The 57,671-nt window shown below is 33.4% G+C and carries 63 protein-coding genes, 2 tRNA genes and 1 rRNA gene (2 of these 66 running past the window's edge); 28 read left to right on the plus strand and 38 right to left on the minus strand.

The window, feature by feature from the left end; all coding sequences use genetic code 11:
* The 4 genes from ACW9XH_RS08150 to ACW9XH_RS08165 form a co-directional block, all read left to right on the plus strand.
* A protein-coding gene (locus ACW9XH_RS08150; RefSeq protein ID WP_457760162.1) for a DsbA family protein crosses the window boundary here: on the plus strand, window positions 1-622 show its 3' portion. Its footprint begins 302 nt before the window's first position; 622 of the gene's 924 nt are visible here — the last part of the coding sequence; its start codon lies beyond the left edge, outside the window; its stop codon occupies window positions 620-622.
* Window positions 623-1,120, plus strand: a complete 498-nt coding sequence (locus tag ACW9XH_RS08155) for a hypothetical protein (RefSeq protein WP_457760163.1) — start codon at window positions 623-625, stop codon at window positions 1,118-1,120.
* Between the two features lie 335 nt (window positions 1,121-1,455).
* Window positions 1,456-2,271: a PEFG-CTERM sorting domain-containing protein gene (locus ACW9XH_RS08160; protein ID WP_457760164.1), complete on the plus strand. Its 816-nt coding sequence runs from the start codon at window positions 1,456-1,458 to the stop codon at window positions 2,269-2,271.
* Between the two features lie 108 nt (window positions 2,272-2,379).
* Window positions 2,380-3,273 (plus strand): CBS domain-containing protein, encoded by an 894-nt coding sequence (locus ACW9XH_RS08165; RefSeq protein WP_457760165.1) that lies wholly within the window; start codon window positions 2,380-2,382, stop codon window positions 3,271-3,273.
* Window positions 3,274-3,530: 257 nt separating this feature from the next.
* Here the strand turns inward: ACW9XH_RS08165 and ACW9XH_RS08170 are convergent, their stop codons facing one another.
* Window positions 3,531-4,490, minus strand: a complete 960-nt coding sequence (locus ACW9XH_RS08170; RefSeq protein ID WP_457760166.1) for a zinc metalloprotease HtpX — start codon at window positions 4,488-4,490, stop codon at window positions 3,531-3,533.
* Window positions 4,491-4,727: 237 nt separating this feature from the next.
* Here ACW9XH_RS08170 and ACW9XH_RS08175 point away from each other — a divergent pair, with 237 nt between their 5' ends.
* A complete protein-coding gene (locus ACW9XH_RS08175) occupies window positions 4,728-5,165 on the plus strand; it encodes a universal stress protein (protein ID WP_457760167.1) in 438 nt (145 codons plus the stop codon).
* A 106-nt stretch (window positions 5,166-5,271) separates the two neighbouring features.
* Here the strand turns inward: ACW9XH_RS08175 and ACW9XH_RS08180 are convergent, their stop codons facing one another.
* The 4 genes from ACW9XH_RS08180 to ACW9XH_RS08195 form a co-directional block, all read right to left on the minus strand.
* Entirely contained in the window at window positions 5,272-6,690 is a 1,419-nt protein-coding gene (locus ACW9XH_RS08180; RefSeq protein WP_457760168.1) for an SLC13 family permease, read from the minus strand.
* A gap of 101 nt (window positions 6,691-6,791) precedes the next feature.
* Window positions 6,792-8,081 (minus strand): APC family permease, encoded by a 1,290-nt coding sequence (locus tag ACW9XH_RS08185; protein ID WP_457760169.1) that lies wholly within the window; start codon window positions 8,079-8,081, stop codon window positions 6,792-6,794.
* Window positions 8,082-8,101: 20 nt separating this feature from the next.
* On the minus strand, window positions 8,102-8,767 hold the full coding sequence (locus tag ACW9XH_RS08190) for a nitroreductase family protein (RefSeq protein WP_457760170.1): 666 nt from the start codon (window positions 8,765-8,767) through the stop codon (window positions 8,102-8,104).
* A gap of 82 nt (window positions 8,768-8,849) precedes the next feature.
* A complete protein-coding gene (locus tag ACW9XH_RS08195) occupies window positions 8,850-9,224 on the minus strand; it encodes a hypothetical protein (RefSeq protein WP_457760171.1) in 375 nt (124 codons plus the stop codon).
* 375 nt (window positions 9,225-9,599) lie between these two features.
* On the opposite strand from ACW9XH_RS08195, the gene ACW9XH_RS08200 reads away from it, so the two are divergent.
* Window positions 9,600-11,165: a thrombospondin type 3 repeat-containing protein gene (locus ACW9XH_RS08200; protein ID WP_457760172.1), complete on the plus strand. Its 1,566-nt coding sequence runs from the start codon at window positions 9,600-9,602 to the stop codon at window positions 11,163-11,165.
* 77 nt (window positions 11,166-11,242) lie between these two features.
* Here ACW9XH_RS08200 and ACW9XH_RS08205 read toward each other — a convergent pair whose 3' ends face one another.
* From ACW9XH_RS08205 to ACW9XH_RS08215, 3 genes are all read right to left on the minus strand, one after another.
* Complete coding sequence (locus ACW9XH_RS08205) at window positions 11,243-11,710, minus strand: universal stress protein (protein WP_457760173.1); 468 nt, start codon at window positions 11,708-11,710, stop codon at window positions 11,243-11,245.
* Window positions 11,711-12,083: 373 nt separating this feature from the next.
* Window positions 12,084-12,695, minus strand: a complete 612-nt coding sequence (locus tag ACW9XH_RS08210) for a winged helix-turn-helix domain-containing protein (RefSeq protein WP_457760174.1) — start codon at window positions 12,693-12,695, stop codon at window positions 12,084-12,086.
* Between the two features lie 60 nt (window positions 12,696-12,755).
* Window positions 12,756-13,361, minus strand: coding sequence for a response regulator transcription factor (locus tag ACW9XH_RS08215; protein ID WP_457760175.1), 606 nt, complete (start codon window positions 13,359-13,361; stop codon window positions 12,756-12,758).
* Here ACW9XH_RS08215 and ACW9XH_RS08220 point away from each other — a divergent pair.
* Window positions 13,360-13,749, plus strand: coding sequence for a hypothetical protein (locus tag ACW9XH_RS08220; protein WP_457760176.1), 390 nt, complete (start codon window positions 13,360-13,362; stop codon window positions 13,747-13,749). The two genes, ACW9XH_RS08215 and ACW9XH_RS08220, sit on opposite strands and share 2 nt — an antisense overlap.
* Before the next feature lie 277 nt (window positions 13,750-14,026).
* Here ACW9XH_RS08220 and pyrE read toward each other — a convergent pair whose 3' ends face one another.
* On the minus strand, window positions 14,027-14,632 hold the full coding sequence (pyrE, locus tag ACW9XH_RS08225) for an orotate phosphoribosyltransferase (RefSeq protein WP_457760177.1): 606 nt from the start codon (window positions 14,630-14,632) through the stop codon (window positions 14,027-14,029).
* A gap of 50 nt (window positions 14,633-14,682) precedes the next feature.
* On the opposite strand from pyrE, the gene ACW9XH_RS08230 reads away from it, so the two are divergent.
* Window positions 14,683-15,765 carry a transcriptional regulator gene (locus ACW9XH_RS08230; protein ID WP_457760178.1) on the plus strand — a complete coding sequence of 361 codons (1,083 nt, stop codon included), beginning with the start codon at window positions 14,683-14,685 and terminating at the stop codon, window positions 15,763-15,765.
* Here ACW9XH_RS08230 and ACW9XH_RS08235 read toward each other — a convergent pair.
* Window positions 15,757-16,866: a site-2 protease family protein gene (locus ACW9XH_RS08235; RefSeq protein WP_457760179.1), complete on the minus strand. Its 1,110-nt coding sequence runs from the start codon at window positions 16,864-16,866 to the stop codon at window positions 15,757-15,759. The two genes, ACW9XH_RS08230 and ACW9XH_RS08235, sit on opposite strands and share 9 nt — an antisense overlap.
* Window positions 16,867-16,940: 74 nt before the next feature.
* Between ACW9XH_RS08235 and rimI the strand changes: the two genes are divergently transcribed.
* Complete coding sequence (gene rimI / locus ACW9XH_RS08240; RefSeq protein ID WP_457760180.1) at window positions 16,941-17,438, plus strand: ribosomal protein S18-alanine N-acetyltransferase; 498 nt, start codon at window positions 16,941-16,943, stop codon at window positions 17,436-17,438.
* 37 nt (window positions 17,439-17,475) lie between these two features.
* Window positions 17,476-17,694 (plus strand): transcriptional regulator, encoded by a 219-nt coding sequence (locus ACW9XH_RS08245; protein WP_457760181.1) that lies wholly within the window; start codon window positions 17,476-17,478, stop codon window positions 17,692-17,694.
* 1 nt (window position 17,695) lies between these two features.
* Here ACW9XH_RS08245 and ACW9XH_RS08250 read toward each other — a convergent pair whose 3' ends face one another.
* Both ACW9XH_RS08250 and ACW9XH_RS08255 read right to left on the minus strand, forming a co-directional pair.
* Window positions 17,696-18,523 (minus strand): class I SAM-dependent methyltransferase, encoded by an 828-nt coding sequence (locus ACW9XH_RS08250; protein ID WP_457760237.1) that lies wholly within the window; start codon window positions 18,521-18,523, stop codon window positions 17,696-17,698.
* Between the two features lie 5 nt (window positions 18,524-18,528).
* Entirely contained in the window at window positions 18,529-20,316 is a 1,788-nt protein-coding gene (locus ACW9XH_RS08255; protein ID WP_457760182.1) for a ribosome biogenesis/translation initiation ATPase RLI, read from the minus strand.
* A 93-nt stretch (window positions 20,317-20,409) separates the two neighbouring features.
* Between ACW9XH_RS08255 and rrf the strand changes: the two genes are divergently transcribed.
* A 5S ribosomal RNA gene (gene rrf, locus ACW9XH_RS08260) occupies window positions 20,410-20,529 on the plus strand.
* A 184-nt stretch (window positions 20,530-20,713) separates the two neighbouring features.
* Here rrf and ACW9XH_RS08265 read toward each other — a convergent pair.
* Both ACW9XH_RS08265 and ACW9XH_RS08270 read right to left on the minus strand, forming a co-directional pair.
* Window positions 20,714-22,186, minus strand: a complete 1,473-nt coding sequence (locus ACW9XH_RS08265) for a leucyl aminopeptidase (RefSeq protein ID WP_457760238.1) — start codon at window positions 22,184-22,186, stop codon at window positions 20,714-20,716.
* 36 nt (window positions 22,187-22,222) lie between these two features.
* Window positions 22,223-22,600: a hypothetical protein gene (locus tag ACW9XH_RS08270; protein WP_457760183.1), complete on the minus strand. Its 378-nt coding sequence runs from the start codon at window positions 22,598-22,600 to the stop codon at window positions 22,223-22,225.
* 68 nt (window positions 22,601-22,668) lie between these two features.
* Here ACW9XH_RS08270 and ACW9XH_RS08275 point away from each other — a divergent pair, with 68 nt between their 5' ends.
* The 4 genes from ACW9XH_RS08275 to fsa all read left to right on the plus strand — a co-directional run bounded on the left by ACW9XH_RS08275 (window position 22,669) and on the right by fsa (window position 26,641).
* Window positions 22,669-23,235, plus strand: coding sequence for a YkgJ family cysteine cluster protein (locus tag ACW9XH_RS08275; protein WP_457760184.1), 567 nt, complete (start codon window positions 22,669-22,671; stop codon window positions 23,233-23,235).
* Between the two features lie 99 nt (window positions 23,236-23,334).
* Window positions 23,335-25,002, plus strand: a complete 1,668-nt coding sequence (locus ACW9XH_RS08280) for a ribulose-phosphate 3-epimerase (RefSeq protein WP_457760185.1) — start codon at window positions 23,335-23,337, stop codon at window positions 25,000-25,002.
* Window positions 24,999-25,973, plus strand: a complete 975-nt coding sequence (locus tag ACW9XH_RS08285; RefSeq protein WP_457760186.1) for a transketolase family protein — start codon at window positions 24,999-25,001, stop codon at window positions 25,971-25,973. The genes ACW9XH_RS08280 and ACW9XH_RS08285 overlap by 4 nt, the downstream gene beginning before the upstream one ends.
* Window positions 25,970-26,641 carry a fructose-6-phosphate aldolase gene (fsa, locus tag ACW9XH_RS08290; RefSeq protein WP_457760187.1) on the plus strand — a complete coding sequence of 224 codons (672 nt, stop codon included), beginning with the start codon at window positions 25,970-25,972 and terminating at the stop codon, window positions 26,639-26,641. Before ACW9XH_RS08285 ends, fsa begins: the two co-directional genes overlap by 4 nt.
* A gap of 49 nt (window positions 26,642-26,690) precedes the next feature.
* Here the strand turns inward: fsa and ACW9XH_RS08295 are convergent, their stop codons facing one another.
* Together ACW9XH_RS08295 and ACW9XH_RS08300 are read right to left on the minus strand one after the other, a co-directional pair.
* Window positions 26,691-26,963 (minus strand): hypothetical protein, encoded by a 273-nt coding sequence (locus ACW9XH_RS08295; protein WP_457760188.1) that lies wholly within the window; start codon window positions 26,961-26,963, stop codon window positions 26,691-26,693.
* Between the two features lie 67 nt (window positions 26,964-27,030).
* Window positions 27,031-28,053 carry a magnesium transporter CorA family protein gene (locus ACW9XH_RS08300; protein WP_457760189.1) on the minus strand — a complete coding sequence of 341 codons (1,023 nt, stop codon included), beginning with the start codon at window positions 28,051-28,053 and terminating at the stop codon, window positions 27,031-27,033.
* Between the two features lie 268 nt (window positions 28,054-28,321).
* Between ACW9XH_RS08300 and ACW9XH_RS08305 the strand changes: the two genes are divergently transcribed.
* A tRNA-His gene (locus ACW9XH_RS08305) sits at window positions 28,322-28,393 on the plus strand.
* A 10-nt stretch (window positions 28,394-28,403) separates the two neighbouring features.
* Here ACW9XH_RS08305 and ACW9XH_RS08310 read toward each other — a convergent pair.
* Genes ACW9XH_RS08310 through ACW9XH_RS08325 form a run of 4 tightly spaced genes read right to left on the minus strand, consistent with a single transcriptional unit; the run spans window position 28,404 to window position 30,192 of the window.
* The gene (locus ACW9XH_RS08310) at window positions 28,404-28,751 is read right to left on the minus strand and encodes a hypothetical protein (protein ID WP_457760190.1); all 348 of its coding nucleotides are present in this window, start codon (window positions 28,749-28,751) and stop codon (window positions 28,404-28,406) included.
* Window positions 28,752-28,791: 40 nt separating this feature from the next.
* Window positions 28,792-29,553 (minus strand): class I SAM-dependent methyltransferase, encoded by a 762-nt coding sequence (locus ACW9XH_RS08315; RefSeq protein ID WP_457760191.1) that lies wholly within the window; start codon window positions 29,551-29,553, stop codon window positions 28,792-28,794.
* 25 nt (window positions 29,554-29,578) lie between these two features.
* The gene (locus tag ACW9XH_RS08320; protein WP_457760192.1) at window positions 29,579-29,848 is read right to left on the minus strand and encodes a UPF0147 family protein; all 270 of its coding nucleotides are present in this window, start codon (window positions 29,846-29,848) and stop codon (window positions 29,579-29,581) included.
* 35 nt (window positions 29,849-29,883) lie between these two features.
* Complete coding sequence (locus ACW9XH_RS08325) at window positions 29,884-30,192, minus strand: Rieske (2Fe-2S) protein (RefSeq protein ID WP_457760193.1); 309 nt, start codon at window positions 30,190-30,192, stop codon at window positions 29,884-29,886.
* A gap of 39 nt (window positions 30,193-30,231) precedes the next feature.
* Between ACW9XH_RS08325 and ACW9XH_RS08330 the strand changes: the two genes are divergently transcribed.
* Window positions 30,232-31,020: a GNAT family N-acetyltransferase gene (locus ACW9XH_RS08330; RefSeq protein WP_457760194.1), complete on the plus strand. Its 789-nt coding sequence runs from the start codon at window positions 30,232-30,234 to the stop codon at window positions 31,018-31,020.
* Here the strand turns inward: ACW9XH_RS08330 and ACW9XH_RS08335 are convergent.
* From ACW9XH_RS08335 to ACW9XH_RS08375, 9 genes are read right to left on the minus strand one after another with little or no spacing between them, the layout of a single operon-like run.
* On the minus strand, window positions 31,017-31,886 hold the full coding sequence (locus ACW9XH_RS08335) for a fumarylacetoacetate hydrolase family protein (protein WP_457760195.1): 870 nt from the start codon (window positions 31,884-31,886) through the stop codon (window positions 31,017-31,019). The genes ACW9XH_RS08330 and ACW9XH_RS08335 overlap by 4 nt on opposite strands.
* 6 nt (window positions 31,887-31,892) lie before the next feature.
* A complete protein-coding gene (gene gltX / locus ACW9XH_RS08340) occupies window positions 31,893-33,602 on the minus strand; it encodes a glutamate--tRNA ligase (RefSeq protein WP_457760196.1) in 1,710 nt (569 codons plus the stop codon).
* Between the two features lie 21 nt (window positions 33,603-33,623).
* Complete coding sequence (locus ACW9XH_RS08345; RefSeq protein WP_457760197.1) at window positions 33,624-34,604, minus strand: polyprenyl synthetase family protein; 981 nt, start codon at window positions 34,602-34,604, stop codon at window positions 33,624-33,626.
* A complete protein-coding gene (gene idi / locus ACW9XH_RS08350) occupies window positions 34,597-35,241 on the minus strand; it encodes an isopentenyl-diphosphate Delta-isomerase (RefSeq protein ID WP_457760198.1) in 645 nt (214 codons plus the stop codon). The genes ACW9XH_RS08345 and idi overlap by 8 nt, the downstream gene beginning before the upstream one ends.
* The gene (locus ACW9XH_RS08355; RefSeq protein ID WP_457760199.1) at window positions 35,234-35,986 is read right to left on the minus strand and encodes an isopentenyl phosphate kinase; all 753 of its coding nucleotides are present in this window, start codon (window positions 35,984-35,986) and stop codon (window positions 35,234-35,236) included. Before ACW9XH_RS08355 ends, idi begins: the two co-directional genes overlap by 8 nt.
* Window positions 35,987-36,009: 23 nt before the next feature.
* A complete protein-coding gene (gene mvk / locus ACW9XH_RS08360; protein WP_457760200.1) occupies window positions 36,010-36,951 on the minus strand; it encodes a mevalonate kinase in 942 nt (313 codons plus the stop codon).
* 15 nt (window positions 36,952-36,966) lie between these two features.
* Entirely contained in the window at window positions 36,967-37,596 is a 630-nt protein-coding gene (gene rpsB, locus ACW9XH_RS08365) for a 30S ribosomal protein S2 (RefSeq protein WP_457760201.1), read from the minus strand.
* A gap of 7 nt (window positions 37,597-37,603) precedes the next feature.
* Entirely contained in the window at window positions 37,604-38,842 is a 1,239-nt protein-coding gene (eno, locus tag ACW9XH_RS08370) for a phosphopyruvate hydratase (protein ID WP_457760202.1), read from the minus strand.
* A gap of 1 nt (window position 38,843) precedes the next feature.
* The gene (locus ACW9XH_RS08375) at window positions 38,844-39,080 is read right to left on the minus strand and encodes a DNA-directed RNA polymerase subunit N (protein ID WP_457760203.1); all 237 of its coding nucleotides are present in this window, start codon (window positions 39,078-39,080) and stop codon (window positions 38,844-38,846) included.
* A gap of 50 nt (window positions 39,081-39,130) precedes the next feature.
* Between ACW9XH_RS08375 and ACW9XH_RS08380 the strand changes: the two genes are divergently transcribed.
* Window positions 39,131-39,218, plus strand: a tRNA-Leu gene (locus ACW9XH_RS08380).
* A gap of 12 nt (window positions 39,219-39,230) precedes the next feature.
* On the opposite strand, the gene ACW9XH_RS08385 is transcribed toward ACW9XH_RS08380, so the two are convergent.
* Window positions 39,231-39,845 (minus strand): RNA-binding protein, encoded by a 615-nt coding sequence (locus tag ACW9XH_RS08385; protein ID WP_457760204.1) that lies wholly within the window; start codon window positions 39,843-39,845, stop codon window positions 39,231-39,233.
* A gap of 95 nt (window positions 39,846-39,940) precedes the next feature.
* Window positions 39,941-41,263, minus strand: a complete 1,323-nt coding sequence (locus tag ACW9XH_RS08390) for a dicarboxylate/amino acid:cation symporter (RefSeq protein WP_457760205.1) — start codon at window positions 41,261-41,263, stop codon at window positions 39,941-39,943.
* 189 nt (window positions 41,264-41,452) lie between these two features.
* Between ACW9XH_RS08390 and ACW9XH_RS08395 the strand changes: the two genes are divergently transcribed.
* From ACW9XH_RS08395 to cobT, 4 genes are all read left to right on the plus strand, one after another.
* Window positions 41,453-41,962: a dihydrofolate reductase family protein gene (locus ACW9XH_RS08395; RefSeq protein WP_457760206.1), complete on the plus strand. Its 510-nt coding sequence runs from the start codon at window positions 41,453-41,455 to the stop codon at window positions 41,960-41,962.
* A gap of 77 nt (window positions 41,963-42,039) precedes the next feature.
* The gene (locus ACW9XH_RS08400) at window positions 42,040-42,687 is read left to right on the plus strand and encodes an NAD(P)H-hydrate epimerase (protein ID WP_457760239.1); all 648 of its coding nucleotides are present in this window, start codon (window positions 42,040-42,042) and stop codon (window positions 42,685-42,687) included.
* Complete coding sequence (locus ACW9XH_RS08405) at window positions 42,684-43,292, plus strand: hydroxyacylglutathione hydrolase family protein (RefSeq protein ID WP_457760207.1); 609 nt, start codon at window positions 42,684-42,686, stop codon at window positions 43,290-43,292. The genes ACW9XH_RS08400 and ACW9XH_RS08405 overlap by 4 nt, the downstream gene beginning before the upstream one ends.
* Window positions 43,293-43,300: 8 nt before the next feature.
* On the plus strand, window positions 43,301-44,365 hold the full coding sequence (cobT, locus tag ACW9XH_RS08410; protein ID WP_457760208.1) for a nicotinate mononucleotide-dependent phosphoribosyltransferase CobT: 1,065 nt from the start codon (window positions 43,301-43,303) through the stop codon (window positions 44,363-44,365).
* Here the strand turns inward: cobT and glmS are convergent.
* The 4 genes from glmS to ACW9XH_RS08430 all read right to left on the minus strand — a co-directional run bounded on the left by glmS (window position 44,352) and on the right by ACW9XH_RS08430 (window position 47,566).
* Window positions 44,352-46,112, minus strand: a complete 1,761-nt coding sequence (gene glmS / locus ACW9XH_RS08415; RefSeq protein WP_457760209.1) for a glutamine--fructose-6-phosphate transaminase (isomerizing) — start codon at window positions 46,110-46,112, stop codon at window positions 44,352-44,354. The genes cobT and glmS overlap by 14 nt on opposite strands.
* A 52-nt stretch (window positions 46,113-46,164) precedes the next feature.
* Window positions 46,165-46,773 (minus strand): 30S ribosomal protein S4, encoded by a 609-nt coding sequence (locus ACW9XH_RS08420; protein WP_457760210.1) that lies wholly within the window; start codon window positions 46,771-46,773, stop codon window positions 46,165-46,167.
* A 9-nt stretch (window positions 46,774-46,782) separates the two neighbouring features.
* Window positions 46,783-47,352: a 30S ribosomal protein S13 gene (locus tag ACW9XH_RS08425; RefSeq protein ID WP_457760211.1), complete on the minus strand. Its 570-nt coding sequence runs from the start codon at window positions 47,350-47,352 to the stop codon at window positions 46,783-46,785.
* An 88-nt stretch (window positions 47,353-47,440) separates the two neighbouring features.
* Window positions 47,441-47,566, minus strand: a complete 126-nt coding sequence (locus tag ACW9XH_RS08430) for a hypothetical protein (protein ID WP_457760212.1) — start codon at window positions 47,564-47,566, stop codon at window positions 47,441-47,443.
* 150 nt (window positions 47,567-47,716) lie between these two features.
* On the opposite strand from ACW9XH_RS08430, the gene ACW9XH_RS08435 reads away from it, so the two are divergent.
* On the plus strand, window positions 47,717-48,028 hold the full coding sequence (locus ACW9XH_RS08435; protein WP_457760213.1) for a hypothetical protein: 312 nt from the start codon (window positions 47,717-47,719) through the stop codon (window positions 48,026-48,028).
* Here ACW9XH_RS08435 and ACW9XH_RS08440 read toward each other — a convergent pair.
* Entirely contained in the window at window positions 48,020-48,526 is a 507-nt protein-coding gene (locus ACW9XH_RS08440; protein WP_457760214.1) for a hypothetical protein, read from the minus strand. The two genes, ACW9XH_RS08435 and ACW9XH_RS08440, sit on opposite strands and share 9 nt — an antisense overlap.
* A gap of 158 nt (window positions 48,527-48,684) precedes the next feature.
* Between ACW9XH_RS08440 and ACW9XH_RS08445 the strand changes: the two genes are divergently transcribed.
* Window positions 48,685-49,716, plus strand: a complete 1,032-nt coding sequence (locus ACW9XH_RS08445) for a multicopper oxidase domain-containing protein (protein ID WP_457760240.1) — start codon at window positions 48,685-48,687, stop codon at window positions 49,714-49,716.
* Window positions 49,706-50,884: a ZIP family metal transporter gene (locus tag ACW9XH_RS08450; protein ID WP_457760215.1), complete on the plus strand. Its 1,179-nt coding sequence runs from the start codon at window positions 49,706-49,708 to the stop codon at window positions 50,882-50,884. Before ACW9XH_RS08445 ends, ACW9XH_RS08450 begins: the two co-directional genes overlap by 11 nt.
* On the opposite strand, the gene ACW9XH_RS08455 is transcribed toward ACW9XH_RS08450, so the two are convergent.
* The gene (locus tag ACW9XH_RS08455) at window positions 50,881-52,233 is read right to left on the minus strand and encodes a cation diffusion facilitator family transporter (protein WP_457760216.1); all 1,353 of its coding nucleotides are present in this window, start codon (window positions 52,231-52,233) and stop codon (window positions 50,881-50,883) included. The two genes, ACW9XH_RS08450 and ACW9XH_RS08455, sit on opposite strands and share 4 nt — an antisense overlap.
* 122 nt (window positions 52,234-52,355) lie before the next feature.
* Between ACW9XH_RS08455 and ACW9XH_RS08460 the strand changes: the two genes are divergently transcribed.
* Genes ACW9XH_RS08460 through ACW9XH_RS08470 form a run of 3 tightly spaced genes read left to right on the plus strand, consistent with a single transcriptional unit; the run spans window position 52,356 to window position 56,920 of the window.
* Window positions 52,356-55,523, plus strand: a complete 3,168-nt coding sequence (locus ACW9XH_RS08460) for a peptidase (protein ID WP_457760217.1) — start codon at window positions 52,356-52,358, stop codon at window positions 55,521-55,523.
* Window positions 55,524-55,577: 54 nt separating this feature from the next.
* On the plus strand, window positions 55,578-56,549 hold the full coding sequence (locus ACW9XH_RS08465) for a CFI-box-CTERM domain-containing protein (RefSeq protein WP_457760218.1): 972 nt from the start codon (window positions 55,578-55,580) through the stop codon (window positions 56,547-56,549).
* Window positions 56,550-56,596: 47 nt separating this feature from the next.
* On the plus strand, window positions 56,597-56,920 hold the full coding sequence (locus ACW9XH_RS08470) for a hypothetical protein (protein WP_457760219.1): 324 nt from the start codon (window positions 56,597-56,599) through the stop codon (window positions 56,918-56,920).
* On the opposite strand, the gene ACW9XH_RS08475 is transcribed toward ACW9XH_RS08470, so the two are convergent.
* On the minus strand, window positions 56,915-57,671 hold the 3' end of the coding sequence (locus tag ACW9XH_RS08475) for a B12-binding domain-containing radical SAM protein (protein ID WP_457760220.1). Its footprint extends 824 nt past the window's final position; the window shows 757 of its 1,581 coding nt (coding positions 825-1,581); the start codon falls outside the window, past its right edge; the stop codon is at window positions 56,915-56,917. The genes ACW9XH_RS08470 and ACW9XH_RS08475 overlap by 6 nt on opposite strands.

The following is a 57,671-nucleotide window of genomic DNA, read 5'->3' on the forward strand; positions in this document are numbered from 1 at the left end:
TCAATATTTGATTAATGTTGGAATAGTATCTGTTAATTTTGATTCTGATAAAACAATACAATCCAATCTTATGATTGGCAGTTTTGATATTTCAAAAGCAGGCCCAATTGAAGGAGACAAAGATGCGTCAATGACAATAATCATGTTTAGTGATTACCAGTGTGAACGATGTGCAAAATGGTTCTTACATGAAAAGCAAGAGGTTACTGAAAAATACATCAAAACTGGCAAAGTAAACTTCGTTGTATTGGATTATCCTATGTTAGGGGATGATTCAGTCTCAGCTGCTGAGGCAAATTATTGTGCACATGATCAAGGCAAATATTTTGAGTATCATAATTACTTGTATACAAAACACAGAGGAGTTCAAAATGGATGGGCAAATCAAGAATCTTTAGTAAAATATTCTGATGACTTGGGAATGGATTCAGAACAATTTGATAACTGTTTGTTGTGGGATAGGCACTCACTTAGAGTGGCACATAACAAGATGGTCGGTGCATCACATGGTGTTGTTAGTACGCCTATCTTTTTCATTGTGAATCATGATGGAAATTTTGAAAGAATTACTGGTTCACAACCACCTGTAATATTTGATAGAGTAATCAAGGGGTTTGGATAATTGCAAATTATTTCAAAACAAATACTTGCATTTAGACTGGTTTTTTCAAATGTATGGTATGTTGGATTGTTTTGTGTATTTTTTGTAGGATTGTTTTTACCACTCGTAATTGTAACAGAATTTCTTTTCTTTGAGCCTTACCTTGTATTTTATGTTCCAGACTATATGATGGACAATTTTATTTTCATTGTGATTGTTTCTGCGTTAACTGGACTGGTTCTAAGTATGTCAATTTACAGAATTCGTTTTCTACAATCTAGTACAAAGAAGCTAAGATCAGGTTTGCTAGGCTCAGTTATTGGAGCAGGAGCAGGAGCATGTTGCGGTGGAATTGGGGTTGCATTGATATCTATTTTTGGAGCAGTTGGTGGAGCTGCTACATCTATCTTAACAAATTTTGAGATTCCATTAAGGATGATATCTGTTGGAATTTTGGGATTTACCTATTACATGATTGTTCGAGATTTGAACAGAGAATGCAAAGTTAATTTTGAATAGTATCTCCTACTGTTTTTATTGTCTTTATCTTTTATTCATGTGATGCCTATTTTCTTGGACATGCATGCTTTAGGTGATTATACTCGAGAACAATTAATTGCAGGATGTTGATATTCAGCAGGACCGATATTTGCTGCATGGTACATCCTTGGATGACAGGTTCTGTTTCAGTGAAATAGCATCATCAGAATAAGATGTGACCGCATATTGATTATCTAAAATGAGATTATTCCGACAATTACACTTACACCATTAGGTCTTATTGGATTCAAAGTGGTTTTCATTATTGAAAATCATGGATTTATTTTAAATTCACATACTACTGAAAAAGATGTTTGAAAATAATCATTCCAATTTTACTAATTGCATTAGTGATAATTCCGACATATGCAGTATTTGCAGAATCCGCATACGACATCAATATTCCGTCTGGCTCTGCAGACAAAAACGCCCCCTTTCATTGGTCAAGTGAAAAAGACGGAGACACTTCTGGATTCATAGAAATCATAGTAGGCGATACCATTTTCTGGAAAAATGCAGATACTGTTTCTCATACTGTAACCTCGGGCAATCCTCAAGCAGGTCTAGATGGCATTTTTGATAGTAAAATAATTGAATCAGGAAAATTTTTCAAGAAAACATTTGATGAAATTGGTGAATTTGAATACTATTGTACAATCCACCCCTGGAGGACAGGGCTAGTAAGTGTAGTTAGTGGTTTTAGTATGTTATCCGATGTTGGAATTGATGCCGGAGATGGCATGACTTTGTTTGACGTAGAATACAAATTCAACAGAGTGGTTAATGAAGCAAGTGTTATTGAAGAATCAAAATCAATTTTGCTGAAATTAAAGGGTAATACTATCAATGATGACAATACACTGACATTGTTGCTTCCTACGGAGTTGATCAGTGGAATTAATTCTATCTCAATTGATGGAAAAAAGACAGGAAAATTTTCTCAGGAGTTTAATGACGGCATGGTTACATTAGAAGTTAAAGAAATTCCTCCAAAAGCAAAAACGATAATAATTACAGGAGCGGCAATAGTCCCAGAATTTGGAACAATTGCAGCTATGATTCTTGCTGTAGCAATTCTAAGCCTCATAGCAGTAACTGCGAAATCTAGAATCATTTCAAAATTAAATTAAATGTCTCTGGTCTGTTCATTAGTGTTTTAAATAATTTTTGTAACTTTAACATTCTCACAAGTGGTATTTTATGAGATATGTATATAACAAAAAAACTATTGCTTGTTGATGAAACGTAAGAGACAACCAAAAATTTTATTCGATATACCTGTAGATTTAAAATCAATTATCAAGCGACCCATCTCGATCCCTCCTAATACCAGCATATTAGATGCAAGGGATATTTTGATTCGACATCAAATTGGAAGACTGGTAATTGAATTTAATAAAAAACCTGTAGGCATCATCACTGAGAAAGATATCGCAAGAAGCATTTCAGTGTTTAGTGGAAAACCAATTGCAAAAATCCTTGTTATGGATGTAATGGCAAAAGATCTGATTACTGTACAACCTAACAATTCCATTTATGATTGTGCAAAATTGATGAAAAAACACGAAATTAGTTCAGTAGTTGTAAAAAATCCTCAAGGAAAACTGGTTGGCATAGTGACAAAAACTGACCTTGTTTCGACTTTTCTTATGATAAGCACTGCATCACTACCAATATCAAAAATCATGACAAAAAAAGTAATTACCGTATCCCCAAATGATTCTATTTTTGAAGTTGAAAGTATTCTTCTAAATAATAAAATCAGGAGAGTGGTTGTATCAAAAAACAATATTGCAGTAGGAATTATCACTTATCGAGATTTTATTCCTGCAAAGACTTTTGATTTATACAAAGAGTTTACTGATCCTGAAGAAAGAACTGAAATATCGTGGAGTCCAAAACTTAATGAATTTAATGTTAATAATCTGAGTTACTTGCTTACATTTTTAGCAAAAGATATCATGACAAAAGAGCCGCATTTTATTTCTCCAAACGATACTGCGTATATGGCTGCAATTTTGATGATAAGACATGGAATTAGTGGTCTTCCTGTAGTTCAAGGAAAAAAACTGGTTGGCATAGTAACGAAATCCGACATTGTCAATGTTATAGCATCTCATGGGAAAGTCTAAGATTCATGAATAGAGATAACAGTAATTACAAAATCTATAAGAATAATATCAAAATACGCTTTTCAAATTTGGTTTTCTAATTGGAATTTATTTTTTAAAATGATTGATACATTAATTCAAATTTACACTGCATGTTTGTATGATTTTTAAAAATATTTTTGTATCTTATTGCTGAATAAACTATTTCCATGGATTGATTCTTCATCCATTATTTCTACCCCTTTAGATATTTTATCCTGAAATTACAACCAAAGTATTTAATTCTGATTTGAAGAGAATTCTTTTTCCATTTGATATAATTTATCAATTCTTTTGTAGGTCAATGGATGTGTTCTAAAAATTTCGCCAAACTTGCTGAAACTATTTTTCCTTTCCCAATCCATTGCCTTTTTTACTTCGCTTTCTGAAATGTTTTGATCTTCATAGTATGAAGAAAATTTCATCACTTCATAACTTGACGCAATAGGGTCTACTGCATAAAACGAGCGTAATGTAGAGTTCTTTGCTTGCTGTTTTTGCAAACTCAAACCGTACGTAATCTTTGCCAAAGCATTTGCAAGTATGGATGGTTTGACCTGTCTTCCTGCAAAGTTATCTGCATAAAATTCTCTAAGACGTGAAAAATATAGTATGAGAAGATTTGTTATAAAATAAACTGCAAATGCGCCAACTCCAATTAAAATTGAAGCTCCTCCCTGATTCCTTGATCTTCCACCAAATATAGTAGACAATGCAATAAAATATGCAATAGTTGGAATCACAGAAATTATAGTCATGACAACCATGTCGTTGTGTTTGATGTGACCAATTTCATGAGCTATGACTCCTCTTACTTCATCTTTTGTCAATGTGTTAAGAAGTCCACGAGTGAGGGTCAATGTTGCAGACTTGCTTGTTCTGCCAAACACAAATGCATTAGGCATACTAGTATTTGCTATTGTGATTTTTGGAATTTTCACATTATTTTTGATACATATTTCATGAGCTGTTTCTTCTATCCATGGAAATTCTTCTTTGTTTAATGGGCCCATGTTTGTACTCCACCTGACTATTGATGGCCCTATTGACCATTGGAACAAACCCAATGCCACTGCCATTACAACTGTAGCAAAAATTCCAAGATCAAAATAGAAACTCAAACCAGCAAGTAATGCAAAAAGCAATCCAAAAACCAGAACCATTGTAAGGCTCATAGAAACGACAAGTTGTTTAATCATGAATTCATCGTTTTATGTTTAGATATAATTGTTAAATCTAATATTGCCAATTTGAAAATTATGTCTCTAAGTAAATTCACGTGAAGGCAGACCTGTCATTTGGATGGATTGAACACTATCCATCATGAATCACATTGCCATCTTTTAACTAGAAAATAAAATCATGCATACTATTCCAATTACGTTTAACTAAATTCATTTATACATGTTAATATTTGAAATTACGTTAGATTGGTTATGATAAAAAATATTCTGGTTCCTTATGATTTTACAAATTTTGGAGATTTAGCATTTAATGAAGCATTGGAAATTGCAAAAAAATTTGATTCAAAAGTAACACTGTTGACTGTCATTGGAAGTGACATTGACACGTCTGGAATGTCTTGGGCACGTGCTCAAGAAGCCCATGATGAGGCAGAAAACAAAGCAAAGGAAAACCTGGGAAAGATACAAAATTCCAACATTGTGGAAAATATTCCAATTTCAGTTGAAATAAAACACAACCCTTCTACCGCAGACGGCATTATTTCTTTTGCTGAAAACAATAAGACCGATTTGATTGTTATGGGTTCTCATGGCAGATCAGGTTTTAAAAAACTGGTTCTTGGAAGTGTCGCATCAGAAGTTGTAACAAAATCACACTGCAGAGTTTTGATAGTAAAACCACTCAAATGAGATAAATTATAAATCGATTAAAAGTAAACTTGTTTAAAAAAATCTGCATCAATATTCGTGATATGTAATTTTCATTCTTAAAATCATTGCAACAAATTTATTATTTTTAGATTAGAATTTTTGTTGATACAAGTATTGTAAATACTGTAATCAACCCAATTGCCATCATATTGAGAACCATGCCATGTTTTACCATTGCCTTGACTGGAATCTGTGCTTTTTCATAAATTAGTGCATTTGGCGGTGTTCCCATGGGCAATAGAAATGCAAACGAGGTTGCAACAGTTATTGCAAACAAAACAGGCAGTGGAGTCCAGTTATTTAGCATGGCCATTGTTCCAACTATTGGAATGAAAATTGCAGCAGTGGCCGTATTTGATTTGACATTTGTTAGAAACATAATCATTGCAACTAGTACAAGAATTACTAACTCAAACGGATAGTCTCCTACAAATGAAAGAGCATGAGCAATCCAATTTGCCAATCCTGAATCTACAAATGCTAAAGATAATGCAAATCCTCCACCAAGTAAGAATAATAGTCCATATGGAAGCCTTTCAATTCCTGCCCAATTCATTAAACTTTCAGAGCGAGTTTTTGGTAAAACAAAGAGGGAAATACCGCCCAAAATGGCAATTACTGAATTTGTAATAAAAGAACTCTCAGGTTGCCATAAAGGCATAGTAAACATCAAAACCATTACTCCCAATAATACTGCCAGCACTGTTTTTTGCTCCATTGTAGTTTTTCCAATTTTAGATTTTTCTAAAAGTAGGGTTTTTTTAATTTCAGATGTCGTTTCAAAATTACTTTTTCCTATTTGTCTGGTCATGTATAGTCCACAAAGAACCAGCATTGAGACGGAAAGCGGAACACCAAGCATGGACCATTCTGCAAATGTGACTTTGTGTGCAAACATCTCCATCACTGTTGCAGCATAAAGCAAATTTGGCGGCGCACCGATCAAAGTTGCTACACTGCCAATTGATGATGAATATGCAATGGATAGCATGAAAATTACTTTGAATTTTGTTGTGACATAATTTGTTTTAGACAATGCTGCTAGAATCACTCCTGCAATTGGAAGTAATATCAAAACTACCGTAGTGCTCATAACTACAGTAGAGAGTAATGCTGTTGTAATCATAAATCCCCACACAATTTTCTTTGGGGAGTACCCGAACACTGATATTAATTCAAACGCAATTTTTTTATGCAGTCCTGATTTTTCAATTGCCAGTGCTATCATGAACATCCCAAGCAATAAGACAATTATTGGGTGCATGTATTCTGCCGCAATCTCTTTTAATGGCAATATTCCAAGTGTTGGAATTAATCCCATTGGCAGTAATGCAGTTGCATAAATTGGGATAGCTTCTGTAATCCACCACACAATCATCCATACTGAAATTGCAAAAACTCCTTTTGCAGTATCTGACATTCCATCTGGTGTGGGCATGAATACAATTAGAAAAAACAGTACAGGTCCTAGAACTAGCCCAAATTTTCTGAGATTAAACTTCATTTTGTTCAATCATTTTTTAGAAAAGATGGATTTGAGGATATCTGTGGATATCATATTTTTGATATATATCATTAAAAATACTACAAGATACACTGAATTCTCTATGTTATTTGCCTCTGTTTTCTATTAAAAATCATGTAAAATAATGCTCCCGCAGAGATTATTCCTAATCCTACCAACATTACTTCCATTTCAAATTGGATTGCCATGTAAACAGTCACTCCAAATCCAAATAGAGGTAGGATTGGAAATTTTCCTATGTTGACTGGAACTCTAAAAGATCTTTCCAAGATGGGTTCTGTATATCGTAATACAATCACAGACAAATTTATCATGGCAAATGTTATCACCACTGCAAAAACCGTGATATTAGCCACAATAACAATATCTCCAATTAGTGTAAATGCTGCAGATGTGATTAAAATCCCGATAACCGCTATCCAAGGTGTTTTTGTTTTTGAATGAATTTTACCTAACGATAAAGGAAGTGATTTGTTATATGCCATTCCATATAGAATCCTAGATCCTGCTATCAGTGTGATGAGAACCGTACTTGCAGTAGCAAAAAGTGCAATTGCTGATAGTATTATACTGCCTTCAACTCCTAATGATCTTTCAGCTACTGCTGCAAGAGGAGCTGCTGATTGTCCCAACTCTTCCCAGTTTATGACACGAACAACTGACAATGAAACTAGAATATAGATTACCCCTGTAATTATAACTGATAGAATAATTGCACGAGGCAGTGTTTTTCTAGGTTTTTTTACTTCTTCTGCAATATTTGCCATATCCTCAAATCCAATAAATGCAAAAAATATCAAAACAAACGCAAGAACTATCCCTACAGTTCCATTAGGCATCTCAAAATAATCAATAGATTCTGTAGTTTCAAACGTCATTCCTAAAAATATTATCAGTATCAAGCCTCCTGCAGTAATAATTGCAAAAATGGTGTTAGCCCATGCCGATTCTTTTATTCCAATAAAATTCACAATTGACAAAACGACAATTAATAAAATTGCAGATATGGTTATTGGTAAATCAATAAACTGTGCAAAATATCCTCCAAATCCTAAAGATACCGTTGCTGCTGTAATCATTGAAGTAATTACAGTTAACCATCCAATGATAAATGCCAGAAAATTATTTTTGAAAGCATGTTTTACAAAAGTATATTCTGCAGCTGCCTTTGGAAATAATGCCGTAAGTTCAGCATAGCTTAGTCCTGCAAACATTGCAACTATTGTTCCAAGCAAAAAAGAGATCCAGACTGAATTTCCTGCAAATGCTGTGGCCTCTCCAATTAATACATAAATCCCAGCACCAAGTATGAGTCCAACACCATACATTGTGAGATGAAAAAGCCCCATGTGTTGCTTTAATTCAGACATGGTATTTTGATAGGATTAAACTATTTTTTATTTGTTTTATTTTCTAATACATGAATGAGATCTTTTAGATTTCTTCTTGGTTTTGGCAGTTTTTGCAGTGTAGGATAACCAATGCAAAGAATAGATGATGGAATTAACTTTGTACCAATTATCTTCGATACTTTTTCTTCATCAATCATTCCAATCCAAATAGAGCTTAGACCTAATGCAGTGGCTGCTAATTGTGAATAAGCTGCAGCAAGTGTTGCATCTTGGATTGCAAATTTTGTCAGTGTTTTTTTTGGAAAATTGAGTTTGACTCTGGAGGGATTTTTACAATAAACTAAAACTAGTGGTGCGTTAACGTATGGCTGGTTGTTAGCTGCCTTTACTAGTTTTTCTTTCATCTTGGTATCTTTTACATAGAATATCTCAAAACCTTGAAAATTTCCAGCAGTGGGGGCAGTATCAGCGGCTGCTAAAATTTTTTCAACTTTCCATTCTTCAATATCTTTAGGATCAAATTTTCTAGTTGATCTCCTTTTTGTCATAACTCCGAAGATATCAGTATCTAGTTTTTCTGCCTTTTCTTTTGAGTGATCCCCCAGTATAATTTGGAGTAAATCATTGCGTGTGGTAGAATCCTCTGGAGTATCATGTGGTGGTGAATAACCTATTGGATAAATCTTATCGCCTTTTTTTGACACGAGTCCCATGTTATTATTTCTAAAATATACTTATCTGAATTTTTAAATCCAGGTATGTCGGATAATTTATTATCCAAATAGATTATTTCAAACGTTTGTAGATTTCTTTAAATTCCATTGCAATATTGTATGAGATGTTTAGTGTATGTGCTAACTTGTTCATTGAAGTCATGCCATTTCCAATCTGTTTTAGAAGGGTCAGAGCTTTTTGGGGAGAAGTTGCAGACTGTGGTTTTTGACCAGTCCATGTTTTAAAAGAGTCACTTAGATCCAAACAAAAATTCAAAATAAACTCCTTCCAGTTTGGCATTTCATTTAGATTTTTTTTACCTAGACACACCTGTGACAATTCTCGAAATTCATTCTCTCTGTCTATGTATAGCATTTTGAGGGCTTTGTGGATTTTTTCTTCAGTGTATTCTGGTTGATTTAGCATATACATTCCTTCAATGACCATGATCTTTGATTCTCATATTGCTAATTAAACTAATTTCGTATTCTCATCTGTGAAAATTGTCTGTTTATCTAACTGCAACTCGTTTTTTAGTAGTTTTACGTGCTGATCTGTCAACTTTTTCAGTTTTGGTTTATCTGTAGATATACTCGCACCTTTTTTCTGCCCTGCACGTCGTGCATTTTACAATGTTTTAAAATTATTAACTTTTTTTTGTGGAAAGAGGTAATTCAACTTGAAGATATGTATGGGGGAATTGCAACAACCAATTTTTCTTGTTTTGTATCTTGAGTAAAAAGTTCCAAGTATCCATGATGTTATAATTACGTAGATGTCCTAAAATACTGAATATTATAACAGGTCTTGTCGTAGACCTCTATGATTGAAAAAAAGATAAAATTTTTGCTAGTTGTTTTAGGTGTTTCAATAACTGTTTCCTTCCTTTCATGGTCTGGAATTGTATCATTTGCAGATGTGGACAAAGATGGAATTGCAGATTCATTTGATAATTGCCCGAATCTCTCAAATTCAATTCAATCTGATTTTGACGGTGATAAAATAGGTGATGGTTGTGATATTGATGATGATAATGACAATGTTGTAGATGGTATGGATGCTTTTGATGATGACCCTGCAGAATCACTTGATTCTGACGGTGATGGTGCGGGAGATAATTCCGACATTGATGACGATAATGATGGGGTGTCTGATTCTCTTGACCAGTTTGATACTGATCCTGCCGATTGGGCGGATTTTGACTTTGATGGGATGGGCTCAAACCAAGACCTTGATGACGATAATGACGGAATTTTGGATACTGAGGATTCTGTTCCTGTGTTGTCCTCAGAGGCTCTGGCTACAAAATATCTGCGAGATATTCACACGTGTGCAGACATGGATGAGGGAACACTACGTCTGATTTGCTATTCTGAATTTTTTGGTAATCTTGCAAAAAATGAGAAAAACAATGCTGATGCACTTGAATTGTCCATAGCGTTATCCAAGATGGGTACCATAGATGACTGCCATTTTGTATCTCATGAGATTGGCCATGTGGCTTTTGAAGAAACAGAAGATGTATCAAAAAGTCTTCATGGGATGGATGGCACTATGTGCAGAGGTGGATACTTCCATGGGGTTCTTGCATCGTACTTCCATAACATTGGTGAATCAGACAAACCGTTCCCAGACACATACAAAACAATTTGCAATGATTTGATTGGTTCTTCCAACTATCAGGATTGCGTTCACGGGTTAGGTCACGGTTTTGTTCATTACTTTGGTGATGATTTGGATTCTTCATTGGACTCTTGTCACGAGTTATCGCTATATCAAAACATATTGTGTGTCAAAGGTGTAATGATGCAGTATACGGATAATGTTCTAACTAGAGACGGAATATCTGAAGAAACTATTTCAAATCTTTGCAGTTCAGAACATCTAGAAAAAAATGATTATTTGGAATGTAGCATGTCTACTGGAACAACCCTTGCATTTTTTGCCGACCATGATTTGCAAAAAGGTCAAGAACTCTGCAACATGATTTCAGATAATGTCTCACGGAATTATTGTATAGATGGGTTAAGACTGGAAATACAGGATTCAGAAAAATACGAGTCATCCCCACTTACTGAAGATGTCAGGGAAAAATTCCAACCACAATGGGTCGGTAATCGCATAATAGATATTAGAACCCCTTCAACAATTTCAAACTTCAATTACGAGTCCGAAACTGGCATGATCCTATTTTCTTTTGATAAGCCACAGTATGTCGTCCTCTTTATTCCAAATGATCTTCTTCTGCCTAAGAGTTATGCTGTATCTGTTAACGGAGTTCTAATCAATGATCTCGTGGTAGAATCTGATTTCATGGGGGAAGATGTAACAATGTTACAGTTTGTCCCAAACCATTCAGGCACGGTTATGATATCTCCTGTTCCTTGATTGAAATAAAGACTAATTGTCATTTTAAAAATGCCTAATTTTTGGTAAACAGTATTTTGCGTGCAAGCCTAACTTATTTACAAATTTTCTATGTCAATTAAAGTGACAGGACATGTAACATTTTCAACAACTTTTCTTGAAACGCTACCCAGTGTCATTAGTTTTTTCAATCCTTTCAACTTTCTTCGTTTGGACATTACAATAAGATCTACATTTTCTTTTTCAACAATATCTAAAATAACCTCAGCTGCATCACCAATAGTTACTTTAACTTCTGACTTGATCCCTTTTTCTTTGCATTCTTGGGCATGTTTTTCCATTTTGTGTTCCATGTCTTTTCTAATTTCCTCATTTGCGTCATTAATGCTATTTAGCAAATGCTCACGTTCAGATGAGGATAATGCAAATGAGGGAGGAGTTTGAATTGCTTCTACAATATGCAAAATAATTATTTTAGATGAATCTCTTGCAGCAAAAATTGCATGCTTTAATGCCTCATCACCTGCAGGAGTACCTGCATGTGGAACGAGAATTGTTTTATACATTCTTGAACATCCTGTTTCTGGGTAATTAAACGTAGTATGTTATTTTTAGATTAGAAATTTACCAGATACAAATATTGTAAAATCTGAAATTAATCCAAATACTCTTTTTTCATAAGATTTTCTGAAGTCGTTTTATTGTTTCTGTTCTTTTGTGGAACTGGCTTTTTTTGATTAGTCATATTACTTCAAATGTCCTGAAGTATTGTTTGTATTCTATGAATAATATTATCAGGATCTCCAGAATTATCCAAAGTAACTATGAGAAGCATTTCTTCGCCAAAGGGAAAAATAATCTTATCAAGTTGTCGTATACCTGTAGTGTACAGTTTGCATTCCGGATTTTTGTTATGGTGATGGGGGCGAGTCTTGTCTCTTATTTGCCGTAAACTGTTTGGAGCACGGTGCTGTCTTCAATAACTTCCTGCGTGAATTGCACATTCACAGATACTTTGTTACCAAAATCAATATTTACATTATCAAACAGAGATTTGTATTTCTCAACTTTTCTTCTGTTTTCTGTCAGATCATATCCCGTTTTTACCAACAACCCTTGTTCGATTAGAGAATTGATTTTTCTGTATCCTGATGTCTTTGGAATGTCTAGTCTTTCTAGAATCTCTGAAATGGTCCAGGGCTCCCCGATAGACGCATTGAGAATTTTTGACATTTCATCATCGCTGAATGCTTTTAGAATTGATTGACTGAGTTCAGGATCAGATATTGTGAACCTGTTTTCAGACTTGTCTTTTTTAGATTTAATGGTACAAATCCCCTCTAGGAATTTCTTTTCTAAACCTTCTGCACCTGCTCCAAAAAACTCTCTTAAAACAGAATCTAATTTCTGAAAATCATTCATGGATTCTGTAATTGATATGCCGTATTTTTCAAATAATCTGTTTTGAATGCTATGGTATGTCGTATCCCCCAAATGCACACAGATCATCTTTTGAAGTGATGATGCAAAAAAAGTATCAATGTCACTCATTATTTTCATCTCTTAATACTTTCATATTACTTTTCATGCAGAACATGGTTATTTTTGCAGTCAATCCTGCACAATCTCCGATAATTTACGAATGTCGCTGGTGTCGTTTTGTACGACCAACTCCAGTGCCCTTTGCATTTCATCTTGGTATGACTGGGTATTATTTTTGGTATTGATTATCTTGCACTCTTCTATGATAGGCAACTGCTTGAGGTTTCTATATTGTGGGTAGATTACTGTACACGTGTACGAATTGATATCATCTTTGAACTTGTATTGAATTTTAAATGGCGCAACAGAATGATTCTCCTCTAGAAAAACATCTGCTATGATCTGTTTTATTTTATGGGTGTCAAATGGTTTGTTGATTATTGGCACATGCAGCAAATCAAAAAGATCAGAATCGCCAGCATTTGGATTTCCTGTAACTACCACTAGTTTGGCATCGGGATTCAAGTCCTTGATGGTCTCAACTACGTAAACCCCATCATATTCTGGCATTTGCAAGTCCGTAAAAACAACATCTGGATTGTGTTTTTTATAAAGCAGAGCTGCATCCTTGCCACTGTTAGCAGTTGCAAGGACATTTACGCTAATCACGTCCAATAATTCACAAAACACATCGACAATATCTTGATCATCATCTATGACAATGCAGTTTGTCATGCTAGACATTCCTCAAATTCATATTATATTTTCATCATACTTTGTATTATTATGTTATAGTATTAATTCCCGTTTTTGGGACTTTGCATACCATGTATGTCTGTCAGTTGAATTACATTCTGATAAATGTCATGGCATCACAGAATTTTCATTGGAGTATTCATTTGACGAAAATCCGTTCCAAGACTCTGAGGTGTCAGCATCGATAAAAGAGATTGTTTCATGCAAAAAATGCCTTGCAAATGACACTCTTTGCTGGTTTCATACAGAGTCATTAAAGGAAAGCATTGTCACCGATGTTCAAAATTGGATTAATGATAGCAAAGCAATTCAAAAAAAAGAAGTTTTTAAAAATTCTTTACCTGACAGTTTTATCTCAGAAGAGTAAAACTCCATTGCGTTTGTGAACTATTTGTTTGATGCTTTTCTTTTGTATCTCTGAAAAAACTTATTTTCTAGTTGTTTGTATAGTTAATATTCTAAAAGAGAAAAATTATGACGACTGAAATGAACCCAAGCACACAAGCAAAATATTCGGGAGCCCTTCGAGCCCATTATTTCCATTAGTTTTAAAATGAGCGAATTAAAAATTATCTGGCTGCAATGAAGAATCAGAGTTATATCTGAATTGATGATTGGAAGGCATTTGACTGAGCTGCCATTATTCATGTGTTAATTTGATTTTTTACTCTCTCTAGGATACTTGCATCAATTAGATTTTGTTCAAACAAAGCTTCTGTAATTTGCAGTATGTTTAGAATTGAGTGCATTTTTACTCCTAGTTCTAATAATGCTTCATCCGCTCCCTCCATTCTGTTAACAATGACATATGCATCTTTTACTGAAATGTTTACTTCTTTCAAAGATTTTATTGCGTTAACTACAGAGCCACCCGTGGTGGCAACATCATCAATCATTACAACTTTCATGCCATCATGAATTTTCCCTTCTACAGATTTTGATGTTCCGTAATCTTTTGGCTTGCTTCTAACATAGATTAGGGGTTTGACAGTTTCAATTGCTAATGCTGATGCAATTACTAAACCTCCTGTAGGGACTGAAACAATTGCATCAAAGTTATCTAATCCAATATCTTCTCCAATTTCATTTTCAAGAAATTTTACCATTTTTCTAAATTCAATAGGATAGCTTGGAACTAATCTCAAATCAACATAATACGAACTGTGCTTTCCACTTGCAAGTGTAAAGTCACCGAACTTTATTATGCCATTTTGATGCAAAAAGGTTGCAAACTCTTTCACAAATTCCATACAAAAATTAACTACACTTGATTTATTTTGTTTTGTATTATGTAATAATTATGCCTGAAATCTGGTTAAATTATGGTATCACTGACGTAGTTTTAGATATAAAGGCTGAAAATTTAGAGCAAAAAATTGATTCTGAAGGCAAAATTCTAGATGATTCAGCGATCAATGAAAAATTAAACACTCTTGATTTGTCAAAACCAATGGAACTTGTAGTATTACATAATTCTAAATCCATTCTAAAAATCATCTCTTCTTTGTTTACGTTATGTGAACAAAAATCTAAACCATTTCCAAAAATATTGACTGATAAAAAAATCCTAAATTTAGTAAAGTCAGGATTACCTGAAGGCAGTTCAATAAATGAATTTGACGATGTTGGTATTTCAAATTCGAATCTGATATTCATGGGGGAAATGGAATTCAATGGATTGTTTGGATATGAGACTATAGCAACTCGTCTTATCAAAAAATTTGGTCAGGAATCAATGCTTTCAGCATATGCGAAAAGACAAGGAAATCTTCCTACACCTGGACAATACCCTGAAAGTTTAACTGAAGCAAAAAAATTTGCAGATAATTTTGAAATTCAGGGCATTGAAATTATTGCAAATTCTGATGGGATTGTAGATTTCTCAATAGGACATCCTTCAGAAACTATTGCATCGACAAAAACCCTTGAATCTAATTCTATCAAAGATGTTGGTCAACATAAAACAATGGTGATAAGCACTGGAAAAGATGCAAGTAATGACAATCTTGGAAATTCATTTTCTTCACTTTGGAATTGCTCTAATGCGATCAAAAAAGACGGTCTTGCTATTTTGGTTGCTGAATGTAAAGGTGGTTTGGGCTCTGATTCACTCCAGCAACACCTTGAAGATAGATTGACTGTAGAGCAACTACGAAATCCAACTAAATACATTGGCGGAATGGAGGATTTGTTATTTCTATCAGAAATACAAAAGAATTTTCAAATAGGACTAGTCTCGATTTTGCCTGAATTTTATGTCAAGAAACTAAACATGATTTCTATGCAGGGCATAAAATATTCTATGGATTATATTCTAAAAACACAAGGGCCACGCCAAAAAGTTGCAGTAGTTACTGATGGTGCAAGATTACTGTTAAGGTAGTAATCCTGATAAAAATTCTGATGGTAGTGGCGCACACAGAATTGCCAATCCGATAATTCCAAGATATGCAAGTTTTCTATTTCTTGATAGCGGTGAAACATCGTCTAATGGTGATGCACTAGGATTTTTTGAACTCATAAATAAAATTAGCATTGCCATTAGCCAATATCCAAGCAAAACAAGAATTGCCATACTTCCATATGTTGCGTATTTGTGAAGTTTAACACCCAATAATGTTCTTGCCATGTGTCCCCCATCCAATTGCCATGCAGGTAATAAATTCAAAAATGTAATTAAGAAACCAATCCATGCTGCAAACATTACTGGCGTCATAATTACTTCGTGTCCTGCTCCACCTTTGCCAAATAATGCTAAACTGGCAGTCATTAGCAATGGCTCTCCTTGATTCCATTCGATCAATCTTGATTCTTCAAACAATCCTGCAGCAATCTCGGGATCTAAAATTGGTGCAGTATAAGCACCATAAATTGAAACTATTACTGCAATTACTAATCCTGCAATTGGACCTGCAATAGCAACGTCAAATAATATCTCTCGATTAATGGTTAATCCTTTTGATTGAATAAATGCTCCAAATGTTGGAATTCCAATAATTGGAAGTCCTGGAATAAAATATGGCCATGTTGTTTTTAGACCGTGGGCTTTTGCAGCAACAATGTGGCCAAGTTCATGAACTCCTAAAATTCCTAATAATGACAGAGTGTACACTGCTGCCATTTCTAGCGGATCTCCAATTTCTATAATAGAATTTGTGCCTGATGTTCTATAGTATCCATCTACCATTACAAATGAAATAACAATTGCAAACAATATTCTTGGAGTCCATGCTGTATTCATCCATTTTCTCTGTTTCTTGGGGGAAAATTTTTGAATGATAACATATAGTCCTCCCACTTCCATTTTTTCTAATTTACAAACATACCTCATATCTTCTAATTTTCTTGCCAATCCTTCAAATTTTGATTTAAAATCAATATCCTCAATTTTAAATTCTAATGAAAATTCAGTTTTGGTGAAATCACTTACCTGAAATATGGAATTAACTAATGAAATAATATCTTCTTGTGAGGGATCTTCCATCTATTTTATAGCGGATTTTTCCATTAAATGGTCTTTTGGTTTAAAATTAAATATTGATAATACTACACACAATCATGCAAGTAATTCTAAGACAATTGGGAGATTGTAATATTAGAAGAGCTGAACCAAGCGATCTAATTTCTGTAATGGAAATTAATCTCAAAACTTTGCCTGAGCATTATTCTGATTATTTCTATGAAAGTTTGCTTGCTGAGTTACCTGAAGCTTTCATTGTTGCTGAAATTGGAGGAAAACATGTTGGATACATTATGTGCAAAACTGAATTTGGTTTTTCAAATTTCAAGAAATTAGGATTTGTCAAAAAAGGTCATGTTGTATCTATCGCTGTAGTTGAAGAACACAGAAAAAAAGGAATAGGAAATGCATTAGTTGAGGAATCTGTCAATGGTGTAAAATTAAGAAATTGTGATGAGTTCTATTTAGAAGTGAGATGTAGTAATACTGAAGCTGTACGATTATATGAAAAATATGGATTTGCAATTAGACAACAATTAAACGCCTATTATCGAGATGGTGAAGATGCGTATCTTATGGCAATTGAATTGAATTAGTTCAAACCAATAAATAACTCACAAAAAATTCTCCACCGTGGACAAACGAAAAGGAATGGGCATTACCATTTTTGTACTGTGCATTGGTGGTTTTTTCCTTTATGCTTACTTGTTGATGCTTTCTGAATGGAGTCCTATCGTATTACAATTATCTGTTTTAATGATTGCAGGAGGAATTTTGGGAGTTATTGCATGGATTGGATATGTGATGGCAACAACAAAACCTTCAGCTGCTTCTATCACTTCTGAAGATTAGATTATTTAGAAATTTTAACATCTACAACTGTTTGATAATATCTAGGGCCTACTGCTCTTACAATTTTTGAATCAAGTATTTCTGATTTTACTGGTGTAACTTTAAGATAATGTTCTTCTGATAATTTTCCAGCCTCTGTTTTTTTATCTGCATGAATATGCGAATAATAATGAATGATGCCTCCGTCTTTGGTAGTGTTTATTGCTGATTCTAAAAATTCGTCTGATCTTTCAGGTAATAACATCAATGTTCTATCTGATTTATCCATCAACTGTTCTTTGATGATTTTAGATGCATCTCCATTTATTGATATTACTTCTCCTGCAAGTTTGTTTAATCTAATATTTGTCTCACATAATTTTGAAGCAACAGGGTTGATGTCTAGACTGTATACTGTACATTTCTTCTTCTTGGCTGCCATGATAGAAAACATTCCAATGCCTGCAAACATGTTTGTCATTATCTCCCCATTTTGTATCAAATTGGCAATTCTTTCCCTTTCAGTAGATAGTCGAGGTGAAAAAAATGCATTTTTTACATCTACTGTGAATCTGCAGCCAAATTCTTTGTATTCTGTCTCTGTATTGTTATCTCCTGCAAGTATCTCTAGACTCCTTGTACGAAATTCACCTTCTACCGCTGATGCCTGGTAGAAAACACTTCTAACTATTTTTACCTCGTCTAACAATGTTTTTCCAATGATTTCTTTCTTTGACAATAAAGAGTCTGGAATTCTAACGATTATTATCTCTCCAATCTGATCAAATGCAGAAATTAATTCATCACTCTCATTTTCTGTGAGCACATTTTCTAGTGCTTTTTTTAACATTCGAGTCAATGTTTGTAGTAGAAATTTCCAGCTGCTTTTTGATTTTTATCCAATCTACTTTCTAACTTGTTTACACGTGGTCTGAGACTTTTCTCATCTCGTCTAAATGACATGTCTAATGATTTTAGAAATCTATTCATTGCATCAGCTTTTGACATTGGCGATGTGGCTCTTCCTGCAGAACCTGATTCTCCTTCAAATATAATCATTGAATCTGAAACTAAATCCATCAATTGTATGTCGTGATCGATAATTATTGCTGATTTTCCAAAGGAGCGCACAAATTTTTGTAAAAATTTTGCCACTGCAATTCTATCTTCAACATCTAAGAATGCTGAAGGCTCATCTAATGCATACAAATCAACTTTTTGTAATAAACATGATGCAACTGCCACTTTTTGCAATTCTCCCCCGGAAAGTTTTTTGATAGATTTGTTGTATAGTTTTTTAATTTTTAACGGGTCTAGAATTTGCTCTTCTTCCATGCTTCCTTCTACTGAGTTTTCATTTGCTTTATCTAATAGTGAAATTACTTCTACATCCAGATCATTTTGGAGATATTGTGGTTTGTATGCTATCTTGATTTTTTTATCAATGCTGCCAGAATCTGGCTTTTCAACTCCTGCAATCATCTTCATCAGAGTGGTTTTGCCCAGTGCATTGGCACCCATTATTCCTAAAACTTCTCCTTTTCTTACTCTTCCAGGTTCAATTGTCACTGAAAATGAAGGATATTTTTTCTCTAGTTTTGGATATGTAAGAATATCGCTACCTTCTTGAAAAATATCTGTTGATGAAGACGATACATCCATAGAAAATTTCTTATCTCTAAATCTTACATTTTCATTTGGTAAATACCCATCAAGAAAAACATTGATTCCAACTTTGGTGGATAAAATAGTTGAAACAATGCCATAAGCTGTAGGCTCTCCGTATAACACTTCGATGTAATCACTTAGAAAATCTAATAGTGTTAAATCATGTTCTACAACCATTACACTTTTTCCAATTTTAGCCAAATTTTGTATCACTCTTGCTACACCTGTTCTCTGAAAAACATCATTGTATGAAGACGGTTCATCAAAAAAGTAAAACTCTGTATCTTTAGATGCTGCTGCTGCAACAGCTATTCTTTGTAATTCACCACCACTTAATTCCTTCAAACTTTGTTCCATGGAATTTTCTAATCCTAATTCTTTGATTAGTTCTCTTGACACTCCTCGTTCATCATATTTGTCGAGTAGCTCTTTTCCTGTTCCATTAAATGCTTGAGCAATATGATGAACTTGTTGTGGTTTAATTGATGCAGTAATTTGTTTCTGTTCAATCTTTTCAAAATGTTGTTTAAGCTCTGTTCCACTATAATGTTTTAAAATCTCGTCCCATTCTGGTGGATTTTCATATCTTCCTAAATTTGGTTTAAGATTACCTGATAGGATGTTCACCACTGTACTTTTACCCATTCCATTTCTTCCCAATAATCCCACGACTTCACCTTTTTTTGGAGTTGGTAATTTGTAGAGTCGAAATGAATTCATCCCGTATTGATGAATTTTATCCGTAGCTAGCTCACTTGCTAAATTGACAATTGTTATTGCATCAAAAGGGCATACTTTGACACAAATTCCACATCCATTACAAACATCCTCATCAATCTGAGCTTTTTTAGATTCTTCGTTTATAGTGACACATTCTGCGCCTGATTTATTGACTGGACAGTATTTTATGCATTCCAGTCCACATTTTTGCGGCTGACAAAGATCCTGATCTAAAACTGCTACTCTATGAGTCATATTGTAATCCGGTATTTTCTTTGCTTTATACCTATTTTGAGTATATTTCAAAACTGGCGTTACGTTAATAGATGAGAATTTGACAACAGATTTCAAGCCGGCCATAGCGTTAGGGTGCGACCCAATCCCATTCCGAACTTGGAAGTCAAACCTAATGTCGCTGTTGTGCTACTAAGATGCGAGAGCTCTTGGGAAGCAACAGTGCTGGCATTTCTTCTTTACAATCAATCTTTTAATATTGAATTAATTGGATTGTTGTGAATCCAATGCCAAATTGTAGTGTTTGTGGAGAAATATGTGATAATGACATTCGGTTGCTTAATCACATGATGGAAAAACATGGTTGGAGAAATCCAAATGTTGAAACACCCGATAGAAATAGTAGAGGATACTGAATCTATAAATTTTGTAAATAGTCTAAAATCAATCTTACACCAAAACCTGTTGCACCTTTTGGATTGTATGATTTTTCTTTTGTAGCTCCTTGTGTCCATGCAACACCTGCAATGTCAATGTGGACCCATGGAGTTTTTTCAATTGCATTTTTCAAAAATGCTGCAGCCGTTATAGTGCCAGCTGCTCTTCCAATTCCTACATTTTTCACATCTGCAACATCTGACTTTATCATATCCATATAGTCTTGATTTAATGGAAGTTCCCAAACTTCTTCTGTGGTTCTCTTAGATGAATCTGTAATTTTTTTTGTTAGTTTTTCATCATTTGATACAATTGCAGCCACGTTGGTACCTAGGGCTACAATACATGCCCCAGTCAAAGTTGCAAAATCAATTATTGCTTTTGGAGAATAATGTTTTTCTCCATATGCTAGTGCATCAGCTAAAATCAATCTTCCTTCTGCATCTGTATTTAGAATTTCAGCTGTTTTCCCATTGTATAGTTTTATGATGTCTCCAGGTCTGTATGATTCACCACCTGGCATATTTTCAACTGAAGGAATAATTCCAATTACGTTGATTGGTAGTTTTAACTCTGAAACTGATTTCATTATGCCTAGTACTGTACAGCCGCCACATTTGTCAAATTTCATCTCATCCATTGCATTTCCGGGTTTTAATGAAATGCCACCAGTATCAAATGTCACGGCTTTTCCTACTAGGACAATTGGCTTTTCATTTCGTGGGCCTTTGTTGTGTTCTAAAATAATTAATTTAGGTTGGTTTTTGCTTCCCTGACCAACTGCGGATATTCCTCCAAAACCCTTCTTTTGTAATTCCGGTTCTGAAAAAATTTTACAATTCATTTTATTCTTTGTAGACATGCTTTTTGCAAAGTTTGCTAATGTTGTCGGAGTGCATTCGTTTGGAGGTAGATTGGCGATACTTTTAGTGAATATTGCACCATCTGCAACAATTTCGGCCGTTTTGATGGCTTTTGAAATTTTATTTGACTTTGAAACAATAATTGTAAGATCAGGGGCATTTTCTGTTTTTTCTGATTTGAATTTATCAAATTTGTAAAGAGCCATCTTGGTACCTTCAATAATTTGAGAAGCTGCAGAAGTTGGTTCAGATATAGAACTCGGTGGTGAAATTATTGAAAATTCCTTTAATTTCAACTCTCTTGCTTTTTGGGCTATTTTTCCTGAAACGAATCGGATTGTATCTTTTGTCAAATTCTCTTTTTTGCCTATGCCTGCTAACAAGATTCTTTGAACAGGTTTTTTTCCAGGAATTGGAATGATACTTAGTTTTCCTAATTTACCTTCCATGTCTTTTAGAGATTGGTCTATTGTAGATTCAATTTTAGTGTCAAATTTTGGTAAACCTAAAACTTTGTCAGAATTTTCTAATACAAATCCACATAGGAGACTTGTTTTCTTTTTTGTAGAATTTTCAGTTTTGATTTTCACTATGAGCATCTATTTTTCAAGTATTATTTAGATTTACTACAGATCTATTATCTTGCTATTGGTAATCAGACTTGTTGATCTTAGAAATACTGCTTTAACAGTTTTACAGCCTTGTTGACATTCTTCATCGATTCTAATTGTTGATGATCTTTTTGTTTTTTCAATTAAGATTGATTTTATCAGGGGAAGCAAAGCTGCTCTTCCACCGTATGCTCTTTTTTTAGTGATAAACCAAAACATGTCTAAGGCGGTTTCATCTAGAATTTCTCCTCTTATCTTTTTCCCAAATTCTGAATAATGGCCGATAATTGTTATTTTGTTTCTAGCAAAAAAGTTAACAGTTTTTGCAAATTTCATACACAAATAACATTGATTATCAAACAACACTATTGGAATATTTTCTTTAATTTCCATAATTACTCAGAGAAGCGATCAAATTAAAATTTTACAGATTTAATACCTGAAATTTATTTTGATGATTTATGAAAATTATTACAGATAACTCTGATTCTAGTCATACTGAGACTGGGGAGTTTCCTTGCATTTCATGTCATACAAATTGTTGTAAAGAATATGTGATATTTGTTAATGCCCACGATGTTTACCGACTTTCAGTTAAATTGGGGTTGGCACCTGAGGATTTTTTAGAGATTTACGGGGCAAAGGACTATTCTTTGGGAATTAAGGTGAAAGAAGGTCTGATTGATCTTGCTTTGAAACAAAAAGACGGTGCATGTGAATTTCTTGAAGAAACTAAAGATGTTTTTAGATGTACAGTTAATGATTTCAAGCCAGGAGTGTGTAAATCATATCCGTTTCAAATGAAAAATGGAAAATTAATCCAGATGAGCGATATACTATGCCCAGTCGATTGGAATCTTGCAGAATTTGAGAAAATGATGGTAACTCATCTTAAAAAAGATGAATCAGAGTGGAATTTCTATGGTGCCCTTGTAAAAGAATGGAATGCAAAGCATTGGAGAAAAAAATCATTATCTGTATTTTTAAAATTTATGTTGGATAAAGTAGAATTATCTTTGAAATCCTGATGTTCTGATTTGAATTTCTGAGATATCTTTGAGGTTTTACATTTCATTGTTTTCTTTCAGAAATAGATTTTTATTCAATTTACAGGGATAACGTTGCAGATGGGTCTTAATTATTATCAAACAAAGAAAAATATTCTCAGGGCCCGTAAATTGGTGATTAAGGGAACAAATGCGGCAGGATCTGGTCACCCTGGTGGTTCATTCTCTATGGCTGAAATTTTGGGATGTTTATTTAACAAACATTTGAAATTTGATCCTAATAATCCTCAATGGGAGGATAGAGATCGTCTAGTATTATCAAAAGGACATGCTGCACCTGGATTATTTTCTAATATGGCAGTTGCAGGATATTTTCCAGAGTCTGAAATTGAGACGCTTCGAAAATTTGGTAGTAAATTACAAGGCCATCCAGATCTAAAATGTCCTGGGGTGGAATTTTGCGGTGGCTCTTTAGGCACTGGATTGTCCTATTCTATTGGAATTGCACTTGCAGCAAAAATTGATTCTAAAGATCATCATGTCTATACTATTATTGGAGATGGTGAGTCTGATGAGGGACAAGTCTGGGAAGCTGCAATGACTGCTTCAAAATACAAAGTTGATAATCTTACAGCTTTCCTTGATAGAAATTTCATTCAACAAGATTCATACACTGAAAAAATTATGCCACTTGATGAAAATTTAGAAGGTTCTGATATTTCTGAGATGTGGAAAGATGCATCACGTTGGAAAACTGGTGACAAGTGGAGATCATTTGGTTGGAATGTTATTGAAATTGATGGACACCGAGTTGAACAAATTGATGCTGCTATAACAAAAGCAAATACTACAAAGGGAGTTCCAACAATAATTATTTCAAGAACAATTAAAGGAAAATCTATTGAACATATGGAGGATAATCCACAATGGCATGGAAAATCTCCTGACTCTGATGTTGTTCCAATAATTAATCTCGAATTAGATTCACAATTTATGATTGCTCCTTCTATCATTGCAGGCGATATGACAAATTTAGAAAATGAAATTAAACGATGTGTTACTGGTAGAGCCGATTATATTCATCTTGATGTGATGGATGGTCAATTTGTCCCGACAAAAACATTTGATCATAATAAAATTAAAGAACTGAGATCCTTAACGGTAATTCCATTTGATACGCACTTGATGATTAATGAACCTGTAAAATATGTTAAAGATTATGTTGATGCTGGCAGTGACATTGTCACTGTTCATGCTGAAGTGACTGATGAATCTAGTTTTGGTGAAATCCATGATATACTAAAACAAAATCAGGTAGGTGTGGGCTTTTCAATAAATCCTGACACTGAATTACCTGAATGGTCTTACAAATTTCTGCAATCCCTTGATCAACTAATTGTAATGTCTGTAGTACCTGGAAAATCTGGTCAGAAATACATTGAAGAAACACATGAAAAAATGACAAGATTGAATTCTATTTTAAAACAACATCATTTTTCAGGCTATATTGAGGCTGATGGAGGAGTAAATCTTGAAAATATTGGCTCAGTATTTGCTGATGGTGCTCGTGTTTTTGTTGGAGGCGGCGCAATTGTTGGTCAACAAGATGTTAGGGCTGCAATTAGAGATTTTAGAAATGAAGTATTGAAATCAAGAAGACACAGATTACTTACAAAAGCAAATGAACTTGGTGGAAGTGATTTAGTAAACAAGTGGATTGGGTTACATGTAATTGGCACAAAACAAGAACAAATTAAAAAAATCGCACAGGAGGTAGGATACATTTGAATGAACCAATAATGACCGATATGCGTTCAGAATATTCCAAATCTTTAATTCAATTGGGAAAAGAAAACCCTGATGTCGTTGTTTTGGGTGCAGATACAACTGATTCATTAAAAACTTCAGGATTCGGAAAAGAATTTCCTGACAGATTTTTTAATGTGGGTATTGCTGAAGCTAATCTAGTTACAATATCTGCAGGATTAGCAGCATCTGGAAAAATTTCTTTTGCTAGTACTTATGCAATATTTTTACCAGGTAGGGCAGTTGATCAAATAAGAAATAACATTGCCTATCCATCACCTCCTGGAAAAAAAGGTCTTAATGTGAAATTAGTTACCTCTCATGGTGGTTTGTCTGTAGGCCCTGATGGAGGCTCACATCAGCAAATTGAAGACATTGCTATAATGAGAGTAATTCCAAATTTCAGAGTCTTTATTCCTGCTGATACTATTGCCGTTTCAAAGTTAACTCAATTAATGGCTAGAGAATACGGTCCATTTTACATGAGAATGGCAAGATCTGCAACTCCTCTTGTTCATTCTGATTCTCAAGAATTTCAAATTGGAAAAGGAATTACATTGAGGGATGGATCTGATTGTACTCTTGTTGCATGTGGTATTACTGTTAGAATGGCTTTAGAAGCTGCTGAATTATTACAGCAAGAAGGAATTTCTTGCAGGGTTTTAGATATGTTTTCAATTAAACCAATTGACAATGAAATTTTAGAAAAAGCAGCCAGAGAAACAGGTTGTATTGTAACAACTGAAGAACATAACATTATTGGTGGAATGGGGTCTGCAGTAACAGAATCCGTTTCTGAATCTTATCCTGTACCCATTAAGAGAATTGGAGCTCAAGACATGTTTGGAGAATCTGCGCGTGATGATGAGATTCCACTACTTTTAGAGAAACATGGAATAACATCTTTTAATATGGCAAAACAAGTTAAAGAAATCAGGAGTAAAAAACTATGAAAATTTTTCTTGATACTGCTAATCTAGAATCTATTAAAAAATTCAATGACATGGGTTTGTTAGATGGAATCACAACTAATCCTTCACTTATGTCAAAAGAAGGAGGTAATCCAAAAGATGCAATGGAAGAAATTACAAAAATTATCCAAGGAGATGTAAGTTTAGAAGTTATTAGTACTGATTATTCTGGAATGATTGAAGAAGGTAAACGTCTTCGTCAATATGGGGATAATGTAGTAGTTAAAGTCCCTATGACTCCTGATGGTCTAAAAGCATGTAAATCACTTTCATCTGAAGGAATTCCTGTTAACGTTACTTTGATCTTTTCTGCAAATCAGGCTTTACTTGCTGCAAAATCTGGAGCAAAATACGTTAGTCCGTTTATTGGAAGATTAGATGACATTGGTCAAGATGGAATGCAATTGATTAAAGACATTAAAGATATTTTTAAGAATTATCCTGATTCATTAAAAACTCAAATACTTGTTGCAAGTATTCGTCATCCGATACATGTAATTGATGCTGCAAAAATTGGTGCAGATGTTGTCACATTACCTCCAGCAGTATTGGAAAAAATGTTACAACATCCATTGACTAAAATTGGATTGGAGAACTTTCTGGCTGATTGGGATAAATTAAAGTCTGGAAATCCTGATATCAAAATTTAGTGAATAGGTTATAATAACAAAATTACAAAAATTAGAAATTGAGGTAGTGTTAATCTGAACCTTTGTTTGTACTTTTTCTTGAACTGGTTCCTCTACCTGTACTTCTAGTCATTCCTTCAGTAGAAGGTCTTGCTTTAGGATCAGGCATGTCTCCTAGTTTTCTTGAACCAGTTCCACGACCTGTGTGAACCATTCTACCTGCTGATGCTTTTTTTCTTGCTTCTTGGATCTTTCTAAATTCGTCTCCAGACCATTTTGAAGCATCTTCATCAACTTCGATAGTTCCTGTGCCTCTTCCAGTTCTTATTCTAATTTTCCCCATAATCTAAATTAAAACATCTTGTATTTATCTAAGCTTATTTTTTAAGGGTTGTTCTAGATTTTTAGTTTTAACTACTAATCCAGCCTAATTTTTTAAAATATGCAAACATCATGATTGCAGGAATTGCTGATGCAACTATCACAATTATGAATGTTGTAAATGGCCCTAAAATCATTAAATTACTTCCAATCCCTCCTGGCAAATCTACATTCATTCCATAAAATGTGCCAATCACTGTTGCAGGAATTGCAAGTGTGAAAATTATCGTTAATACTCCAAGAACTTTGTTTGTTTTTTCAGTACTTAACACAAAATCTGTATCTTTGTAAATTTCCATGGTTTCTCTAGATTCTTCTAATGTTTCAATTACTTTGTCAATGTGATCAATTACGTCGTCATAGAATAATGTAAGTTCATCATTTTTATTGTCTGAAGATTGTTTGACCTGTTTTGCTATCTCTAGTACAAATTTCTTTAATGGGTTTGCTATTCTTCTTAATCTGTTAATTTCTCTTCTAAGTAACGCTATACTTCTAGCAACAGGTTTTGTTTCATCAAAAACTCTATCTTCAATATCATCTAGATTTGCAATAATTTTCCTTGATATGTGTAAAAGGTCATCTACTAATACATCCAAGATTTCGTGGAGTAGTAATCCTGATGATTTCCCTAACAATCTGTTTTTTCTCTGTTGATCGGTATTTGCTTTACAAATTTCTACTAGTTCTACAAGTGGTTTAAGATCACCTTGATGAACTGTTACCAAGAAATCTTTTCCTACAAATATTGATAATTGACTGTTTTTTGATATTCCTATTTTTTGTGTCAATGGTGGAAAATGAAGAATTACAAAGAAATGATCATCATAACTATCTAATTTTGGAAGCTCGAATTTAGTCATACAATCTTCTATGTTTAATGCGTTGAAATTGTATTTTTCAGCCAATTTCTCAACATCATTTCTATCTGGATTTTGCAAATCAATCCATACAAATTTTTCTCCTTGAATGGTTTCTATCTTACTTTCAATAGGAATATCCGCTGGTTTCTTGCTAGAACGTAGCCTATTTGCGATGAAGCCATTTCTCATGTCGGAAACCCTAATACAACAAATTTAAAGCGATCGCTATAATTGATGAAAAATTGTTTTTGAATTTGAGGCTAATCTAATTTAGATATTCATTGCACCCATGGAAGAAAATAGTTGGCGCCTATCCAGACAAGTCCTATGGATATTGCCATTGCAATCCACCATTTTCGCATATATTGATTTCAACCTAGTCAATAATAAATCTACAGCTTAATTTTCAACATGATCTTAAAGATTATTACTGGTTGAACAAGTTTCTTTTTTTGTGGCCTTCGTAGTACAGTGGTTAGTATAGAGGATTGTGGATCCTCGGACAGGAGTTCGATTCCCCTCGAGGGCCCTCTATCATTTTAAAAAATACCGAACTTGCTAGATTCCATCTCTTCTTTGATGGCCAGTTTGAATCTAGGGGATTTAGATTCTGTATTTTTTGTTAACCATGTTAAAAATTTCTTTTCTGTTCCTTTACCCTTTATTTTATAAAAATCTGCACCCATCACTTCTGCTAGTTTTTCCACCAATGTTCTATTTACGCTTAATACAAAAAAATGCCATCCGAATGCAAATTCTGAATCTGACATAACAAAATCATCTTGTCCGTGAACCATTTCTTCCAAAAGTGACAGTTGATGAGTTAATGCTTTACTGGTTTTATCATAATCTACTGCTGAAACATTGATGTTGATCCTTTCTTCCATACTTTGTTTAGGTAAAAACAAAATAAAAGGATTACACAATTTATTCTTTTAACAGATATTCAAAATCTATGTCGAAATGCATTTTCATGATGTTAATGTATGTCTGAATCGATTCTGGAATCTCTTCTCCACATGCAACTCCTAGTTTTTTTGCATTAATCCAAATTACTAATGTTTGAATAATTGTTAAAAATCGATCATTTTTAATTTCTGGAGATCCTATTGATTTGGTATATCTTTCAGCAAATTCCCACGCTGTAATAAAATCAACACATTTCACACCAAAAATTGCTAGTAATTGCTCCTGCATGTTTTCTGCTTTTTTGAATGGAACTTTATTGATAATATATGGAAAATCTACTTTTTCTGGAAGACATTCTGGCAGAGGTCCCCAGATGGTAATTATTCGTGTGTCTTTTTTAAGATCTTTAAATTTCTCTAACATTTTATTGATGATATTTTCATCCGTAAACCAAAATAGAATCACTGACGCATCTGAAAAATTTGAATCTTCTATGTTTTGACAAATCAAATCTATATTGATATTTTTTTCTTCAAGATTTTGTTTTGCTTGTTTTATTTTTTCAGGATTATTATCAATTCCAACTGCTTTTTCAACTCCAAATTCGTTAATGGCAAGTTCGACTCCCTTTTCATTCCCACACCCTAAATGATAAAAAATATCCTTTTTACCTAAATTCACAAATTTGAAAATTTCTCGAAATGATTTTTCAGGTAACTGAACATCTTCTCCACTAAGTAAATTATTTGGAAGACTTTCTAAATATTCTTCAATTTTCATTATGCTTTATACAATTAATGAGAATTTATTCTCTTATGCTTTCTAATTTTGAAACTGCTTGCCATAATTGAGTTCTAACGTATGATGGCATATTAGGATCTTGCGTAATGTCATCTAGTAAACTGATAGTGTTTGCTGCTCTAACTGACAATGAATATTCTTGATTTTTTAGTTCTATAATTAAATCTGTAATTGATTTCTTGACTGTTTTTGGAGTGGAGTTGCTAGAAGTGATTTGTTCTAATGTTTCAATTGCTTCTTTCATGGATTCTTTATTCTGAGCGTCGTCAACCATTTTTACACCTTTTCTTAAAAATTAGAAGTATATAGTTACATCTCTACAAAGACACTGTCTGATTCTACGACAACATTGTATGATGTTAAATCCCTAATTTTTGCGGGGAATTTCATTAATTTACCAGTTTTACAATCAAATTCTGCTGCATGCCATCCGCAAGTAATGGTATGACCATCTAATTTTCCTTCAGATAGGCTAGAGCCTGAATGAGTACATGAATCATCTGTAGCATAATACTCTCCGTCAATATTCGCAACTAGAACATCTCTACCGTCAATAGACACTTTGATCATTTTTCCAGGCGGAATATCTGATGTTTTACCTGCGATAATTTTTCCCATTGAAGTTTTTATCTCCTCATTGTTAATAATTTTTTGTATATGACAAAGTTGAAAATTAGGGAAGCAAATAATTCAGATAAAATTTCTATTTTAAAATTTTGTAAAAATACTTTTTCGTGGGGAGATTATATAGAGCACGTTTGGAATTCTTGGATATCTGAAGGTTATTTGTTTTTAGCTCAAAAACCAGAACCTGTTGGAATCTGCCATGCGTTTTACTCTGATGATCAAGTTTGGATTGAAGGAATTCGAATAGACCCTACTTTTAGACGTCAAAATATTGCATCTGAACTAGTAAAATATGCTGAAATTATAGGTTTAGAGAAAAATCTATCTTTTTCATACATGTTAATTGATACGGAGAATTCTGTTTCTATTTCAATGGCACAGTCATTAAATTATGAAATTTTTCAAACTTGGAATTTTTACTCAATTGAACCCCTGCATAACTCAAACTATAATGTCACTTTTGAAAAATCCATCAATCCTAAGTCTTTTTCTCATTATGTAAAATCTTGGAGATGGCTTCCTGTTGATAGTATGACATTGGAATCGTTTTATCGACAAAATAGAATTATAAATTCTTCAATTAATAATAAAAATTCTATTGCAATAATGACAGAGTCTGAGCATTTTGATAGAACATTAATTGTTACTTTATTCTCAAATTCTGATGAATCTGCATGTGAAATTCTGTCATTTTTACAAAATTTTGGTTGGGAGAAAAACTATGAACGAATACAAATTTTGACTAAAGAAAAATTACCCGATTTCAATTCATTAGAATTTAAAATTTCATTTCATTTGATGAAGAAATTTTTAGTTTAATTTGATTTAACAATTTTAATTGTATTGTTTAAAATCCCCAAACTTTCTATTTCCATTTCAACTTTATCTCCATCTTTTAAAAACACTGCATTTGGTTTGTTTAACATAACTCCTGCAGGTGTTCCTGTGGAAATAATGTCTCCTTTTTCGAGTGTCATTACTTTGGAAATTTTTGAAACGATCTCTGGAATTTTAATAAACATGTTGTTTGATGAAGAATTTTGTCTTAATTCTCCATTGATTTTGGTTGTCATTTTAAGATTTTGTGGATCTTTGATTTCATCTTTTGTTGTAATCCATGGTCCACAAGGTGCAAATGAATCAAAACTTTTTCCTCTTGTAAATTGTTTGTCTTTAAATTGAATGTCTCTTGCAGAAACATCGTTGAATATCATATACCCAAATATTGCATCATATGCATCATCTATGCTAATGTTTTTACAATTTTTACCAATTATCAAGGCTAATTCAATTTCATAATCTAACTGTGTGACAAAGTCTGGGCATACGATATCTGAATTCGTACTGTTTAATGCGGTTCTTGGTTTTATTACTAATGCAGGATCTTCTGGTGCTTGTAATCCTTGCTCTTTAGCATGATCTACATAATTGAATGCTAAACAAATTATCTTATTGGGATTAGGAATTGGTGCCAATAACTTGTATTTTGAAATATTTTCTTCATATGGTAAATCACTAATTTTATTTTTAATTTCATCATACCATCCATCAAAAAGAAAATCTTTAACGTTTTGAGGAATTGGAACTCCTGTCAAGTAAGTGATTTCATCTTTGGTGGATACTCTATCTCCTTTAACAAAACCGTATGTTTCATTATTATCATGTAACAATCGTGCTATTTTCATAACTGATCACTTGTGTGTAAAAATTGCTTGATTTTGTGAATCTTTTCTACAATATCCAAATCTAACAAATTGAATTTCTTCTCCTTCTTTTAATTGTAGATAATGTGGTTCTGTATAAACATCTAATTCTTCTAAACTATCTTCATTAAATTCATCTCCAATAAACAATGTTTTTGGAATGATCATCTTTATTCCATGTGCTGTTTTTTGTGCGACCCACTGAATTTTTGGAATGTCTGCTTTCTCTCCGTTTTCAACAAATTCTCCTTCTAATTCTATCCCTTGTTTGGTAATTGATACATTTCCTAAACCTAATAGGCGAATCTGTGTACCTTCTTTGATACTTTGTGCATCATCTCCTGAAATGTAGAAATTCCCATCGATTTCAATTGTTCTTTTTCCCATATCGTTTATTGGATGATTTGGTATTTCGACAGAAGATATTGGTAAATTTTTTACGGTGAGTTTTTTTGCATTGCTTACCATAAATAATCTGATGCTATCTGCATCAACAAATTTTCTGTTAAAAGCTTCTAATGCATCAAACGGTGCTAGAGTGTTTGCTTTGGTCAATCCTAATGACATGATAAATTTCTTTATTGCCTCTGGCTTGATCCCTCTCCTCCTTAATGCCTCTAACGTTGGCAGTCTTGGATCATCATACCAAGTAACTTTTCCCTCTTCAATCAATGGTTTGATGATTCTTTTTGATATTGGCATGCCTTTGAATTCTAATCTTGAGAAAAAACCTTGAGCTGGTTTTCTCATTTTTAATGCATCTAAAATTGCATCAATTAGCTCTTTTCTAAGTTCAAATTCTTTAGAACGAAAGGCATGAGTTACACCATCAATACTATCTTCTATTGCAACTGCCATGTCATAACTTGGCCAAATTCTATATTTTTCTCCTAAAGTGTAATGTTTACCTTCAATAATTCTAAATAAAACTGGATCTCGCATAACTGCGTTATCTGCTTTCATATCTCCACGGAATCTAACAATGGCGTCTCCTGGCTTGAACTTATCATTCATTTTTTCCCAATTTTTGTTATTTTTTTCGATATTTTCTTTACTACAGTTGCATGCCTTTCTTTCTCTTCTATTTTTGCTGATGTCTTCTCTTTTACAAGTGCAAATGTATGCTTTTCCTAAATTGATTAATTCAACTCCTTTCTCATAAAATAATTCCATGTCATCTGATGTATTTTTTACAATGTCAAATTCTATTCCCAACCATTCTAATCCAACTTTGATGGCTGCATGATATTCCATTCTTTCAGCTTCAGGATTTGTGTCATCCATTCTTAGAATGAATTTTCCTCCGTACATTTTAGCATATTCTGAATTAATGATGGCAGCTTTTGCATGTCCAATGTGTGGATATCCGTTAGGTTCTGGAGGGAATCTTGTTATGACTTTTCCATGTTCTGCATCTTTTAATTCTGGAAGACCTTCTCTCTCCTCAATTTTTTCTTTAGGTGCTAAAAGTTCTGGAAACTTTTCTTTAATTTCACTTTCTTGTCCTTCTAATGATAATTGATTAACTGAAGAAACTATTTCAGTGATATCTCCTGAAATTTCCTTTACTTTATTTCTAAATTCTGGTTTTGTTCCCAGAATCTTTCCTAAAATTATTTTATCTCTTGTTTCTCCACCATGCTCAAAAGCATTTTGAAGAGCCATTTTTCTAATTTCTATTTTTAATTCTTCATCCATGCCCGTTCTTACCTTTTACAACTACACACTACGTTTAACGACAAAATCTAACAATGAAATTAACTCTGTTTTTGCAGGTCCTGAATAACTTTCTAATGATTTTTCAGCCTTTTCTGCATATTTTAGAGCCTGTTTTCTAACATTTTCTTCTATTCCTAAAGATCTAATGACCTCTACTGCTTTACTCAGATCTGTTTTTGATATTTTTGAATTTCCAAATGCTTTTAGAATTATTTTTTTCTCATTATCTTTTGCTGATTTTATTGCCATGAGGATTGGAAGTGATTTTTTTCCTTCTCTTAGATCATTACCTACTGGTTTTTTTGTTATCTTAGGATCTCCCATTACTCCAATGAGATCATCAGTTATTTGAAAAGCAATTCCTAAATTTCTTCCAAATGACGAAAGATTTGAGATGTCTTTTACTTTATTTGTTGCACAAATTGCTCCCATTGCACAAGAAACATCAAACAATGCTGCAGTTTTTTTACCAATCATTGTAATGTATTCTGCTTGCGATGGGATTTTTCTCTCTTCAGCCATTTTTACATCTAATAATTGACCTTCACATACATCTACACAAGCTTTAGCAAGTCTAGATACTAGTTGAGTAGTAGCATTGGCAGATAATTTTGAATCAGTAATAACTTGAAATGCTTTCGAAAATAAAACGTCCCCTGCAAGTATTGCAATTGGCATGCCAAATTTTTTATGTACTGTGGGAACTCCATGACGCATTTCATCATTATCCATTATGTCGTCATGAACCAATGTAAAATTATGAACCATCTCTACTGCACTTGCAGCCGGCATTGCATTGGATGCTTTACCTTTTAAAATTTGACAACTTCTAATTACCATGTATGGCCTAAGTCTTTTTCCACCATTCACAATTAGATGACCTGCTGCATCATAGAGTTTCTTTGGATTCCCTTTTAATTTTGAATTTAGATGTTTGTTTACTATTTTGGCATTTTGTTCCATTTGTTTAGTTTTATTCATTTACTAATCTCCATTTGTTATTTGGTAGATGAATTTTAATCGCTTTTTGTAATTCATCATGTACTTCACTATTCATCCATGTAGATAAGATATTTGCATGCTTTTCAAGCATTGATTTGTCTGATTTTTCCAATAATTCCAATGCAATAAGCATCCATGGACAATAGATTTGTGGATTTTTGTTTAATTCTCCAATTAATTCTTTAGATGAAATCCATTTAATTTCATCAATTTCTCCTTCAATTTTTTTTAATTCTGTAGATTTGTCAATTATTCCAATTAGAGTTCCACATATTTCATTTTCAGAACCCACATCTTTGTATGGAACATGGTATTCAAATTTATGTAAATAATCTAGTGTTCCTTTAATCCCTAGTTCTTCCGGCATTCTTCTTTCTCCTGATGAAACATACGTTTCTGATTCTCTTGGATGACTTGCAAATGTACCATCCCAATCATTTGGCCATAGCATTTTTTCTTTAGCTCTTTTTGTAAGAACCAATCTACCATCATCATCAAACAATAATGCAGTAAATGCTCGATGTAATTTTCCATTTGGTAAGTGACACTTTACCTTTTCTTCACTTCCTATTGGATTATCATTTTCATCAACTAAAATTACATATTCTTCAGACATTTCTTTTACCTCTAAACAATGTTCCTTCAAATGTCCTATTTTTAACCGCTTTTACAATTCTTTCAGGTTTGTTGCCATTTGCAAAGAATACGTTCATTCCCATCTTTGCAATTTTTGATGCTTCTTCAACTTTTCTAGTCATTCCACCTGTCACATCCATTTTGTTTTCAGAAATGGATGGTCGTTCACCATGTAATTCATAAATTAGTTTTTTTGCTTTTAAATCTGAATACAATCCATCTTCATTTAATGCAAAAATACAAAGTCTAGGTTTTAGAATTCTTGCAAGATGAGTCATAATTTTATCTCCAGATAAAATATATGTTTTTTTCTGACCATACCATAATGCATCCCCATATGTAACTGGAATCAAGTTTGATTTTGCAATTTTTTCAATTTCTTTGATTTTTTTAGTGATGGGTTTATTTCCTGACATAAAATCAGTTGGAGGTAGACAATACGGATTTAATTTATTTTTTAACAATGAATCTAAAATAATTTTATTCAATTCAATCATTGAATTTTTAACAATTGCGACTCCCTTTGGATCATATCTTTTTTCTTTTGTATGCATATTGTATTTTACAGACCAATAATGCCCATAAGATCCTCCTCCATGAACAATGATTATGGGTTCATCAATTTTTCTTAAACTTTTAGAAAGATTATCTATTATTTTTTTTCTAGCAGATAACGGTTTTTCTTTATTTGTAATAATGGAACCCCCAAATTTTATTAGAATCATATTTTTTAAAATTATTTGATCAATTAAAAAGTATCCAGACCTTTAAAATCTATTTTAACTGAAAAACAATCATACTTCTTATCTTTGAATTGCTTAATTGTCTGTTTAAGGTTTGATTCATCTGTAAGGGCAAAGATACATCCTCCTCCTCCGGCACCAGTAATTTTTGCACCAAATGATTCTGTTTGGCCTATTTGGATCATTTCTCTTAATTTATCATTTGAAATTCCTATCGTTTCTAAATATTTTTGATTCTCTTTAACTTTAATTCCTAATTTTTCGATGTTGTTTTCTTTAAATAATTCTAAAACATCTTCAACTAGTTTTGTTTCCATTTTACATAATGAAGAAAATTCATTTTCATTGTTTTCTTTAAATTGTCTTACTTTACCCACCACTGATTCTGTAGAATGTTCGATGTTTGAATTGGCAATTACTAGATGAAAATTGGGCTTTGATTCTATTCTATGAAATCCTTCTTCTTTTACATATTCCATGATTCCGCCATATGTGCATACAGTACAGTCAGCTCCTGATGTATTTTTAAAAATTGTTTTTTCAGCCTCAATTGCTAGATTGAGAATTTCCTCATTAGACATTTTTTTAAATAATCTTGAAATTGCAGCAGCCCCTGCTACACAACAAGCAGATGATGAACCTAAACCTACTCCTAATGGAATATCTGATTCCACAATAATTTCAATTCCAGTATTTTCATTCTTTAACATTTTATCTGCCAAATAGTAAAATGGTTTTAATGGCGAATTGATCTCTGAAATTGATTTTCCAGGTTCTAATTCTAAATTTCCGATTTTTGATTGAATAGATATTTTCTTTCCATCTATTTTTTCCGCAGTTACAGTAATTCTTTTGTTAATTGCACATAGGATTGCTTTTACACCGTATACTACAAAATGCTCTCCAAAAAGAATTACTTTTCCTGGTGCAGAAGCTTTGGATTTCAATTAAATATTAAAATTCTAAAAATCATCGATTTCTTCTTCGGTAATCTTTGTTTCAAAATCATCGATTTCTTCTTTCATTGGTTCATCCTCTTTCAATTCTCCCTTTTCAATTAGGATTTGACGTACTAATAACCAATAAACTGTAGCTAGAGCTTTTCTTCCTCTGTTGTTTGCTGGAATAATTACATCCAAATTAGATGTGATGTTGTCTGTATTTGCAATTCCTATAATTGGAATACCTGCATTTGTTGCTTCAATAATTGCTTGCTCATCTACTTGAGGATCTGAAATTAAAACTAATTTTGGTTCAATGTAATATGGCAATGATGGATTTGTTAGTGTTCCTGGCATGAATCTATTCAGTAATTTTTTAGAGCCTAAACTTTCACAGAATTTTTCAATAGGTGTTTCTGCATATTGTCTGCCAGAGCAAACTATGAGGTTTTCAGCACCTAATCTGTTGATGAATTTGGCTGCTGCCTTGATTTTTTCTAATGTGATATCTAAATCAAGCATGTATAGTCCTTCAGGACTTGCTTTGGTGATGAATGGTTTCATAAATTTGGTCTTAACTTGAGTACCTACCCTAATTCCTGTGGCTAAAACCATCTTTTTGATGTCGATTCCTTCAGCTTGTTGACTCATGACGATTTTAAATCTCTGCCATACCGCGTATTAAATCATGCTCTGATAGTCGTAATAATTCATTAAGTTTTGCCACTCTTTCTCCTCCCACAACGCCCACTTTGAGCATTTTTGACTTTGTAGCAAGACCAATATGAGATATTTGCGAGTCTGTAGACTCGCCTGATCTATGTGATGTGATTAATTTGATGTTATTTTTAGTTGCTTCCTCTGAAAATTCCAAGGCGTCAAAAAGACTTCCTGCCTGATTAACTTTTAAAATTGCCGCATTGCATGATTTTGCTTCAATTGCTTTTCTTAAGATATTTTTGTTTGTCACAGTCAGATCATCTCCTGTGACCAGTATGTTTGGGAATTTTTTTGTTAATTCTGACATGTCCTCAAACGCTTCTTCATGAACTGCATCTTCAGCATAAATTAATTTAAATTTTTCAATAATGTTTGCAGCAAAGTCGATTTGTTCTCCAGTTGAATTTTCAAAACCTGCTCTGTCATAAACATACTTGCCTTTTTCTTCATTCCATTGTGTTGATGATGCAAAGTCAACACCTAACGATACTTCTTTTCCTAAAGTAAATCCTAAATTCTCACATGCTTTTGCAGAAATTTCTAATGCTTTCTGATTTTCTAATTTTGGCGCCCATCCACCTTCATCTCCTCTACCATTTGTAAAGCTAGAATCTTCTTTTTCTAGCACTTTGCGTAATTCTTTATGTACTGACAAATTAGTTTCAATCGCATCTTCGATTGTTTTTGATCCTGTTGCACAAATCAATATCTCCTGAATATCTGGAGTTCCGGGACCTGCATGTGCCCCACCTCCTAAAATATTTCCTAATGGGAATGGAAATTTGAATGATGATTCAGACGAGAGTATTTTGAATAATGGTTCACTTGACGCCTTTGAGGCTGAATCCATGGCTGCAATTGTAACTGCAAATGCTAATGCCCCTCCAATAACTGCATAATTTGTAGAACCATCTAAACTTTTTAGAACATCGTGAATTCCTTTAAGATCTGATGATTCTAAACCTATGAATTTTTGAGAATTTTCTTTTAGTATTTTGAGACTTTCTTCTGGATTTCCATTTGGAAAACTAACTGCTTCATATTTTCCTACACTGGCACCTGATGGGGCACATACTCTCCCTAAAAATTTGTTATCAGATTGAACATCAACTTCGATTGTTTTACTGCCTCTACTATTGTATAAAATTCGTCCTTCAATTGAGGATATTTTAGTCAAGTTATTCTAACTCAGATAGAACTTCTTGTTTTCTTCTCTGAATTGCTTCATAAAATGGAATTACTTGCTGTATTGTTTCTACAGTAGTCAAAAGCATTCTTCTACAACAATATCTTTCGACTCCTAAAGAATCAAGAGTTTTTGTAGGATCTTCTCCTGCTTTAATTTTATTTTGATAATCTTCAAATTTATCGGCAACTAATTTTCCACAAGTTAAACATCTAACAGGAATTAACACGAACAAAAAAGTAACCAAGGATTATAAAAACCATGCAAGAAATTTCAATTGCGGATGTCGCCCAGCCTGGCCAAAGGCGCTAGCTTGAGGGGTTAGTCTCTTAGGAGTACGTGGGTTCAAATCCCATCATCCGCACCACTTTATTTTAGATTATTTCTCTAATTTCTTTAAAATCTTGATTAATTCTGTTCGTCTTTTTTCTTCTGTAATTACAGATCTAACGTCATCTACTAGTATTCTATTGACATCTATTTTCCTTCTGGCCTCTTTTACTACTTTATCATACATTGAAAAAGTGTAAAGTTGGAGATATAGATTTTCCATAACTTCAAAAATCCTCGTTGCCTCATCAATTTCATCAGTTCTTATTTTATCAAAAACTTGTCTTTTTAATTCGCCTACACAATCCAATAATCCTAAAACATATGATTCGGGCATTACTGCCAATTTCTTATCTGAAGGGATTTCTTTTTGTTCAACAATTGCAATCAAACATGCAGCTTCTACAAATTCTTGTTCTGGCGTAATTAGGTATCTTCTTAGTCCACCAGTTGCTTTTTTCTTGTATTTTTTTAACAATGTCTCTGCTTGTTTTAGATTGTTTTTTCCTGTTACTAAATCTCCTTTATGCACTGCGATAATTGATTTACTACATAGAATAATAATTTCTCTTGTATTTTTTAATAGAAATTCTCTAGCATCTTGAACTGTTTCCAAATCTTTTGCAATTTTATTTAATGAAGGTTTTACATTTTTTAGAGTCATGCTTACACATGTTTTAAAACTAGGATAAAGCCGTTTGCCAAACTCTTGGGAATATTACATAATGTATTTTTAAAATAGGAATTTTAGATTCATATTCATAATTTTTCTTCAGATTCTTCATCTACTTTTATTCTCTTATCGAAGAACAAACAAGCAGTAAGATCACCTGTAACATTGACCATAGTTCGTGTCATATCTAGAATTCTATCAACTCCAAGAAGTAGAACAACTGCAACAGGAGGTATGCCTGCAGCAATGAGGATAGTTGATAGTATTACAATCCCAGTTCCAGGAGCAGAAGGTGCACCAATGGATGCTGCAAGAGCAGTTAATGTGATTAGAATAATCGTTGTAAATCCTAAATCAATACTAAAAAGTTGAGCAAGGAAAAATACAGCTATTATCTGGTATAGGGCCGTTCCATCCATGTTGATTGTAGCCCCCAAAGGAATGATGAATTGGGATACCTTGGGTTTTACATACATTTTTTCCTCTGCAGTTTTAATTGATAATGGCATTACTGCAGCAGAACTAGAAGTTGAGAATGCAAGTAGTTGAGCATCTTTCATCATTGTAAATGTGGATAAGATTGGTCTATTTGTAAAAAATTTGATAATTATCATGTATATCAACATCATTACAAAAAGACCGATTACTACAGTCAACATGTACGCTCCCAGTACTGTAAGTGCAGAAAGACCAATCTTGGATGTAATTCCAGATATTAATCCAAAGGCTGCAAATGGTGCTAGACGCATTGCCCATGATACAACCTTCAGAGTGATTTTTTGTACAGATTCTAACAAGTCAAGAATTGGTTGAGAACTTTGTTTTGGTAATGAAATCATGGAAACTCCAACAATTAATGCAAAAACGATTATGCTTAACATCTCTCCAGACATGAATGATGCCAATGGGTTTCCTGGTATCATGCCAACTATGCTTTGTGGAATATCTTGTATGCTGAATTCTGTCTTTTCAACAGGTTCTACATCTTCCATTCCAAAACTCTCTCTAATCATAGAACTATCAATGAAATTTCCAGGTGCAATAACTGAAACAAGAATGATTCCAATAGTTAATGCAATGATTGTTGTTATAACAAAATACACAGAGACTCCTAATCCAAGTTTTTGAAGTTGTTCCAAACTACCTGATGAAGTTATTCCTCGAATTATTGATGCAAAAATTAACGGTATGATAATCATTTGAATGATTTTTAGAAACAGATTGGCAGGAATTGATAACCAGTTTGTGATTATTTCTGCTGTTTCTTTTTCAACAATTCCTACTTCTGGACCTAAAAACACGCCGAAGATCAATCCTAAAAATAATGCAAAAATTACCTGTGCCCATAATTTTGTTTTAATGAGATATGAAATTTGGGGAATTGTGTACTTGAATGACTTTATCACCATAAATGTTCATAATTTTTCCATTTTTCATCTATATTACAAAACATTGCGATTCTCATCATTGATTCTAAATTTTATGTAATTTTATCCCTGAAACGTATTTTCAAAGCTCTTAGGAATACCATATGATGTATTCTAAATAGTGTTTTAGAATACATCTGAGATTATATCTGACTAAATCAAGGTAATGCAATGAGAAAGATCATACTCTTCATTGCATCAAGCTTAGATGGATACATCGCAAGAGATAATGGAGATATTGATTGGCTCCCAAAAACTACGGCATCTGGATATGATGATTTTATCAAATCTGTTGATACGGTGATTATGGGTAAAAAAACATACGACCAAGTATTAACATTTGGCGATTATCCTTACAAAGACAAGAAATCATATGTTCTTACTAGAAATAATGAATATCCCGATGATGAAAACACTGAGTTTGTACATGATGTTAAGAAATTAGTAAAAGAGATCCTCGCCAATTCAGGAACAAACATCTGGTTGATTGGTGGTGCTGAAGTAATTTCTACTTTTATGAATCTTGGTTTTGTGGATGAAATCATACTATCGATAATCCCTATTGTGCTTGGTAAAGGAATCCCATTATTCAAGAACATTGAAAAAGAGATGAAACTTGAATTGATAAAAACTACTGATTATGATGCTTTGATTGAATTGTATTACAAAATTCTGAAATAAATCTAATAATTTAGTACCCTTTTAGACATATTTCGTATTTTCAAAGCTCTTATTTTGGATATAATTTCATGATTGATATGGAAATTACCGTTGATCAAATGTACAATATTGAAAACAAGGGCCATGACATGGGATTCTTGAAAAAATTTATGATGGAAAATGCTGGGGCTGCAGCAGTAAGAAGATTGCTTGAAAAAATTGACAATGTGGAATCAAAAAATATTCTGATTTTTGCTGGATTGGGGAATAATGGTGGTGATGGTCTGGTTATGGCTCGACATCTGGCAGGATATGGTGCTAAAGTTACAGTGATGCTTTTAGGAAGTCCTGAAAAAATAAAAACAGAAGAGAGTAATTGGAATTGGTCAATATTGCAAAAAATGCCCTCTGTGAAATTAATGTCTGGCGATTCTTTTGAATTTGATTTTAAACCTGATGTGATTATTGATGGGATTTTGGGAACTGGAATATCTGGAGATATTCGAGAACCATATGCATCTGCAATTAATTTTATCAATGAAGCAAATTGCTATAAATTTGCAGTAGATGTTCCTTCTGGGTTAGATCCTCAAACTGGAGAAACAGCCAACATTTGTTCAAAATGTGATATGACTGTAACTTTTCATAAAATGAAACAAGGAATTCCTAAACGAAAAGATTTGACAGGTGAATTGTTTGCAGAAAAAATTGGAATTCCTCCTGAAGCTGAAGAGGGAATCATATGATAGTACATCAAATTCAAGTTGGGAACATGCAGAATTTCTCTTACATAGTTGAAGATGAAGACACTAGTGAAGCAATCATAATTGATCCATCGTGGGATTTAATTGAATTGGAAATGATCATTAAAAAAAATAGTTTAAAAATAAAATACATTGTAAACACTCATCATCATTTTGATCACACTTTGGGAAACGAAGCAATGGTTGAATCTACTAAGGCGCCTATTATTCAACATGAATTATCTGAATTAAAACACGATATCACTGTAAAGGATGGTGATTTTATTGAATTTGGAAATTCTAAATTAAAAGTACTACATACACCAGGTCATTCTCAAGATAGTATTTGTCTTGTGGGTGACGGAAAAATCTTTTCTGGCGATACCTTATTTGTTGGAAACTGTGGTCGAATTGATTTACCTGGAGGTAGTGTAAAAGATCTATATCATAGCCTTTTTGATGTATTGTATAATTTAGATGAAAATCTAGTCATGTATTCAGGCCATAATTATGGCAATTCTGAAATTTCAACTCTTGGACAAGAAAAAATAACTAATCACGTAATGCAAAAAAGAACTGAGCAGCAGTTTCTTGATATGATGGGTTAGAAATTACAATGGAGAATATTAAATTATTTGGGAATATAGAGCAAGGAAAAATTTTCCTTGAATCTATGATATCTAAGAGATTTCTTTTTTCATTTGTAATTTCATATACTGAAACATGTGAAATTCCTGGAATTACATTTGCAGGTGCGGATAGGGATTCAATACAGTTTACTCCTCCTGCTGATGCTGAATACCTTCATTATGGATACTGCAAAACAATTGATAAAATTCCGATGACTCCTGATGGTAAACCTACTCCTGGTTTATTGACCAAAACTGCATTGGAATCTGCCAGTATTCCACATTTGACAATTAATGCTGGAAGTAAAGTTTCACCACAACTTCCATTTATTGACACTGGTATGTCTTTTGGAAAAAATATTTCAATTGATGATGCAATGACTGATTCACAAGTATCTCGTGCTGTTGACTATGGGCGAATTGTAGGACGAAGTATGGCATCTTTAACTGATTGTCTAGTAATTGGAGAAAGTATTCCTGGTGGAACCACCACTGCACTAGCTGTACTGAAAGCATTAGGTTATGATGCTAAAGTTAGTTCTAGTATTCCAAATAATCCCATTGAATTAAAAAATCAGATTGTCAAATCCGCACTTGAGAGAATAGATTCTGATCATCCTTATAGCATCGTGGCAAAAGTTGGTGACCCTATGATTCCTTTTGTAGCTGGAATGCTAAGTTCCGCATCCAGTATATCTAATGTAATGCTGGCAGGTGGAACTCAGATGGCTGCAGTTCTGGCATTTGCTGCAAAAATTGGCTTTAATGAAGAAAACACTGCAATTGGAACAACTTCATACATTACTGATGATGAGAGTGCAAATTTCACTAGTCTTATAGCAAAAATTGCTGATATTCCTGCCATCGCTGTTAATCCTGGCTTAGAAAATTCACAATATGGTGGTCTGAAAGCATTTTCTCAAGGATTTGCAAAAGAAGGAGTGGGTGCAGGTGGGAGCATTATCTCTTCAATGATTAAAACTGGAAATAATTCTGTAAAATTTTTAGAGATGGCAGAAAAAGAATATCATCGATTATTTACTTTACAGTAACTGATTTGGCAAGGTTTCTAGGATAATCAGGATCTGCATCTTTTTCAAGGGATGCATAATATGATAAAAATTGAATTGGAATTATTTCTGAAATTGGATACAATACTTGATCTATTTTTGGCATTTCTATCCAGTAATCATAAACATCACTTTCTATATCTGAAACTCCGATAATTTTTGCTCCACGAGCTTTGATTTCTCTTGCACTGGTTAATGTGTCTAAATACGTAGAATCATTTGGATTTATAATAATTACAAATACACTTGAATCCATTAATGCAAGAGGTCCATGTTTTAATTCCCCTCCTGGAATGCCTTCAGCATGAATGTATGTCAATTCTTTTAATTTCAAAGCTGCCTCTATTGCAATTGGATAATTGATTCCTCTTCCAAGTACGTAGATGTCTGAAATATTTTTCAACTCTTTTGCAATCTTTTGAATTTTTTTCGGATTTTCTAATATTTTTAAAATTGATTCAGCAAATTTTTCAAAATTAATTGTTATTTTACCGTCGCTCAATTTTTGTACAATTTTATAAAGTATAACTAGTTGAGATGTAAAACTTTTCGTTGCAGCTACTCCAATTTCTGGTCCACAATTCATTCCGATCACCACATCTGCCTCTCGAGCAAGTGAAGATGTCATTAAATTTACTATGGCTATGATTTTACAATTTGCTTCTTTTCCAATTCTTACTGCATCTAAAACATCTGCACTTTCTCCACTTTGAGATATTGCAATTATAATGGAATTTTCCTCTATACTATCTGGTGAAAACTGTAGTTCACTTGACATAATTGGTTCTGCTTTAATTTTTACATATTTGGAAAAGATTTGCTTTGCAATAAGTGCAGAATTATAGCTAGTTCCACTACCTGTGATGTAGATGTTTTTTGCATGTTTGAGGTAATCTGCAGTTTTTTCTATTGCTTCTTGTGTTTTCTCTCCTGCTTTCAATATGGTTTCATGTTGTTCATAAATTTCTTTTAATGTGAAATGCGCATAATCTCCTTTGTATGCATCTCCAAATTCTTTAGATACTTTTGTAATTCCATACTTTGCATGATTTCCTTGAAAATCTAAAATTTGAAATTTATTTTTCTCTAAAATTACAAAATTCCCATTTTCTAAATAAATTGCATTATCTGTGAATTCAATGAAACCTAGTACATCACTAGATAGAAAGAAATCGTCTTGTCCTACTCCTATGATTAATGGTTCATGGAATCTTGCAGCTGCCAATTGACCATTTTCAAACATTGCAACAAATGCGTAATGACCTTTAATTTCTGAAACTGTTTTCAAAATTGTTTCTTTAACATCTCCTGTTTTTTCATAATGTTTTTGAAGTAAATTGGCAATAATTTCACTATCTGTTTCGCTTTTGAAATTATATCCTTCATCTTCTAATTGTTTTTTTAATTCCTCAAAATTTTCTATTATCCCATTGTGTACAATTGCTATTTTTCCTGAATTACTTGAATGTGGATGTGCATTAAAATCTGTAACTTTTCCATGAGTTGCCCATCTGGTATGCCCAATACCTACTTTTCCAGGAAGCGAATCTAATTGAATTTTTGAATTAACTTCATTTACATTTCCAATGCCCTTCTTTAATTCAATTTGACTGTTTGATTCTGTTGCTACTCCAACACTATCGTATCCGCGATACTCCATTCTTTTTAATCCCTTTACAATGATGGGTGCTGCAGATTCTTTTCCGTAATAGCCGATAATTGAACACATTATGATTCTTTTTGATATTGGGGGTTATTTACTGATAAGCCTATTTTTTTGATTATTCTGTTGAAGAACTTTCATCTTTTGCAGATTCAGCAGTAACCTCAGTTGATTCAGCAGTAACCCCAGTCGATTCATCTTCTTTTACTTTTGGTTCCTCTTTCTTTGTCTTTTCTAATATTTCTGGAATTTTTGATTCTGGTGTAAAATGAACATTATTTTCTTCTTCAACAGTAACCGTATAGGAAGGAATGTTGATTTTTCTATCTCCAATCATGATGTGACCGTGAATTACTGCTTGTCTTGCTTGATAAGGTGTTTTGAATCCAAGTTTTTTTGTAACAATGGTTTGCAATCTTCGTGAAAGTAAATCTGTTGCATTTAGGTTAAGTACGTCATCTAATGTTGCATCTTCACTTACTAAACCAATCCGTACAAGGGATTTCATTAAAATTGGTTCTTTCTCTTCTCTAATTTCTTGTCTTAATGAAAGCAATGATCTAGCTTGTTTTCTTACCCGTGATAATTCTGTATGTGCTTTCCATAATTCTCTTTTAGTTCTTAATCCAAATGTTCCGAGCGTTTTCAACTCTTCCATTTTTAATTCATAATTGAGTGGTCTCTTTGGTTTTTTCCATACTTTACGTGGATATTTAGGATCTCCCATTCATAACACCTATTCTTTTTTCTCCGCTGGAGCTGCTGCTGGAGCTGCTGCGGCTGCTGGAGCACCGTCTGGAGCTGCTACGGTTGCTGCGGCTGGAGCGCCTGCTCCTCCTTTCTTAACTGGTGCTGCCATTCCTCCTTTAGCAACACCTACTGCTCCACCTTTTCTACCTGAAGTTCTAGTTCTCTGTCCTCTAACTTTAAGACCACTTAGATGACGATAACCTCTCCAACTTGCAGAGATTCTTTCTCTTTCAATATCATTTCTTAATGTAAATGGAATATCTGATGTTAACAAATGTAAATTTGCTCCAGTTTCAATATCTTTTCTTCTGTTGAGAAACCATATTGGAAAATTACTTGCAATAGGATCTGTAATTAATTTCTCAATTGCTTGAACATTTTCTTCTGTAAGATTGCCTATGTTGGAATTTGGATTTATTTTTAGAGTGTCCAGAATAGCTGTTGCAAAACTGTAGCCAAGACCTTTAATCTGAGTTAATCCGATAATCATTTTCTTCTCTCCACGGATATCGTTTCCTATAATTCTGACAATGTGTCTATATTCTTGTGCGCTCAAGTATTCAAAAATTCACAGAATCCCCGATAAAAACCATGCTAGGCATCAAATTAGATGATTTTTGCCATGTGATATATTTGAGATCTTATCATGTGCCTAATCTTAATGCTTTTTGATACATTTGATTATCTAAAATCCTCATCACTTGTCCAGTCTTTCCCCTGAACATTCCATATGTTACATTTACAGCATTTTTTGACTCCTCTTTGGGCATCAATATCCACACAAAAACAATGTACTCCTTTCCCAGACGGGTCATTGTTGCAGAGCTTTTGCATGTTTTTTGAGAATGTCTTTTTCTTAATTATCTTATTGGAATGATGCATTCAAAAAGTTATAACTTTCAAAACTTTTCTATTTTAGCATGAGTGATACATTTGATCGTGAAAAAATTGTAGACTCTATGTTTGATTCCGTTACTTCTTCTATTTTAGCAGAACTTGAGGATGGGGAGAAAGAATGTTCATTTTTGGCAGAACAATCATCAGTTTCTGAATCTGAAGTTCTTGAAAGACTTTCATATTTGATTGAACATGGATTTGTTTTAAAACACTCTGATGATGGAAAATGCATCATAACTGCAAACTTTGAGAAACTTGCAAGCATAATGGAAAATAGTGATAATTTTGATGCCACTATTAGTGGATTAGAAAAAATGGATAGTTACCTAAACTGATCTGTTTCTATTTTTGATAATTATTATTCCGGTAGCAGATACGCCTATCATCCCTACGATGAGAACACTAAATGTAATTATTGATAGGATAAGTTTCTTGTTTGCATCTGGAAGTGGCCCAATTGCACCTGTCACATAAATCTCATCGTCTATAGAACTTTGAATAACTAATTGATAAGTTCCAGATTCAAATATATCAAATTCCTTTTCAATAGTTTTTTCATTAATTTTTTGTGAAATGATTTCTATGTTTGAAGGATCTATTATTTTTGCAGTTATTGCATTTTCTTGAAACTCCATTATTTGAACTGCAAAAATCCCTACTGGAGTTTCTTCTTTATCTATATCTACTGAAATGGTAACGGTTTCATTAGTATTGATTTTTCCATTTCCTTGATTAATGCCATCCAATGTCACTTGATTTTCTAGTATTGAAACTATCAACCCTGCTATAATTAGCAATCCAAAAATTACAATAATTGATCCTGATTTTTGCACAGATTTAGGCTGATTATCTTTAGTTTAAACCTAATTTTTTTAAAATTTGTTCTTATGATACAAAAAAGTTAGATCAGGCTAAAAAAGTTAGCTTAGGGTAAATTTAAATAAAGATTTAGGCCTTTTTTAATATCGTGCAAATCCCTCGTTCTACTATTATGATTTTAGCTCTTTCAATTCTAATGGGGTTTTCAGTAATTACGTTCTTTTCAATTTTTTCTGATGTTCAGTCTGAATCTAAAACATTTGTAACTCATTCAGGTGCAATTGTCCAAACTTCGGGTGAAATTTTAGATCCTCTTTACACTGCCTCTACTGTGGAGTTTGATCCAATGGAATATTTGAGAGATTTCAATTATGGAAAAGTTTCAAAATTACCTGATGGGACAACTTTGAGAGAATACACAATGGTTGCTGAAGATGATAAAATTATGGAGGTATCTCCTGGTGTATTCTATAATGTTTGGACTTACAACGGAACTGTTCCTGGTCCAACTATTAGGGCAACAGAAGGTGATCTTTTACGAATTAAATTCATCAATAATGGCGATAAACAACACACGATACATTTTCATGGAATTCATCCTGCTGAAATGGATGGGGTTTTTGAATCCGTGGGTGCAAACGGAGGACAATTTATTTATGAATTTACTGCTGGTCCTGTTGGAGTACATCCATATCATTGTCATGTTATGCCTCTAGAGGAACATATCGTTCATGGCCTATACGGTGTATTCATTGTTGATCCTAAAGAAGAACGTACACCAGCTGATGAAATGGTAATGGTGTTAAATGGATTGGATACTGATTTTGATACAGAAAACAATTTCTACGCTGCAAACACTATTCCTTTTTACTATCAGCACCATCCAATTCAAATCAATACGGATGAACTAATTAGAATTTATGTTGTTAATATGGTTGAATTTGATCCAATAAACAATTTTCACCTTCATGGAAATCTATACAAATATTATCCTACGGGAACTGACCTTGTACCTTCATTTTATACTGATATGATCACTTTATCTCAAACTGAACGTGGAATTATGGAATTTGTATATGATTATCCTGGAAAATATCTATTTCATGCTCATAAGGTAGAGTTTTCAGAAAAAGGCTGGGTAGGGATATTTCTAGTAGATGACAGTCAAGATGAAGATATTCAGGAATCTGGCTATGGAACTTAGTAATAATTCTTCAAAAGTAAAAGTAATTGCAAGTGGATTAATTCCATTTCTTTTTGTGGTTCTGTTGATGGCCTATATTTTCGGACCTGGGGCAGAATTATTAGATTTTGGAATAATATTACCTGAAATTACAATTGAAAAAATAGATTTTGTTGATTCTGAAATTCAGGCAACTGTCAGAAACACTGGACATATGCCTGTTGAAATAGTTATGGCTGATATCAATGATAGAATTCAACCTGCTGCAGTTGAACCTGATAGATTTTTAGAAAGATTTGAAACCGCTCTAGTTAGAATCCCTTTTGAATGGAATGAAGCAGAGCCATACACTATTGGTATTACTGTTGAGGATGGAACAAGATTCGAAAAAGAAATTAATGCAGCTGCTCCTGCATTAGAACTATCTTTAGATCTTGCAATATTTTTTGCAATTATTGGAACATATGTTGGAATTATTCCAGTTATGATTGGATTATTATGGCTTCCATTTATCAAAAGAATTAGTAAACAAAAATATCATTTCTTTTTGGCATTGACTGTCGGTTTACTACTTTTCTTAGCTATAGATTCTATTGAAGAAGCAATTGAAGTTTCTAATCAAAATTTAGCTGATAGTTTCAATGGAACATTACTTATTACAACAGTGACCGTATTATCATTTCTTGTATTATATTATTCAGGAAACAAACTTGTTGAAAAAGCAGGCTCTTCAAAATTCACAAAACCTGTTGCCATTGCTTTAATGATATCCATTGGAATTGGATTACATAATTTTGGAGAAGGACTTGCTATAGGTGCAGCACTTGGAATGGGATCAATTGCATTTAGCACCTTTCTAATTGTAGGATTTGCTTTGCATAATACTACAGAGGGTATTGCCATTGCTGCACCCATGTCAAGAGGAAAGTTAATGATTGGAAAACTTGTCGCCATGGGAATAATTGCTGGCAGTCCTGCCATTTTTGGAGCTTGGATCGGCGGCTTTGTTTACTCTCCTTTCACATCAGTAATATTCTTGGCTGTAGGTGCAGGCGCAATCTTTCAAGTAATTGTTGTTATTATGAAATGGATTCAAGAAGAAAATGACCGAAATCTTTCTACTATTGCTGTGGTATCTGGGATTGGCGTTGGAATGTTAGTGATGTATTTGACCGGTGTTTTGATCTAGTTTGGTTCTGGATGAATAGTAATTACAGAATTTTTAATTTCCGTTCTAATAATATGCTCAATTTCTGATGTCAAATCATGAACTTTTTCAATTGACCAATCTTTGTTAAATGAACAATCAATATCTATTTTGAGAATATTCTCAAATTTCAAGGATACTATTCTACCTATTTTCATAATGCCTGGGTATTTTTCTAATATGGTTTTGATTCTTTCTTCAGTTTCAATATCTTCTATGTTGATATTTTCTGGAACTGTCACAAATGGTTCAAGATGAATAGTGGCATGTGAAATTTCTGGAATCTGCTCTTGAATTTTTTCCTCTATTATTTCTGAAATTTTATGTGCTAATGATAAATTGATTCCTCTATCGACCATTACGTGTAAATTAGAATATGTCTTATTCTTTGTTTTATGGGTAGTTACATTATGAACTCCTTTAACGCCGTTTACACTTTTTGCAATTTCTAAGATTTTTGCATCTAATGGAACGTTTTTCCAATTTGGTTCAAAATGAATGGTAGTTGAAGCACTTGGGATTTTATTTTTTATATTTTTTTCAACCCTGTCGCTAATTTCATGGGCTTTTTCAAAACTTGTATCTCCTCTTAATGAGATGGTAACATCGGCAAAAATAGTGTCACCCGATCTTCTCATTAGAATTGAACCTGTATCAACTACGCCTTCTGTTGACATTGAAATTTCTTTGACATTTTTTACAAGTTCTGGAGATATCACATCAGTCAAATCTAATGCTGTTTTGTATACTAATTTCACACTTAGTACTGCCAATAAAATTCCTAGAATTAATGCTGCAATAAAATCTCCAAAATACACACCATATGATACTAACACAATTCCTGCAATTGCAACTATTGTGGAGCCAAGATCCATAAATGCATGATAAAAATCAGCTTTCAAAGTAGCGCCGCCAATTTTTTTAATAGATCTTCTCAAAAGAATAATTCTGAAAAAATCAATTCCTATTGTGTATAGCCCGCCAATTATTGCAAACAATCCTGGCAAGATATTTGGTGGCGGGCTTTGCAATCTGTTGATAGATTCATAGATAAAAAAACAAGCAATTAGAAAAATTGCTATTCCTCCAATTAGTCCTCCCAATGATTCAATTTTCCCATGACCATACGTATGATCTGCATCTGGCGGTCTGATTGCCAATCTTGCAGCTAAAAGTAAAACAAGAGTTACAACACTGTCTAACAATGCATGAATACTGTCCGTGATTAGTGCTAGACTGTTAGAAATTAACCCAAAAATTAATTCAACTAAAAATGCTGAAAATATGGCTAAAAGTGAAATCTGTAAAACTTTGGTTCTTTGAACAAACATTTTCCTTCTTTTTTGATAATATGGATCATGTATTACCGTTTTCTAAGAAGCATTCATGCGACAATGTTATTTGTGATAAAATTTGGATTTTGATTGTGTTGGATGGGAAATTTTTCAGTTTAGTGGCAACTTTCTCTATATTGTTACTAATTCCGATTATTGATGCAGAAGCATCAAGTAATCCAAACTTGTTTGTATCTGCTGAAAATTCAAAATTTGACAATCATTTTGCTGGTTCTATGGTGATCGAAGTTGTAGTAATTGATCCAAATCTGTCTGATACTGGTGAGGGCAAAGGAGAACCTGATGTTACAATTAATGGAAAATCTTTGCGAATGGTGCAGGCAACCGATGGAAATTGGTATGCATATTTTGCAAATGCAAACAAGGCCAAAGAAGCTGATTCTACGGTTGGTAAAGGTGGAGAAGGGCTTGATTTTGGAGTTTTTTGTAGTAGAGATACATCCTCCTCTGTAATGGGCATCACTCTTTCTGAAACTGACGGTTTTGCAATCCCTAGAACTGTATCTGGTTCAACTAACGGTAATACTTCTTTTTCTCAATGCACTGCTTCTCCAACTGCTACTTCTAATTTGAATAATGTAGTTAGAAATCCAAAATCCATTAATACAAATTCAAATATTTCTCCCGGCCAAATCGGATTAAATCCAAATGCATGGCCATTGATACAACTTTTTTCATTTGATAACATTATCATTCAATACAATCCTGCTGGTCCATCACAACAAGTTTCATTAGATTATGATGAAATTCAAAATATCTCTATGTCTCTTGACAGGGTTCTTTATCCAAACAATGCAGAAGTTTTCTTAACTGTAAATGATTTTCAATTAAATCAAGATCCAACTGATGTGGATTCTTGGACCTTTGATGTAGGATCAACACCTTCTACATTTTATCAGGCATATGATGATTCTGGCTCTACTTCTGCAAATGGTAATGTTGGATTAGTAGATTTAGTTCCACACCTTTCAAATATCGGATTTGAAGATAATGGACGACTTTCTGTAAATCAAAACTCTGTTATTAAATTACAATCAAATGATAAACAACCAAGTACCAGCGTTTCAGATGGTACTATCACATATTCGGAAATAATTACATTAGTTGAAGACGATCCTAATTCTGGTATCTTTGATTCTGGAGATGACAATGATCGATCCACTTTGGGAATTTTAGATGATGCTCCGAGAGGACAATCTGGGTCTATTACATATAATAAAAAATCTATCTCTGTTCTTACTGGTTCATCTACTGCAAACATTGCATTAAATCCATCATTGATTATTGGTGATGGTTCCCAATCCTTGAAACCTGGAACAAAATATCCTGTGATTTTAGTAGATCCTGATCAGAATATCAATTCAGAATCAAGGGATCATTTAGATTCATTTAGAGATACTTCGATAATTCCGACTCTAAAAATTGGAAAACCGGCCACTCTTGGAAAATCTACAAATATCAAATTCTTTACTACATCCACTGATTCTCTAACACTTGGGGTTTTGGCAAATTCTGATATACCTGATATAAATTCCGCACGCCTGATAATTGATACATCCATTGTTCCTAATGGTCCATTTGAGAAGATATCTATGAATTTAGGATTTCATGCTTCTACATTACAATCTCTACTAATTGATTCATCTGCATCTGATTCTGATGGCACAAATTGGATAAATTATGATTTGAGATCATTTTCAAATGATCTTGGAATATCTGATTTTTCTGATACAACTTTGGAATTATCTTTTGGTACAATTGGAACCTCACCTGTTACCATTATTCATAAAGGTGATTTGACAAAATCTTCTGGTTTTATACAAATTGATGATTCTGACGTTCAATCAATATTTGCAAAAAGCGGTCCTGTTTTTCTTGTAATTAATTTTGATTCCACTGATGATTCCGGCAGTGTTGGAAATATTTCTAATGAAATTCATTCTCAGCCAATAATGATTGATTTCTTTTCATTTGGACTTGTAAATTCAAATGATGTAAACAATTCTATTTATCGTTTTGAATTAGAAGAGACTTCTGATAATTCATCTACATTTGATGGGACTTTGGAATATTCTGTTGCAAATCAATTAAATATTCTGGATCCTGAATTTATTAAAACTGTACAAACAATTGATGATCAAATCAAATTCATTGTTACCGATAGATTAGTAGATGATAAGGGAATCACAATTTCATATTCTGATCTTGATGCATCTGGAGTTTTCACAACATCATCTACAAAAAGTGAAGCAAATACAAGTTCTGGCATACTGTCTTCAAATTCGCAATCTTACCGCTTTGGACAACCTGTAACTATTACAGTAAAAGATCCTGATCTTAATTTAAAAAATGACTTGGTAGATATTTATTTTACAGTTAATGATCCAAACTCTGAAAATGTTGATACTGTAGGAAAAGATGGAATAATTTTACTTGAAGTTTTAATCAAAGACATTCGTTACAAACGTTGTACCATTGATAGTGTTGAATATGGCGGTTTAGGCGCAAGTGGTTTCACTCTTGTTGAAACTGGACCTAGTACTGGCATTTTTGAGGGAGTTTTCAAAATGCCTTCAAAAATATGCAACAAATCTGGAACTGAATTAATCTCTTCAGCCGGAGGCAGTCTTGATGCAAAATATTATGATTCACGTGATAACTTTGGCAATCCTAATACTTTTAGTCTGTTGAGAAGTTATTCTCCATCGTTTTTTAGTGCTCCACAACTAAGCTCTTATGAAATTACAAAACCAACCTCTGGACAAGTTGAGGAAATTATTCTTTCAGGAAGCATAGATAATCATCGAAGAGGAATTCCTATGAATGTAGTTATTACAACACCTGATGGGCAAACTCAAAACTTTGGTGCAACATTATCTAGCGGAGGAAATTACAAATCTGTTATTTCAATAAATGAAAATTCTTTGTCAGGTGTTTATCGTATTGATCTTTCTCATAATGATTCGTTTGTAAAATCAATATCTTTTGTTGTTACAAACCCCTCAATTCCTGATTGGATCAAAAATAACGCAAAATGGTGGTCTTCAAATTCCGTATCTGATTCTGAATTTATTGATGGAATTGAATATTTGATCGAAGAAGGGTTGATCACAATTTACCCTGGCTCATCCATCTCTATTTCTGAACCGGAAATTCCTGATTGGATCAAAAATAACGCAAAATGGTGGGCAAATGATCAAATCTCTGATGAAGATTTTGTAAAATCAATTCAATACTTGGTCAAAAAAGGTATCATTAGAATATAATCTGGTCAATATTTCTTTCATTGAAAATATAAATACCTCAACTCATGAATCAAATTGAAAATGAGGCTAACTTGGCTCTTAGCATTTGCATTGTTATCTATTACAATTTTATCATATGGTATGGGCGATGTTGCTTTTGCAACTAGTGACCCTAACCCTGCATTACCAATATCTACTAACACTGAAATTTATTCAAATGGTGCATCTGTAACTATTTCTGGGAATGTCAAAGACTATGATTCTTCATCTGGAAAAGGACTAACTTTTATCGTTACTTCACCTGACAATAACATTGTAACCATTGGCCAATTAACCCCAAATTCTGATGGTTCATTTACAAAAAGTTTCGTCGCCGGTGGCCCACTTTGGAAAAATAACGGAGATTACAATATTGAATTTCATTACGGTGCAGATCATTCAAAAGTTTCAATAAATTATGTTGGTGGAGAGCCAGTAATTTCTAAACCTACAACCACACCAAAACCAACACCTGAGCCAGAACCAGAACCAACACCTGAGCCAGAACCAGAACCAACACCTGAGCCAGAACCAGAACCAACACCTGAGCCAGAACCAACATGTGGGGCTGGAACCCAATTAGTAAATGGAATTTGCCAAGTAGTGAAAACTGAAGAACCAAAAGGTGGCGGTTGTTTAATTGCAACAGCTGCATATGGCTCTGAATTAGCACCACAAGTTCAATTCCTTAGAGAAATTAGAGATAATACTGTAATGAGTACATCAACTGGTGCAGCATTCATGTCTGGATTTAATCAATTATACTATTCATTCTCACCAACAATTGCTGATCTGGAAAGAGAAAATCCAATGTTCCAAGAAGCAGTTAGAGCATTTATCACTCCGATGATTTCAACATTGTCTATCATGACTTTGGCTGATGATGGTTCAGAAGCAGAAGTTTTAGGATTGGGTATTTCTGTCATTGCTTTGAACTTGGGAATGTACATTGCAGCACCTGCATTAATTGGATTCAAAGTTAACAAAATTATCAAATCAAGAAAATAATTCAATTTCACTCTAGGTTATTATACTGAAACTCCTTTTGATATTTCATGCATATGGAATATGAAGAATTTGAATCTGTTGAAGATTTTCTAATGTATATGGCATCAGCTGCTCCGCCAATGAAAAATACACTCCCAATTAATTCATACAAAGATTATGTAATGTCTTTTATTCCACTTAGTCCTGCCACTGGAGAGACATATCTTATGCTTTATGCAAAGGGTTCACTTGAACCTGGAATTTATGAATTCGACGTATCGTCAAAATCTTTCAAAAAAGTTGAATCCATTGAGAGGGCAGACAAAGTTTACTTTATTTGTATAACTCCAAAACGAAATACTATAGCTGATATTGCTATTGAAAATCTATAATTTCTTTGTTTGAATTTTTGGTGCAGTCACAGATCTGCTTCTTGCATATTTGTCGATAATTTCATCTGGTGTTCTTCCGTTGAAAAGATCTTTGCATAATCCTCGCAAATATCTCATAATCGCCCAAGTCCCTGCTTTAAGAATCCCGTACATGAACACTTTCATTGGTCCACCATATGTCTTGTTTCTAAGAATAATCGGAATGATGTCGTTAATTACTCGTAAGTTATTTTCCCAACATTTCCAAAATAGTGTAAATTGTGCTTCGTTCAAATTTCCAAAATGCATTGAATTCTTTTCACTAAAATCTTGGTAAAGTAAAGGAGCCACTAAACCTCTAAAGTTCATTTCTCTAAAGTCACTCATCATATCTATGGTATATTGAACATCATCAGGTGTTTCATCAGGCCAACCAATAATGATTGTGGCAGCTGGGAACCAATGATTTTCATTTAGAATTTTTGCTCCTTCTCTTACTACACTTCCCCATTCTTCAGGTGCAAATGGCTTTGTCTTAACTCCAAGGTGTTTTTTTACCATTGCTGGTGATACTGTTTCAATTCCAAGGTTAGTTGCAAGCCATCTTCCTGTTTTATCTTGTTCATTAACATGAGAAATTTGTTGCATCAATATAGGATCTGCTGCGACTGCTGAAAATGTCATATGTGTAGTTCCAATAAAGTTTGCACCTAGTCCTTTTAGTCCTTTCCACAAATCAACAATTGCATCTCTGTTTGGAACAAAGTCTCTG

Source organism: Candidatus Nitrosopumilus sp. bin_32a (assembly GCF_054095935.1).

Coding starts and splice junctions, on each gene's coding strand:
- ACW9XH_RS08215 (WP_457760175.1), bottom strand. CDS start 13,361: ATGACAAACTGCATTGTCATAGATGATGATCAAGATATTGTCGATGTG.
- ACW9XH_RS08235 (WP_457760179.1), bottom strand. CDS start 16,866: ATGGAAGATCCCTCACAAGAAGATATTATTTCATTAGTTAATTCCATA.
- ACW9XH_RS08455 (WP_457760216.1), bottom strand. CDS start 52,233: ATGTTTGTTCAAAGAACCAAAGTTTTACAGATTTCACTTTTAGCCATA.
- ACW9XH_RS08385 (WP_457760204.1), bottom strand. CDS start 39,845: ATGACTCTAAAAAATGTAAAACCTTCATTAAATAAAATTGCAAAAGAT.
- ACW9XH_RS08200 (WP_457760172.1), top strand. CDS start 9,600: ATGATTGAAAAAAAGATAAAATTTTTGCTAGTTGTTTTAGGTGTTTCA.
- rimI (WP_457760180.1), top strand. CDS start 16,941: ATGCAAGTAATTCTAAGACAATTGGGAGATTGTAATATTAGAAGAGCT.
- ACW9XH_RS08430 (WP_457760212.1), bottom strand. CDS start 47,566: ATGCCCAAAGAGGAGTCAAAAAATGCTGTAAATGTAACATATGGAATG.
- ACW9XH_RS08280 (WP_457760185.1), top strand. CDS start 23,335: ATGGGTCTTAATTATTATCAAACAAAGAAAAATATTCTCAGGGCCCGT.
- pyrE (WP_457760177.1), bottom strand. CDS start 14,632: ATGGAATTTGTGAAAGAGTTTGCAACCTTTTTGCATCAAAATGGCATA.
- ACW9XH_RS08170 (WP_457760166.1), bottom strand. CDS start 4,490: ATGATTAAACAACTTGTCGTTTCTATGAGCCTTACAATGGTTCTGGTT.
- ACW9XH_RS08315 (WP_457760191.1), bottom strand. CDS start 29,553: ATGAAAATTGAAGAATATTTAGAAAGTCTTCCAAATAATTTACTTAGT.
- ACW9XH_RS08210 (WP_457760174.1), bottom strand. CDS start 12,695: ATGAGTGACATTGATACTTTTTTTGCATCATCACTTCAAAAGATGATC.
- ACW9XH_RS08220 (WP_457760176.1), top strand. CDS start 13,360: ATGCTAGACATTCCTCAAATTCATATTATATTTTCATCATACTTTGTA.
- ACW9XH_RS08355 (WP_457760199.1), bottom strand. CDS start 35,986: ATGATTCTAATAAAATTTGGGGGTTCCATTATTACAAATAAAGAAAAA.
- ACW9XH_RS08230 (WP_457760178.1), top strand. CDS start 14,683: ATGCCTGAAATCTGGTTAAATTATGGTATCACTGACGTAGTTTTAGAT.
- ACW9XH_RS08400 (WP_457760239.1), top strand. CDS start 42,040: ATGGAAATTACCGTTGATCAAATGTACAATATTGAAAACAAGGGCCAT.
- ACW9XH_RS08435 (WP_457760213.1), top strand. CDS start 47,717: ATGAGTGATACATTTGATCGTGAAAAAATTGTAGACTCTATGTTTGAT.
- ACW9XH_RS08300 (WP_457760189.1), bottom strand. CDS start 28,053: ATGAGAAATGGCTTCATCGCAAATAGGCTACGTTCTAGCAAGAAACCA.
- ACW9XH_RS08345 (WP_457760197.1), bottom strand. CDS start 34,604: ATGAATAAAACTAAACAAATGGAACAAAATGCCAAAATAGTAAACAAA.
- idi (WP_457760198.1), bottom strand. CDS start 35,241: ATGTCTGAAGAATATGTAATTTTAGTTGATGAAAATGATAATCCAATA.
- ACW9XH_RS08325 (WP_457760193.1), bottom strand. CDS start 30,192: ATGGGAAAAATTATCGCAGGTAAAACATCAGATATTCCGCCTGGAAAA.
- ACW9XH_RS08250 (WP_457760237.1), bottom strand. CDS start 18,523: ATGTTAAAAAAAGCACTAGAAAATGTGCTCACAGAAAATGAGAGTGAT.
- ACW9XH_RS08320 (WP_457760192.1), bottom strand. CDS start 29,848: ATGGTTGACGACGCTCAGAATAAAGAATCCATGAAAGAAGCAATTGAA.
- ACW9XH_RS08310 (WP_457760190.1), bottom strand. CDS start 28,751: ATGGAAGAAAGGATCAACATCAATGTTTCAGCAGTAGATTATGATAAA.
- cobT (WP_457760208.1), top strand. CDS start 43,301: ATGGAGAATATTAAATTATTTGGGAATATAGAGCAAGGAAAAATTTTC.
- ACW9XH_RS08205 (WP_457760173.1), bottom strand. CDS start 11,710: ATGTATAAAACAATTCTCGTTCCACATGCAGGTACTCCTGCAGGTGAT.
- ACW9XH_RS08180 (WP_457760168.1), bottom strand. CDS start 6,690: ATGAAGTTTAATCTCAGAAAATTTGGGCTAGTTCTAGGACCTGTACTG.
- ACW9XH_RS08450 (WP_457760215.1), top strand. CDS start 49,706: ATGGAACTTAGTAATAATTCTTCAAAAGTAAAAGTAATTGCAAGTGGA.
- ACW9XH_RS08165 (WP_457760165.1), top strand. CDS start 2,380: ATGAAACGTAAGAGACAACCAAAAATTTTATTCGATATACCTGTAGAT.
- ACW9XH_RS08335 (WP_457760195.1), bottom strand. CDS start 31,886: ATGAAAATAGCACGATTGTTACATGATAATAATGAAACATACGGTTTT.
- ACW9XH_RS08390 (WP_457760205.1), bottom strand. CDS start 41,263: ATGGTGATAAAGTCATTCAAGTACACAATTCCCCAAATTTCATATCTC.
- rpsB (WP_457760201.1), bottom strand. CDS start 37,596: ATGAGTCAACAAGCTGAAGGAATCGACATCAAAAAGATGGTTTTAGCC.
- ACW9XH_RS08195 (WP_457760171.1), bottom strand. CDS start 9,224: ATGGTCATTGAAGGAATGTATATGCTAAATCAACCAGAATACACTGAA.
- fsa (WP_457760187.1), top strand. CDS start 25,970: ATGAAAATTTTTCTTGATACTGCTAATCTAGAATCTATTAAAAAATTC.
- ACW9XH_RS08255 (WP_457760182.1), bottom strand. CDS start 20,316: ATGACTCATAGAGTAGCAGTTTTAGATCAGGATCTTTGTCAGCCGCAA.
- ACW9XH_RS08175 (WP_457760167.1), top strand. CDS start 4,728: ATGATAAAAAATATTCTGGTTCCTTATGATTTTACAAATTTTGGAGAT.
- ACW9XH_RS08275 (WP_457760184.1), top strand. CDS start 22,669: ATGAAAATTATTACAGATAACTCTGATTCTAGTCATACTGAGACTGGG.
- ACW9XH_RS08420 (WP_457760210.1), bottom strand. CDS start 46,773: ATGGGAGATCCTAAATATCCACGTAAAGTATGGAAAAAACCAAAGAGA.
- ACW9XH_RS08405 (WP_457760207.1), top strand. CDS start 42,684: ATGATAGTACATCAAATTCAAGTTGGGAACATGCAGAATTTCTCTTAC.
- ACW9XH_RS08395 (WP_457760206.1), top strand. CDS start 41,453: ATGAGAAAGATCATACTCTTCATTGCATCAAGCTTAGATGGATACATC.
- ACW9XH_RS08470 (WP_457760219.1), top strand. CDS start 56,597: ATGCATATGGAATATGAAGAATTTGAATCTGTTGAAGATTTTCTAATG.
- ACW9XH_RS08445 (WP_457760240.1), top strand. CDS start 48,685: ATGATTTTAGCTCTTTCAATTCTAATGGGGTTTTCAGTAATTACGTTC.
- ACW9XH_RS08295 (WP_457760188.1), bottom strand. CDS start 26,963: ATGGGGAAAATTAGAATAAGAACTGGAAGAGGCACAGGAACTATCGAA.
- gltX (WP_457760196.1), bottom strand. CDS start 33,602: ATGGATGAAGAATTAAAAATAGAAATTAGAAAAATGGCTCTTCAAAAT.
- ACW9XH_RS08330 (WP_457760194.1), top strand. CDS start 30,232: ATGACAAAGTTGAAAATTAGGGAAGCAAATAATTCAGATAAAATTTCT.
- ACW9XH_RS08270 (WP_457760183.1), bottom strand. CDS start 22,600: ATGGAAATTAAAGAAAATATTCCAATAGTGTTGTTTGATAATCAATGT.
- glmS (WP_457760209.1), bottom strand. CDS start 46,112: ATGTGTTCAATTATCGGCTATTACGGAAAAGAATCTGCAGCACCCATC.
- ACW9XH_RS08185 (WP_457760169.1), bottom strand. CDS start 8,081: ATGTCTGAATTAAAGCAACACATGGGGCTTTTTCATCTCACAATGTAT.